Below are 57671 nucleotides of genomic sequence, written 5' to 3'. Positions count from 1 at the left end.
ATGAGTATGAGACTAGTAAAGCAAAAAACATAAAATGGCTTGTTCTCTTTTATTATTCATTAGATTGTCGGGGTAAGGATGTATTCATTTTTTGCGATGTATAAGCGCATTGGTCTAGTACCACTTATTATTATCGGTTTGATAGCGGGAGTATTGATAGGTTGGTTGGCACCAGATATCGGTATTGCCTTAGGATTATTGGGTACCTTATTTGTAGGAGCACTAAAAGCCGTTGCACCGATACTGGTATTTGTGTTGGTCATGGCGGCCATTAGCCAGCATCGCAGCGGTAATGAAGTTTACGTCAAGCCTGTGCTTATCATGTACATGTTTGGCACTTTTTTAGCCGCACTGACTGCTGTCGGTGCGAGCTTTTTATTCCCGACAGAACTGGTATTGGTCAACGCCACAATTGAGCAAGTCCCACCAGCCAACCTCAAAGAAGTACTGACCAATCTACTGCTAAATCTGGTTGCCAATCCAGTTAATGCCATCGCTGAAGCCAACTATATTGGTATTTTAGCGTGGGCAATTATCATCGGTTTCGCACTGCGCCAAGCCAGTGATACCACACGCACTGTGGTCGGTGATTTTTCTGACGCCATCTCCCAAGTGGTGAAGTGGGTCATTGCCCTAGCACCTTTTGGTATATTGGGTCTGGTCGCCAATACCGTCGCTGAGACAGGCTTTGCGGCTTTGGCAGGTTATGCGCGTATCTTGATGGTACTGGTCGGTTGTATGTTATTTATCGCTTTGATTGCCAATCCTATTATTGTACTGATCAAAACGGGCAAAAACCCTTATCCGCTAGTATTCAAGTGCTTGCGTGAGTCAGGGATTACCGCATTCTTTACGCGTAGCTCGGCTGCCAACATTCCGGTCAATATGAACCTTGCCCGCAAACTGGGTCTACACGAAGATACTTATTCGGTGACGATTCCACTGGGTGCGACCATTAATATGGCCGGCGCGGCGATTACGATTAACGTCTTAACGCTTGCAGCCGCGCATACACTCGGTATTGAAGTGACCTTTGCCTCAGCACTGCTACTCAGTTTGGTTGCAACCATTAGCGCCTGCGGTGCCTCTGGTGTCGCTGGTGGTTCATTACTCTTAATTCCATTGGCAGCAAGCTTATTTAGTATTCCAAATGATATCGCCATGCAAGTGGTTGCGATTGGCTTTATCATTGGAGTGATACAGGATTCGGCAGAAACGGCGTTGAACTCCTCAACGGATGTACTGTTTACCGCAGCAGCTGATCCAAAATATGCGCGTTAAACGCTAAATATATTATTTGCAAAAAAGGGTCTCATTTTAGAGACCCTTTTTTTGTGCTGATTTTTTATGTACTGAATAAAAGGGATATAAATTATTTTAAATGATCGATTTCAATTTCAATCACTGGTGTCTGCATGTCTAATTGGCGTTTAAATTGGCGTAATTGTTCGAGCTCATCCAATAGCTCAAGTATCAAGCCAATCGCAGGAACACTGGCTTCAAAGTCGCGGCTAAGGCGCGAGGCACGGCGCACTGTCGTCAGCTGATAACCAGTGAACTGCTCACGTTCTGGTACATCATATTCGATGATGTCCTCTTCAATCAATTCGATGACCCATTGGCGCTCTTGGCCACAGGCAGATACCAGCTCATCCAAGCTCATGATAATGTCGGTAAATTCAGGCGAGTGTTTCATAGCTATTATCCTCGTTTGCGCTTTATTTCATCGTTATCGTATGGTCTTCATCTCTATTACAGTGTTTCAATGTGAGTAATTTTTGGTGGCCATTAACGACTAATATTGATATCGGCAAAGGCTTGTTTTAGTTGCTCATAAGCTTGGGTCGCAGCCTCAGTGCTAATATCAGGGTTCACGATGTTTAAGGTTAGATACAAATCACCCGCTTGCTTAGCAGGGATACCTTTACCTTTTAGACGTAAATTGCTACCAGACTTGCTGTTCTTAGGCACAGTCACAGCAAGCGTACCAGCTGGCGTACTGACGTTGATTTTTTCACCCAACGCCGCTTCCCATGGCGCTATATTGACGGTTTGATAAACATCAGCGCCTTCGATACGGATATTGTCTGCATGACGGATTTTTACTTTTAAAAATAAATCGCCGTTTTTACCGCCACCAATACCAGCGGCACCTTGCCCTGCTAGGCGAATTTGCTTGCCATCAGTAATGCCTTTAGGGATTTTAATTTTCAGCGTTTTGTTGTCATACTCGACACTGCCATTCGGTTGACGAATAGGGACATTCAACTTAATGCTGTAGTCGTCGCCATTATAAACGGACGCCAAATCAACCGTAATCTCTGCATGTTGATCTTGACCTTTGCTATCTTGCGAGCCAAAACCACCACGCTGCGATTGTCCACCAGCTGAACCACGTGCACCACGACCAAATGCCGAAAAGATGTCATCGAAGCGGAAGCCACCATCGCCATAAGCTTCGCCTTCACCAAACTGATCTTTGATATCTTCCCAGCGATAGCCGCCTTGCCTGCCACTTGCAGATTGACCACCAAAACCACCACTTTGACCAGCAAAGGGATTGTCTAGCATGGCGTCATATTCGGCACGCTTTTCTTTATCTCTAATGGTTTCGTAAGCATTATTAATCTCAGCAATCTTATTGTCTGCATCTGGATCATCGCTCACATCAGGGTGATATTGACGCACAAGCTTACGGTATCTTTTTTTAATATCTGCAGCTGACGCGTCTTTTTTGACCCCTAAAATGTCATAGTAATTTTTCTCTGCCATGTTTTTGTCCTCAACATAAAAGCATGTTAATGATACTGGTATGCCCATTTTAAACGATATGGTACGGAAATTTATTCGACTGCGACATAACAGGTGGTAACGATAGTCTATCTAATAATGATAGTAATATAAAAATTCAATACCGTTATACAAATATTACCAGTAATAGTGCCGAACAACAGCAGTGTTTAGGTTGTTTGAAGCACTTAATACATTATGATTCGCCTTTGTCACTGCATTGGCATATTTCTCTATGATTCTGACATTACTATTCTTTGATAACCACAGACGTCATATCAATTTAACACTCGCCCTAATGAAAAAATAGAGAGTCAAGCCAAAAATACCATTAACAATGTAAATCATTATTTAAAACAATTACATACAGATCACTGGTATTCACTAGCTAGCGTGCCTAAATGAGCGTTTTGACCTTGGTAGTTCTTTTACAGAACCGTAAGAATATGACAAAGTATGTGTTGTAAAATGAATATATTATTTATACTCATAGGGAGTATGAATAACATAGGCAAGTGTATCTGTCTATTTTATAAATTGCTTAAAGGTATTAAATGTCTTATTTAATCAAGTCTTTGGTTATCACATTATCACTATTGCTGAGTACCACCGTTTTTGCTGGAAACACCAGTTATTACGGTAGTCAGTTCCACGGTAAACGCACTGCTAGTGGTAGTATCTTCAACATGAACTCTTTGACCGCTGCGCATCGCACGTTGCCGTTTGGTACGAAGGTACAAGTGACCAACAAGAAGACAAAGCAGAGTGTAATCGTAAAAATTACCGATAGAGGCCCTTTCATTCGGGGTCGTATTTTGGATTTATCGAAAGCCGCTGCTGGTCAAATAAACTGTCAGTTATGTACGACCACAATGGAAATACTGTCTTATGGTGATGGTAAATACCGTAAGGAATAACGTAATAAAAAAGGGAGAGCCAGCGCTCTCCCTTTTTTGTGACTGTCTTTATCAAGTAAAAATAGCTTAAAAAACGATCAAAACCTGCTATTTACTATAGTGAACAGCTCTCTACTCAAAACCCGCTTCCATTTCTTCTAATGTCGTCATCAAAAGCAATAGTTTTTCTTCATTGTCACTGTGCTGCTGCTGCAATGCCGTTTGCTCATTAAGTAATAACAGCAAATCAGACTTGCGACCTTCTTCGTACAAATCCGTATCAGCCAGTTTTTCTTCAAGCGTCACGAGCTGTCCATCAATTTTAGCCAATGCCTTTTCTATTTCTTCTATCTCACGGCGAATAGGCGCGGTGAGTTTGCGTTGTTCAGCCGCCAATTTGCGCTGCGCATCTTTACTAAGCGTAGGCGTCGTCGCTTTACTTTTTGATGAATTATCAGGTGCTTTATTACTCACTTGACCATTATCTGTTTCACGTGAAACGAATTTCTTACTCTCTTTTTTACTTTTCTTCTTACTGGTACTTTTATCTGATGAGTTCTCTTGCTTACGCTTTTCTGCCAGCCACTTACCGTAGTCGCAGATGTCACCATCGAACTCCTCGATTTGACCATCATGTACCAAAAACAGCTCATCACAGACGTTGGCAATCAACTCACGATCATGCGAAACCAGTACCACTGCCCCCTCAAATCCTTGCAAGGCGATGGTCAACGCTTGGCGCATTTGTAAATCTAAATGGTTGGTCGGCTCATCGAGTACCAGAACGTTCGGACGTTGCCAAACAATCAATGCCAGCGTCAAACGCGCACGCTCGCCCCCAGAGAATAGCTCACTCGGCGTATCGATACGCTCACCGCGGAAGTCAAAGCTACCTAAAAACGAGCGTAACATCGCATCAGAGGTTTTACCGGCTAGACGACGCAACATCTCTATCGGTGTTGCCTTGGCATCCAAGATATCCATTTGATGCTGGTTAAAATAGCCTAATTTTAAGGTATCCGAAACACGATACGTCCCTGTTAATACGCCAAGCTCGCCGACTAAGGCTTTAATTAAGGTCGACTTACCAGCGCCATTCATACCCAGCAAGCCAAGACGCGTATCCGGCGTTACTTGCACATTGGCATTATATAGAAGTGGCGTATCGCTATAGCCAATATCCGCTTTGGTCAGCTCAATCAGTGGTGAGCTCATATTTGCTGGCTCATAAAAGCGGAAAGAGAACGGGTTGTCCGCCATCATCGGTGACAGCTCAGCCATGCGCTCAAGCTGCTTGATACGGCTTTGTGCTTGCTTAGCCTTACTGGCTTTGGCACGGAAACGACGAATAAAGTCATCCAAATGTGCTTTAGTCGCTTCTTGTTTTTCAAACGCTTGCTGCTGCTGCGCCATACGCTCGTGACGGGTGCGAATAAACTGCTGATAATTACCGGTATAAAGGGTGATTTTTTGTTGCTCAACATGCAAGATATGACCGACGGTAGCATCCAAAAAAGCTTGGTCATGCGAGATGACGATGACCAGACCAGTATAAGCATTGATCCAAGTCTCAAGCCACAAAATCGCATCCAAATCCAAATGGTTGGTCGGCTCATCGAGTAACATTAAGTCCGCACGGCTCATCAAGGTTTTGGCGAGATTCAAACGCATGCGCCAACCACCCGAAAACCCTTCTACGGGTAATTCATGCTGGCTGGTATTAAAACCAAGACCTGCCATGATTTGTGCCGCTTTAGTCGGCGTACGATAGCCATCAATTTCATCAAACTGCTGATGCAATACCCCGATCTGCTCATCACTGACGCTACTCAAATCATTCAAAGAAGCATTAATCTCATACCACTGCTCATCACCGCTCAATACATAATCAATCGCAGACTGCGTCGTAGCGCCGACTTCCTGAGCCATGTGTGCCACATGCCAGCTATCGGGAATACTGACTTCACCTCTATCAAGCGTGACCTCGGTATCTCCTCTGCCCATTCGCGTCAACAATAAGGCAAATAAGGTAGATTTGCCGGTGCCGTTGTTGCCCGTCAAGCCAACTTTGTGGCCCGGATGTAGCTGGAAGCTTGCCCCCGCAAACAACTCACGACCATCACGGCGAACACCAACGTCTTTAAATTCGATCATATAATCTCTTCAACTCAACAGTAATATAAAATATAAGGCAATAAAAAACACACATCTGGCATGTTAACTGGCGGCTATTATTTCAAACGCTTGCCCCATAGGCAAACGATTAAATAACTATTTCAAAACTAAGTGTTTATTCGCACAAAAAGTCTTTCTCTTAGCATGAGTTTATGGGGATAATAACCGCTAGTATCAATCAGCCACCTTCAGCCAGTAGCGTCACTCTTGACAAACGAATCAATACCCCCATTATGATATACTGCGATGAGATAAGTGCCCGTTATCAACCAAATCGTTGTAATGACACAGATATCATATTTATAATGCGCCATTAGTCATACCAATAGCAGCGCCATAATAACAGCACCCAATTGAATCAAACGCCGTGCGTATCTTTATTTGCAACTATTTCATTGCAAACCCTAACTGGACGACCGCATTTGATCCTAGCAACTGAGGTAGATATGAACGAATCAGCCAACCAATTTAATCCAAGCGCCAGCCAGCCAGTAGACCCAACTGTTTTAAGCTTAACCGATAGCGCTGCACAAAAGGTGCGACGTCTACGTGAAGAAGAAGGCGACAGCGATCTGATGTTGCGTGTCTATGTGACGGGCGGCGGCTGCTCAGGTTTTTCTTACGGCTTTAACTTCGCCAATGAGCTTAATGAAGACGATGCCAATTTTGATAATGACGATGTAACCTTGGTCGTCGATTCACTAAGCTATCAGTATTTACAAGGCTCTACCGTTGACTATACTGAAGGGTTAGAGGGCGCACGCTTTATCGTCACCAATCCAAATGCCACCACCACGTGTGGCTGTGGCTCATCCTTCTCTATTTAAGTTGGCGAGACGCATGACTTTTGATCAAGATACCTTCCTCGTTAGTCAACGCTATCATAAACCGCTTAACGTCGTACTTTTGAAGCATCTATCTCGTAGGTAGATGCTTCTTGTTTTATGCGTTTTTTAGAAAACAGTAACGCGCTGTTCATAAAATTTTTTATTGAAATACCTATTAAAATCAAGATGAATGAGCGCCTGTAAAGCTTATCGTATTTGTAATTGTCCGTGGTTTTCAGGGCAGCTTTGAGCTAAACTGACGGCATTCTTAATCCAATATTTACCTTCATTATGGTCAAACGCCAGTCGTGTTTTGTGCCGCCATAATAAATAACAATAGATGACTATTATGAGTAATTTTGCGAGTAGCTTTGTGAATTTTGACATTCCTAATTGGTTTGATAGCAAGCATTTAACGGGCATGCTCCGCGGTATCGAAAAAGAAGGGCTGCGCGTAAGACCCGATGGCTACTTGGCTCAGACACCGCATCCAGCCAAACTTGGCTCAAAGCTCACCCATCCGTTTATCACAACTGATTATTCAGAAAGCCTACTTGAGCTAATTACTGACCCCAAAACCTCACCAAAAGAGACGCTAAACATGCTGCGTCAGTTGCACGTACTGGTCTATCAAGCCATGCCTGAAGGTGAACTGATGTGGCCGCTGTCTATGCCTTGTATGCTGTCATCGAATGACGAAGACATCCCACTGGCTGATTATGGCAGCTCTAATACAGGTAAGCTCAAGACGCTATACCGTAGCGGGCTTGGTATCCGCTATGGTCGCCGCATGCAAACGATTGCAGGTTTACATTATAACTTGTCTTTTGGTGACGGATTATTTGAAGTCTGGCAAGCTGAAATACCCGCTGCACAAGCGCAAACGCTGACAGAATTTAAAAACGAAAAGTACTTAGGGCTTATCCGTAACTTTAAGCGTCTAACCAGTTTGGTATTGTATTTACTGGGTGCTAGCCCTAGCGTTTGCCCTTGTTTCTTAGCTGGTCGTGAGCATGATTTAGAGCTGCTAAACGACTCAACCTACTATAAGCCTGCTGCCACCAGCCTACGTATGGGCAAGCTTGGTTATACTAATAGTGTGCAAGAACAGCTCGATATTCGTTATAACTATCTGCCAGAGTATGTCGATGGACTGCGCCGTGCGATTCAGACTCCGCACGAAAGCTTTGCCAAGCTTGGCTTAGATGATGCCGATGGCAACCCTATCCAAATCAACAATCATATTTTACAAATAGAAAACGAATACTATAGCCCTATTCGTCCCAAACAAATCGCGATGAGCGGCGAGACACCGACCGAAGCATTAGAGCGCCGCGGTATCGCTTATGTTGAGTTCCGTGCAATCGATCTAGACCCTTATAGCGATGTCGGTATTCGTCTGTCTAGCGCCTGTTTCTTAGAGGTCATGGCGCTGTACTGTCTGCTGAGCGACTCACCTGATCTATTACCTGAGGAAGAAGAGACCTTAGCCATCAATCTTGAGCGCGTGGTAAACGAAGGTCGCCGCGAAGGCTTACACATTATAAACAACGGCGAAGAGCAACTGCTTGAGAGCTGGATGCTGGTGCATTTAGAACGTATGCAGCCATTGGCAGCGCTACTTGATGCGCATTATGGCGGCAACGATTACCGTGCAGCAGTCGCGTTAATGCAAGGCAAAGCAGGGCACTCTGAATCAACCATTTCAGCACAAGTAAACTCTGATAGTCAGCGTTTAGGCAGCTTATGGCAGCTTGGCTTTACCTTGGCGCAGCAGCATCGTGAGTCTTTATTACAGCAAACGCTTAGCCCAAACACCCAAGCCAAATATGAAGTGTTGGCAGAAAAATCAATATTACAGCAAGCTGAGATTGAAAAAGCCGAAACGGAAGATTTTATGGAATTTTTACAGCAGTATCGCTAAGTTTTGATTGCTGAGCTTTGATTACTGAGTTTTGAGTACTAAATTCTGACCGCCACTTAACGTGTATAGATGACTACTTTATAAGAGTAACTGCCCGATGCTAAAGCTGACCACTTACCGCAATTTGCAAATATTTTTGGTGATAATAGCCGTAATAGGTATGAGTTTTGCGCTGTTTTTTCTACAGCGCTATATGGGATTTTCGCCTTGCCCATTGTGTATTTTTCAGCGTATTGGCCTCATAATCATGGGCAGTTTTGCTTTGATAGCGGCATTATTCAATCCTAAATCTAAGGCCGTTAGACTGGTATTGTGGCTTGGTAGCTTAGCAGGTATCGGTTGGGCGACCGCCGTGGCTGGACGACATGTTTGGCTACAGCATCTACCTGCCGATCAAGTACCTTCTTGTGGCCCAGGGCTGGATTATTGGTTAGATACGCTACCGATTTTGCAAGTATTTAAAGAAGTTTTTGCAGGTTCTGGCGAATGTGCCTCTGTTGAGTGGACATTTATGGGTCTAAGTATTCCTGAACAATCTTTGATTCTATTTATTCTGCTATTGGTGGTACACGTGTTGATATTATGGCGCATTTTACGACCTGTTGCCCCTAGCCGCCTTGCTTGATAGCGAATTAGCCCATACGTTGCTTTTTGCTATATCCTTCGTTTTTGCTAGATCCATTTTTCCAAACGAACAGGCGTGTTTATTACTAAACGTCTGTTCTTTAATGAGCCACTATTAAATATCTCCGATAATTTTGGTTCGTCATATCTATCAATGTTAAACCATTATTCTTAGCTCATGGCTAAACCTATCATAACAAAAAGGCCACAGAGATATCTTTAACCTTTGATATCTTGACACAGTTTATTTGCTTTTTGATGGGTAAAATAGCGTTTTAAATATCCATCACTGTTGACTGATTGGCGATAGGCTACCGATAGCTTCTTCTCGCCGCCTAGCCTCAGATGGCACTTGTAGTCTCGTAGTCTTCTACTCTAATTTAAACATTTATCCTTCCTATTATCTTTCCTTTTTGACAACGTATTGAGTTGTCGATAGTGTCGATAATCATTTGGAATGACTATTAAAAAACTGTTTTTTGGTGTGACCATGATATATTTTTTGCCTACTTGTTCTAACACGCTAACTATCCTCAAACGCGGTGGTCGTTGTTTGCTAGCGCTGCCCCTCTGTGTGCTGCTCATCGGCTGTGATAGTACCTCGTCTAGCGGCGATAAAGGTATGACGACTAAGGTCGCCCCTATCGATCATGTAGAAGAGAACAGCGCACAAGCTAGCGCAGAGAACTTGCCAGAGACCAATCTATTAAATGCGGGTAGTGAGCTAGATAAAGTGTCAGAAGGACAATCGCTGATCGCGGCTGCCCAATCGAGTAACGGTGCATATCCCCATCAATCGCTGACACGCTCAGAGCCGGGTAATGGCACGTTACAAGCCACGTTAATGGGCGATTATGGTGGCATGGTACCCTGTAAATCTTGTGATAGCACTGATATTACATTGAATTTGTTCGCTGATGGTTCAGTGCTAAAAACCAGTATAGATAACAATCCCGAAATGCCGAATGTACCCCTGTTTGAGCCTGGTGTTTATCGTCAAGACAATGATATGATTACGATTGTCTATGAAGACAAAAACATTGAAGCGTATCATATTCAAGACAATCATCTTGTCTTAATGGATGAACATAAAAAACCTAACAATGACTACACCCTGTCGCGTAAATAATAAAATAGCCGCATAAACATTTAGAGGCTCTAAATTTTAGGTGCTCTGAATATAGTGATGCTCAATGAGCAAAACCATCCTTTTAATAACGCCTACTTGTTGGGCGTTTTTTATTGGTCATCATGCGGTGTTTACTTTACAATAAGGACTTGTTTTCGACGCTGCTATTTGGCGAACCTATACTGTTTTTGTGACAGAATATAGGGTCGAAGCAATATAAAGTAGAGATAAGGCAAGCGGGCGTCAATAGTACGTTTGGTACATGAAGCACGGTTAACGCTGTCACCATTTATGATATTTTAATTATAGCCAAGACTGATGATCATTAGGTTGAGCGTATCCTAGAATACACCACAGTTAATATCGGTAACTTTTGGGATAATGCTCCATTTTTATTCTTTTAATTTAAGCTCGTACGGAACGTCTATGCATATTCATATTCTTGGTATTTGTGGTACTTTTATGGGCTCACTGGCATTGCTAGCGCGCGAGCTTGGGCATACGGTCACGGGCTCAGATGCCAACGTTTATCCGCCGATGTCCACCCAACTGGAAAACGCGGGCGTGACCATTGAGCAAGGCTATCTGGTAAAGCATTTACAACCAGCACCAGATTTAGTCGTCGTCGGTAATGCCATGAAGCGCGGTATGGATGTCATCGAATATATGCTGGATACAGGTCTACGCTATACCTCAGGACCACAGTTTTTATCTGAGCAGGTATTACAATCGCGTCATGTGATAGCCGTTGCCGGTACTCACGGTAAAACCACGACGACGACTATGCTCGCTTGGATATTGCACTATGCGGGTATCGACACTGGGTTTTTAATCGGCGGTGTGCCACTGGTTGATACCACTGATGAGCATTTACAGCACGTCTTCGCTCACAGCAGTTATTTGGGTGCGGACAAAATTGATAATGACGATTCGGTAAATACTGGCTATTTCGTTATCGAAGCGGATGAATACGATTCTGCATTTTTTGATAAGCGCTCAAAGTTCGTTCATTACCGTCCGCGTACGGCTATTTTAAATAACCTAGAATTTGATCATGCGGATATTTTTGCGGATCTTGAGGCTATTCAGACCCAATTCCATCATATGGTGCGCATGATTCCAAGCATGGGCAAAATCATTATGCCTACAGCGACTACCAGCTTAGAGGAGACGTTAGCGAAAGGGGTTTGGACACCCGTTTGGCGGACAGCCGTACTGGATTCAGCAGCAAACGCTACTAATGTAGAAGATGAGAATTTAGACAATAACAGCGAATGGCAGGCTGAGCTTATCGGCGAAGATGGTGGTCAATTTGCGGTTAGTTTTGCGGCTGATATTGCTGATAAAGAAGCCACGGGAGTCGTCGATTGGTCGATGAGCGGCATTCACAATGTCAATAATGCCTTGGTTGCTGTCGCAGCAGCTTATAACATCGGCGTCAGTGTAAAAACTGCGTGCGCGGCGTTATCAGCATTTGCTGGCATTAAACGTCGGATGGAGCTGCTTGGCGATGTCAATGATATCTTAGTCTTTGATGATTTTGCTCATCACCCTACAGCCATTACTACGACTTTAGATGGTGCCAAGAAGAAACTGGTAGACAGACGCATTTGGGCGATTATTGAACCCCGTAGTAACACCATGAAAATGGGCATTCATCAAGACAGCTTGGCTGAGTCTGCTGCTCTCGCCGATCATACCTTATGGTATGAGCCGACAGGACTGGAGTGGGGTTTAAAAGAAGTCATTGCAAATGCCAATAGCGCAAATCCTAACATGGGCAACCAACAGGTGCTCTCTAGTATCGATGCTATCATCGAGCATATCGACACGCATGCAAAAGCGGGTGACGCCATTGTGATTATGTCGAATGGCGGTTTTGAAGGTATTCATCAACGCTTATTAACTGTGCTACGTAATAAAGCCACTTAATAAAGCTACATAACAAATAATCTAGCTGGTTTATTTCTGGTGTTAAATAAGAGCGTTGCTTATTATAAATGAGCAACGTTTTTTTATGATCAGCTTTTTCCGATTACTTGCAATTACTGTAGAGAGGAGCAACACTAGGGAGCGTTGATATCCAAAAATGCTTTAATATATAGACGGCGTTTTCGACTTCACTACCTTTGTAACCTTTCATTTACCTATTCTACCTGCATATTAGCAAATCTACGATTTTCCTCACATAGCTCATACACTGGTAACATTTCGCGCTTACCTTTACGTCTATACAGTGCTTACAATGAGCTTATCAAAATTGATTAACTATTATAAATGATAATAAATTAGGAGAATAATATGAGCTTTATTTGGATGATTATTGTAGGTCTGGTTGCAGGTTTATTGGCACGAGCTATCAAGCCAGGTAGCGACCCGATGGGCTGGATAATGACCATTGTATTGGGTATCGTCGGTGCTTTATTAGGTGGCTTCTTAGCTAGTCTTATCGGTATCAATGCTGATGGCGGCTTTACTGGTTTGATATTCTCAGTAATCGGTGCGATCATCCTGTTATTTATCTATGAGATGATTATGAGCAAACGTGGCGCATAACTTTGCACTTTTGGTCAGATGTTTTGGTTGCCCCAAGTGACTTTAATGAATCAGAAGTGACTTGATCCACTAAACTCAATTTACTAAAAAGCAACTCTACTTATGCAAGTCAGATTACATCTAATCTAGCTTATATAAATCAAAAAGCCTTGCGAATTGCAGGGCTTTTTTATGCCTATAATAAAAGCGACCTCCTTGATTTTTTACAATGATAAAAAGCAATAATTGTGCGAAAGTATTGATAAGCATTACTTTTGTCCCCATTTATCCTATAATATCAACCCTATTTTATCCCTATCATTGAGGTGAGCGTTATGGCTTTACTCCCTATTTTAAATTACCCAGACCCGCGCCTGCGTACTATTGCTACGCCTGTTAAGGAAGTGACTGCTGAAATCAAAACCTTAATCGCTGATATGATTGAGACGATGTATGAGGCACAAGGTATCGGTTTGGCGGCAAGCCAAGTGGATCGTCATATTCAGCTCATCGTTATGGATCTGTCTGAAGATAAAAATAGCCCTAGAGTTTTTATCAATCCAAAGGTGACACCATTGGTAGAAGAGAAACAGCCCTATGAAGAAGGTTGTTTGTCCGTACCTGAAGTCTATGATAGTGTTGAGCGCCCGAACAAAGTGCGTATTGAAGCCTTAGATGAGAATGGTCAAAAAATCGATGAAGAAGTAGAAGGCTTACTCGCGGTATGTATCCAACATGAAATGGATCATTTAAATGGGGTCATATTCGTCGATTATTTATCACGTCTCAAGCAAACTCGTGCTCGCGATAAAGTGCGTAAAATCGTTAAAATACGCGAAAAACAAGGCGAACAAATGGCGGATAAACAGCCGCAGCCCAGCCATTCTTAGTCCATTCATCATCTAAGCTATTTTTACGTCATTTAATCAGCATGGACGCAAGGTTTTATCACCTGTGAGATGCGTGATGACACTAATGTGAGATGACAATGACGTGATTCGAGCATTTACTCTTTAACACCTACTGTCTTTATTAAAGGTTCCCTACCATGACCATGATCAAAATTGACCAATATTTTGACCCTGCCGGCTGGCAGAAATTCACTCAAGCTGCTGAAGGTCGCGAGACGCCATTTTTGGTCGTGGACCTTAGCCGTATCAAAACCAAATATCATGAAATGGTTGGGTTTTTTCCCCATGCTAAAATCCATTATGCAATGAAAGCCAGTCCTGCTGTTGAAGTGATTAACTTGCTTGCTGATCTTGGTTCGAACTTTGATTGTGCCTCCATCTATGAGCTTGATCGCGTATTAGACTGCGGCGTTGAGCCATCGCGTATCTCTTATGGCAATACCATTAAAAAAGCGGAGCATGTCAAATATGCCTTTGAAAAAGGTATTGACTTGTATGCGACCGACTCAGAAGCGGATCTAAAAAATATTGCCAAGCACGCCCCTGGTTCAAAAATCTTTGTGCGTATCTTAGTACAAGGCTCTGAGACCGCTGAATGGCCATTGTCTCGTAAGTTTGGTTGTCATCCCAATATGGCGATTGAGCTGTTGATTCAAGCTCGTGATTTGGGTCTAGTGCCTTATGGAATCTCATTCCACGTTGGTAGTCAGCAAAAAGACGTTGCCGCTTGGGATGATGCACTAGCCAAGGTCAAATACATGTTTGACTGGATGAAAAACGAAGAAGATATTAAGCTACAAATGATCAATTTGGGTGGCGGCTTTCCAGCCAACTATATCAGTGAAGTGAACCCTATAAAAGTCTACGCTGAAGAGATCACTCGTTATTTGACAGACGACTATAGTGAAGAAGATATGCCTGAGATTATCCTTGAGCCAGGTCGTTCATTGGTTGGTGGATCGGGCGTATTGGTCAGTGATGTGGTGCTTATCTCGCGTAAATCGCACACGGATTTAACGCGTTGGGTGTATACCGATGTGGGCTTATTCCAAGGCTTAATCGAGACCTTGGGAGAGGCCATCAAGTATCCGGTTTATACGCCTAAGATGGAAACATCAACCAGCAAAGGCACTGTGGTACTGGCAGGTCCTACTTGTGATTCGACCGATATCATGTATGAAGAAGCGGGCTATCAATTGCCAGAAGAGCTGGAGATTGGTGATAAAATCTTTTGGTTGACCACGGGTGCGTATACTAACTCGTATTCATCTATTGAGTTCAATGGTTTTCCACCGTTAGAAGTGATCTACGTTGACTAATCTGCAATAGATTATTGTCGATAAAAAGGCGCGATAATGCTCATCACAGTATCGCGCCTTTTTTATGCCAAAAATAATATGAGTGAATGCAAGACTACTGCACCATTATCCAAATTGGTGTGTTTTTAGTACTATCAATGGCACGATTGCTACCATCACTTGCGCGTTGATTTTGGCTACTTTGAGAGATTTGTCCGATAGTTACCCATTGACCACGTGGGATAATAATGGTCGTGTCTAATCGTTGACCTTGAATGGCATGATTACTATTTTTCTGAGAAGTTGAATAGGAGCGTGCGAGTTTTTCTTCAACTTGTGACAATGTTACTTCGACTTGACCAGTCGGTAATAATCTTGGCGTAACCGTGATGCCTTGCGTCGTTGGTAGCAATACCTGCTGTTGAATGACAATCTGTACTGAAGGACTTTTATAATTTGTATAACGATTTACATCGTAGGTTTGATTCAGCGCATAAAGCGTCCCTGTACTGATGCTGGCGGCACTACCTGACAAGGTTTGTACTTGGTATAAATTATTTGTTTGCTGTTGGCTATTGCTCTGATGAATAATCCCTGACCCTTGAATACCACGATTGCTAATAATGACCTGCCCTTGCTCAATATTACCTTGGACGCTGCTATTATTGCCAACACGCACAGCGACCGTCAATGCCTGTGGCTGACCGTCAATCTGAGTCAATAACTGCTGTACCGCCTGATAGTTAGCGGCTGTCGTATGCAACACTAACTTGTCTTGATAGGTAGTAACTGTACCGCCGTCACGATTATTATTCAGTTGCTGACGAACAGCAGGTAATAATGCATCACCACCATAGGTATCAATGACGTAGGTTTGAAAAGTAGCTGCTTGTGCTGAGATATTGAGCGTTGAGAACACAATAACGCTTAGTAGAACTACTTTTATTGCTTTAGTAGGAGTGACCATAATGTATTAAGTCCGAATCAAGTGACCAAATAAATACCTGCACGTGCTTATTTCTATTGGCTTTGTTTTTATCTTGAATGTCTTCGTATTCTTTAATGATAGATAAATCTGTCAGGCTCATACCTTCATTCGGTTTAGTAGCAGTTTTATTTTGGCCAGCTCTGACAATAAACTCATTAATCCAATTACGCCATTCTAACTTTAGGTCAAAATTGCTAATCTCAAATGGCGAGCTACCATCAAACGTTTTTTGCATCATATCAACGAACTGTTTAGCAATTTCTCGGCGTGTATCTCCATTGCCATTTTGGCTGATATGGTTACCGACTTCTACTGCCACTACTAAAGGAATAATAAATCGACAGTTCGATTCAGCATAGGTTTTAAACTCATCTAAAACCTCGACTCTATTCTGATTTTTATTCGGAACATTCAATATATTTAATATTATGCTGGTATCTAATATACAAATATCTGCCATCTAATCAGCCCCCTGTAGCTGATTTAGCCAATCCAATGCTTGTTTTTTACGCTGCTCTGATGTGATTGGATGTTTTACAAAGCGCTCGACAATACCTTGAGTAACTAAGTCGCCAAGCGTTCCTTGAGCGACTAAGCCAAGATAATCATCTAAGTCTCCTAACCGCATCAACTTGCTATCACCTTCTTGCGGGTCTCTATAGCAAAATACAACATCTGCGAGGGCTTCATCTGGTAGGGCATCCATTAGCGCAGGATTATGCGTCGATAGTAACAAATTAAGCTTACGTTCTTCGGCATACTGACGCAGTAAGCTTAAAATAATATGCGCTCGTGTGGGATGAATACTATTATCAATCTCTTCAATGACTACTGTTGAACCTTCTGGCACAGAAAGGAGGGCAGCTGCAATGCCCAATACTTTTAACGTACCGTCTGATAGTAAATCCATTGTACGTTCAACAGAAGTACTCCCAAAGCTTTCAACTAGAGCAAACTCAATACGACCGCGATGATCTTTGTAAAATTTAATATCCGTAATATCTTGTTCTGGTAAGCTTTTAACTAATAACAATAACTTAGATTTGTTCTTTGCTTCTTCGCAGATATTATATAAAACTCCAGCGATATTAGAGCCATCTGGTCTTAAAATGTTATCTGCAATACTATCAATACGCATGTTATTTGGTACAAAATCAAAGAAAAAAGACTGTTTTAAAAACTCTCTAATATTATCAAAATCATCCCAAGCTTTATTTTTTCCCTCTTCAAGATGGTCTAAAATAGCGGTATGTTTATCAACCATGAGAAACTCAGAGATATCGCTATCTTTATTTTTATAAATAGTAATTTGATCATTTAGATTAGAACTGAGGAAGTTATTTAATCCATTATTGCGTTTTGCAATCTCATTTACTGCGTCTACTAAATCTATAGAGTAAAACTTAGAAAACTCAGAAAAGTAAGGATATATTAGCGATTTTAGTATAAATACTTTATCTTCTCTTGAGCGTATCACCTCACTTTTGAGTTCGATACTATTTGAACTTACTTCAAAAACACCTTCATACTCAAAATCTTCTTCGAGTTGAAAAATTAATGAAAATTGATCCATTGAGTTAAAAGCCAAGTCCTTAACACTACCCCGAACGACTTTATCACTATCGTTAACCCTATTTTTGAGCGTAGATAAGCGCTCGCCACCAGCCACCCAACTTAAAAAACGAAACGCTTCAATAGCATTGCTTTTACCTGACGCATTCGCCCCTATCAGTAAAGTCAAAGATGACAGCGGTAAGGTGGCTTCTTTATAGCTCTTAAAGTTTTTAATAGTGATACTAGCGTTATCTGTCATTGCCATCTCGCTTATAAGTAGATTATCTAAATCTTGCCTTACTCATTCAAACCCAATACATCCTGCATATTATATTGCCCGACTTCTTGTTTGATAACCCAAGTCGCGGCACGCACAGCACCCGCGGCAAAAGTCATACGCGCGCGGGCACGATGGGTAATTTCAACCACCTCACCATCGGCAATAAACATCACGGTATGATCGCCAATGATTTCACCGCCGCGAATGGCATGAATACCAATAGTACCTGCTTTGCGTTCGCCCGTTTGTCCTTCGCGGCCATAAACAGCGACGTCTTTTAGATTCTGTCCACGAGCTTCTGCCACGGCTTCTGCCATCATATATGCTGTGCCTGATGGCGCATCGATTTTATGCTTATGATGGGCTTCGATGACTTCTACATCGGCATCCTCGCCAAATGCCTTCGCTGCCATGTTGAGCAATTTCAATGACAGATTAACACCTGTTGAATAGTTACCAGCATAGACAATCGCAATTTTCTCGCTGGCTTTTGCCAATACTTGCTCTTGCTGCTCATTGAACCCTGTCGTCCCAATAACCATCGCGACATTGTTTGCCGCGCAAATCTGCATATTTTGCTCAGTGGCATCAGGCAAGCTAAAGTCAATCAGTACATCGATGTCATTAATGACAACTTTTAAATCATCGACAATTTGCACTTCTAAGCGACCGATAGCGGCGACTTCGCCAGCATCTGCACCAACAAGGCTTGAACCTTGACGTTCTATCGCGGCATTTAATATCGTTTTCGAGTTGTCTTGTACCGCTTCTATTAGCATACGCCCCATACGACCACCAGCACCAATAACCCCGACTTTGATGGCTCGTTTATTTGTATTTTCTTGCGCTGTTATCTGTTGGCTCATATTTTTACCCTAAAAGCTCTATATTAATAAGAAAGGTTTTAAATGTTATGATGCTAAGTTTAGCAAATATCACCACCTGAATGGTTTTTTATAACGTCAATAAAAACCCCCAGTATTTCATGTGAAACACTGGGGGTTTTGTATCTAGTCATTTAACCAAACGGGTGAGTAAAATAACTCAGTTAATCAAATAAGTCACCAATTTTTTTAAAGAATGACTTCTTATGTGGCGACTGCTGATGCTTGCTATCACCGTCGAGCGTATCTTGGAACTGGCGCAACAGGTCTTTTTGCTCGCGAGTTAAGTTCACTGGGGTTTCGATAACCACACGGCAAATCAAATCACCTTTCATGGTGGTGCGTACTGGCGTCACGCCTTTGCCGCGCACACGTAGCAACTTACCACTTTGCGTGCCTTCTGCAACCTTGATTTTCACTTTACCATCTAGGGTTGGTATTTCGACCTCTTTACCCAGTGCTGCATCGGTGATGCTCACAGGTACATCCATATACAGATCCGCACCTTGACGGGTAAAGACATTATGCGGTTTTACGCGTACTTCAACGTATAAGTCGCCGTTTTGGACACCCGCGCCGCCCGCTTCACCTTCGCCTGCTAGACGGACGCGATCACCATCATCAACACCCGCTGGGATAGACACTTCTAGCGTACGTGATTTGTCTTTAACGCCATTACCGTGACAGTCAGAGCACGGATTTTTGATTTGTTTACCAGTGCCGCCGCAATGTGGGCAAGCCTGCTGCACGGCAAAAAATCCTTGCTGCATACGCACTTGACCTTGTCCATGACAGGTCTGACAAGTCACGATATCAGAGGCATTTTTTGCCCCTTTACCATCGCACGTGTCGCAAGGCGCAGGCGCAGTGAAACTGATTTCTTTTTTACAGCCACGTACCGCTTCTTCTAGCGTCAGCTCAATGACGTAACGCAAATCAGAACCACGGCGCGAACGTCCACCGCCACGCTGCTGACCGAAGATATCGCCGAAGTTGCCGAAGATATCACCGAAAATGTCTTGGAAGTTGCCACCACCTGCACCGCCAAAGCCACCGCCGCCCATGCCATTTTCGAAGGCTGAATGACCCATGCGATCATAAGCAGAGCGCTTCTCTTCGCTGCTTAGTACTTCGTAAGCCATCGATGCTTCTTTGAATTTATCCTCAGCATCTGGATCATCAGAGTTACGGTCAGGGTGATATTTCATAGCCAGCTTGCGGTAAGCTCGCTTAATTTCTTTGCTTTCAGCGGTCTTGCTCACACCTAATACTTCATAAAAATCGCGCTTACTCATGGGCTCTCCTATCGTCTTTACAGTCCACCGGACAGTCGATTCAGTAGTTCTAGTCAACCACCATCTTAATACGACTCACTATGGCACTCAAAGGTTTCACATGAAACATCATAAATAGTGAGAGAAAAGAGGTGATACTGCTATGAATCTTACAAGCGAATACGGCGGGATGCTGCTTAGCCAAATCAATTATTAAAAGTTTGCGCTATTTATGGAGATGCTATGGTGATTTATCAAGCGCTTAGGCAGGGAAAGTATCCACTATAGTGCGCTTGGCCATACAAAAAGGTTTTATTAAGGAATGAACAAAGGTTTTCATACCTTAAAAAGGCTCAGCCATGCTAATATTTATCGCTATATTTTTGGGTTTTTAGATTTATACTCACCAGTATTAAATCTGCCCATCATTACGTTTTTGTTTTGCGATAAGGGTTTGATTTTTATGAAGAAGCTGATTATTTTATTAATCGTCATTGCCGTCGCTGTCTATGCAGGCTCGCCCTATTACAGCGCTTATCAGCTTAAAAATGCCTACGATGCCAAAGACGGCACGACCATCGCAGCAGCGATCGACTATGAGCAGGTGCGACCTAGTATCCAAAACCAACTCACCAGTCAGTTTACGGCGACTATGGCCGATTATCCATTGGTCGCTGAGTTGGGCGGCGAGCCATTGACCCAAGCTGCCAATAGTTTTATCACGCAGGCGGTAGATGGTGCTATAACACCGCAAAACATCGAAAAAGTCATCGATACCCAAGGTCAGGCCAATACCGCAACTAAAGAGTTGGCCGCCGCATGGGCAATTGCCAGTAATCAAGTCGATCTCAAAAATTTGATTCAAAATCTTATCATCCAGCGCGGTGATGTGGATGCAGTGGTCAAAAGCCAAATGCAGCAAATCATGAAAAAACAAGCCGCTGAACTGGAGCAACAGGTAGCGCAAGGGTCGGACAGTGACAAGCCAACATTGGGCTATTGCGGTATTAATTGCTTCACTATTAGCGGTCAGGTAAAAGGTTATCCGCTCACCATCGAGATGCAGCGTAACGGTTTAATTGGTTGGAAAATCGTTGATATCGTGTTGCCACAATAGACTTGCTACCCCTAACGGTTAGAGGCAATAAAAAACCGCCACATAGATTACTTATGTGGCGGTTTTTTATTAATATTAAGGAATGTCATCTCTTAATACATTTTTTATTCATAACTTTATTAAACATCTATGTGAGCTACTGTACGCCCAAAAATTCTAAAAATTCAGGACTCTCAAAGCTCGCTTGAAACAGCACGCCATCTTCACGGTAGATAGCAGGCGTTGCCATCACCGCAAGCCCCGCTGCTTTTTCACGATTGGGCGTCACATGATCGGCTTTACAACTTGCTGGTGCAGGTGTCATCTCACCCTGCAACATTGCTTTATCAAAAGCTTTACGGCGGCTTTCCTCGTCACCTTGGCACCAAATGCCACGCATTTGCTCAGGGGACTGCTCGTATATCGGATAACCAATGGTTTTGACCGTCACACCTTTGGCATTAAGCATTGGAAGCTGTTGATGCAAGCGGCGGCAATAAGGACAGTTGACATCATTGGCCACATAAATAACCGCTCTCTCAGGGCCGGTCGCTGGATAATTAATCAGCTGGCTTTCATCTAAAGTCGCAAACACAGACTGATTTTTACGCTTTTCAAACTGCTCATCGAGTCCGATGAATTGACCATTTTCGATGACAGAAATCTCGCCATCAGTAATATATTGTGCATCATCCGATAGTAGAAAAGGCACGCCTTCTAATGTCGCACCCCAAATCACGCCTGGCACTGCAGTATAAAAGAACGGCGTCTTAGTGCTCATATTTTTCAGCGCATCCATATTCGCCAATATATCAGCTTTGACACTCGCACTGACAGGTTTGCCTGCCTGCGCACTGGTGCTACGCGCTGGTGTCTTGGTAACTACACGCTTGCTTGGATTCTTTTGTAGCTCGCCTTGAATGACATATTTGCCATCTTCAGTGATATGCAAAGGCAACTGCCCCGCCAAATTGACTTGATACATATTGGGTAAGTTGGACGGCACAATAGAGCTAATTTGTGTTTTGATCCCTGCCTGAGTAAGCAATTGGCGCAAGCGACTGTCAACAGACTTGCTAACAGTGCCAGCAGCTTTTGTATTTTGAGTACTCTGGCTAGCTTTTTGGTCAGTAGCGGCAGTATCACTAGACTGGGCACAGGCGGTGGTTGCCAATAACATGGCGCCAATTAAACTGGCGGATTTTAATAGAGATGATTTCACAGAGACAGTCCTATCTGGTTTTAACAAAAACAGCTTTTAATAACAGCGCGTTTCAGTAACAACGATTTTTAATACCCTTTAATTTTAACAACACTCATCTTAAGAATAGCTGTTTCTAATAATACTCGCTTCTAACAATATCGGTTTCTAACAATAACTACCTTTAATAAAAATAACGATATTATGTAAAAAAATAGATTAAAAAAAGATAGGCAGACTTTAGCACAAGGAATACTTTTGCAAAGGTTTAACGGCTCAATTTTGCAAAACTGCTACTGAGCTTTAAGAGATAGGCAACACAGTGTGCACGCGAGACATAACAGGGTAAAAGTGATAGATAAGAACTATAGTTAAAAACTATGGTTAAAACTACGGTCAAAAAAAGCAGCACACGTGAAGTGGCTGCTGATTGTAAAGAAGTGCTTGCGAGTTCATTTCAAGATGAAAAACTTAGAACTTAGCCACTTCTTCAGGTGTTAAAAAGCGACTGTCGCCTTTCTCTAATCCTTCCAAAGTAATATGACCGACACTAGCGCGATGCAGCTCAACCACTCTATTACCAAAGTAACCCATCATCCGTTTTACCTGATGATATTTACCTTGCTCAAGGGTCAAACGTGCATGGGTCTCGTCAATGAATTCGAGAACAGCAGGTTTTGTTTCTTCGTGGTCGCCTTCTAAAAGGATGCCTTCAGCGACTTCTTTGACGGCATTGGCTTGCGCCGCTTCATCCATCGCATCTGCTAAAGTCAGCTCATAAATTTTGGCATGTTCATGCTTAGGGCTGGTGACACGGTGCAACCATTTACCATCATCACTCATCAATAATGCGCCGGTGGTATCAACATCAAGGCGACCTGCAATGCGCAAGCTACCAAGCTCTGGCACCGCAATCAGCTCAGTGACAATTGGATGCTCTTTTACTTTCAGCGTACATTCAAAGCCTTCAGGCTTATGCAATAGAATATAACGACTGCCCGCAGCGACCGATAATGGCTCGCCTGCCCAAATCACATCGTCATTGACCACATCGACGTGGACGCCTGGGTCTTTGATGACCTGATCGTTTACCGTTACTTCACCAGCGTGCAGAATTTTTTTGGATTCTTTACGCGATAGCTCAGTGGCTTTACTCAAAAATTTATCTAGACGCATATATTGCCTACCATTCGTTTGATGATACCTACTTTACCGTAGCAGCTAACGACACCAGCACTCACACTGAGCTTGTCCGCTATCTTCATGGGTCAGAAGTGGTACTATAATAAAAAATTAAATGAACACTGCACCCAATATGGACGACAGTGAAAGTTAGACAAGTTTACCATATCCAACCTAGACCTGATGAAATATGAGCTATCAAACGCTAAAACGTGCTGTCACTGCGCGCTTAGAAATTAAAAAATCCGAGTTTATTGCTTACGCTTATCCTGTAACCTCGCGTGAGCAGGCAATGTTTCACGTGGAACAACTACGCGAGCAATATGCCGATGCGCGCCACCACTGCTGGGCGTATATCATTGGTGACCCTAATAACACTACCAGTGCTGGCTTTGATGATGATGGCGAGCCAAATGGTACGGCAGGTCGCCCGATATTAAATGTGTTGCAGCATAAAGCGATCGGTAACGTCATTATCATCGTCGTGCGTTATTTTGGCGGTATTAAACTGGGCGCAGGCGGTCTAACCCGTGCTTATGCAGGCGCAGCGCAAGCAGTCGTCGATGAGATGGATTTAAGCCCTTATGTGCCGATGGCGCAAGTGCAGATATTGGCAGAGTTTGCGACCGAAGCACAATGCCGCTATGTGGTCGACAGTTTAAACGGTAGCATTGATGATGTCGCTTATAGTAAACAAGTGACATTGACCGTGACGATTGCTGAGGCAGATATCGACCATTTAAAAGAACGTCTGGCGATGGATGGGCGCGTATTAGATGAATCGAAAAAGTGAATGAGTAACCATGCGTTCACTGAGCATTCACTAAATCTTATTGGTTTTGATAACTGGCATGGGTATGATAAGGCACTGATTGTTAAAGATGATTTTAACGCCCATTAAATAAGATACCTTTATGCCAACCTCAAATTCGCCAACTTCAAAACCGAGCCAACCCTTCTCTCCAGCGCCTTTTAAACCACCCTTTTGGCTAACCAATCCACATCTACAAAGCATCTTGCCTAAGTTTTTTGCCCCTAAAGCACCCACTTATCGCCGTGTGGTCGAAAAAGACTCATTGGATGAAAGTGATATTGCTTATGACTTTTATGATGCGCATCCTATCGCCACCGTAGAAAACGGCGGACGTCAGCAAACGCCATTAATCGTGCTATTCCACGGTATGGAAGGCAGCAGCGATAGCCATTATGCACGTGCTTTGGCGCATCAAATACATGCGCAAGGCTGGCACTTTGTGGTGGCGCACTTCCGCAGTTGTGGCGGCATTCCTGCTAATGGTCGGGTTTTTTATAATGCGGGTGATACCGATGAGGTGCATCACGCGCTGCAAAACCTAAGTCAACAGTACGCCAATATTTATGCAGTTGGGGTATCACTGGGCGGCAATGCTTTGGCGAAATACATGGGCGAATATGTTGACAAAGCAATCTGCCAAGGCGCGGCTGTGATTTCTGCGCCAGTTGATATGTCATCAGCGGCGCTTAGTATGCACAGCTTTTTGAGCCATCGAATTTACACCCCTTATTTGCTCAACCCGATTATCAAAAAAGCCTTAGCCAATGACATCAGCAAAGAAGAGATCGACTCGATCAAAGCGGTCAATCGCATCAGTGACTTTGACGATATCTTTACCGCGCCGCGTCACGGCTACCGCTCTAATAACCACTACTATCAAGCCTCATCAGCCCTGCCTTATTTAATAAAAGTAACGAAACCATTGTTACTTATTAGTGCCAAAGACGACCCCTTCCTTGGTTTTACCGCCACGCCAAACGATGTGTCTGACAGTGTCACTATCTTAGACACTGAGCATGGCGGGCATGTGGGCTTTATTCGTTATCGCTCTGATAAAGACAAATCGCCGCATCTTTATAAAAAATCAAGATTTGATATCAACTGGATACCTGAAACTGTGAGCACTTATTTTAATCATATCGGTGTAGCATCTAATAAGCCCTAAAATAAGAATACTCACTTTACCTTTTACTCTTTTGAGATTGCACTATGTATCCATTTATCCGTTATGCCAGCACCATCGCCCACGCCGCGCTACAAGTCAAAAAAGGCAATACCTTAACGTTTAAAGATACGAGTGAGATTAGCTTTCGCTGTCGCCTGACAGATATTGATAATTTCTTAGAGATGAATAATGGTCGCGTACTTACCCTTTTTGATATGGGTCGTACTGACTTCGCGGTGCGTAGCGGGCTTGGACGTCAACTGCTCAAGCAGCGTTGGGGCTTGGTCGTCGCTGGCAGTACCATCCAATATCGAAAGCGGATTCGCGCTTTTGATAAGGTCACCATGAAAACGCATATCGTCGGCTTTGATGAGCGTTGGATATATATCGAGCAGTCGATGTGGGTAAAAGGCAAACCTTGCTCCTCTGCGCTACTGCGGACGGGCGTGACTGAAAAAGGTAAGGTGATAGAAACAGCACGTGTATTAGCCTCATTGGGGCAAGCAGATTGGCAGTTGCCACCGAGTGGCTATGTGGCAGAATGGATCGTCAGTGATGCTGATCGCCCGTGGCCACCGCAAAGTTAGCATTTATTTTTTAACGTGATTCATAAGTCACAAACACCTATTCACAATCAGTTAACCTTATAACTACTATTTCCTAACAATACATTATATAAATACATATATTAAATGTTAGGATAGTAGTGAGCATCATACTCAGCTCAACTAAATACTATCTAATTAAAACAGTCTTATAAGGAGAATAATATGGCTAACACGACGGATTATGTCGGTACGTTATTTGATAATAGTGAATCAAATCCAAGCAAAATCACCTTAGCATTTACTATGGCTGGCGTGGCACTTAAAAAAGGTCATTCTGCCTCAGTGATATTGATGGTGGACGCGGTACATTTGGCACTGCCCAACGCTTTAGATAAGGTCAATATTGGCGCACCATTTGAACCTGCGGGCGAATTGCTAGAAGTCTTTATCGAAAAAGGCGGTCAAGTACTGGTCTGCGGCGCATGTATGAAGCACAACGGCGTGGAAGAATCTGCCATCGACAAACGCTTTGAAGTGATCAGTGGTGATGATGTGGTTGAGCTGTTGATGAATGCAAAAGGGTCATTGCAGTTGAATTAAGTTTTTTTCAGAGTTCTAACACTGAGTTAGTTCTCTTAGCTGTCTTTTTCACGGCTTTAGGGACTGACTCTTTTTTTTGAAAATTTAATAATATTTCATAAGATTCACTAATTCATAAGCTTCACTAATTAGGTATATACAAGTTGCCGACCTTAGCTAGAACCTATGCTTATGGATGGGTAGAAAGTAGTAAAGTGATATGAGCTATAGTATATTTAGATTCCATTTTCTTAGGTTTTGGCCATATCTATAATGAAGATTAAATCAGCTAACGTTTTCCTTAGTTTTCTTTTACCCGCTATGCTTTTAACAGGGTGTTCAGAGCTTTCTACAAATACCAATGGATATATTACTAATGAAAATAACAAGCCTTTCTATTTGGAGTTTGATAGTAGTAAAGCAGATAGCCTTAATGTAATAAAATATAGTCAACTGACTACTGATACATTCAAACTATTTTGTGGGAGTGATGCTTTTACTACTTTACCTAATTGGTCAATATATGATGGCGAGCCTATGGAGTCGATTGCAAGTATCGATATCTCACATATATATTTAACCTTCGACGATAGAGAACGCTTACAAAGGCTACTTCTTGTGGAAACTGTCGATACTAAGGACGAACAAAAACAAGTATATGATAAAGCCAAAAAATATCTCGACCAAAACTATAATCAAACTAAATCACATCCATTACGCACACTAAACATGACTACTAATGAAGTGGTTAGAAGTGATAAAGATAACTCTTATACTGGTTGGGTCAGCTACGATGTTGTTTCTTATAAGACTAAAAATGGTTATATTAGTATAAATAAAGGTTCGGTAGGAGCTGTGGTACCTCCTTCAAATATACAACCAAGTACAAATGGACTATACAAAGAATATATTAGTCTTGGAAATAAGCTACCTAAGTGGGAAAACGATGATTCAGAGCTTTTAGATGTAAAAGTTAGATATTTTTCAAATTCGTTTTCAGATATGTATGACAAAAAATGTAGTTGATTCACTTAACTACAAAGCCGTAGTCAAAACTCACCCTTCCTATTCAGCAACTAAATAAACACTATCCAACATACTCTTTGTCCTGTTCTGTTAAAGTAAGTGAGATAAAAATTCTAATAACAGACAAAGGAAGCCCGTTATGACCTTACTGAATACCCTTAATTTGACCCACGCTATCGTTCAAGCACCTATGGCAGGCGCAACCACCCCTGAGCTGGCAGCGACGGTGAGTAACTTTGGTGGACTGGGTTCATTGGGATCGGGCATGACGCCGCCAGAGGTTTTGCATAGCCATATTGACACCATTAAATCGCTCACCGATCGCCCTTTTATGATTAATTTAATGGTATTGTCTGAGCATGAGTCGAGCACCTTTGATACCGAAATCCCTGCTTGGCTAAGTCATTACTATCAAGAAAACAATATAGAGTTTGCGCTACCTGAGCGCCCAGCGCTAAGCTTCGCGGATCAGCTACAAGTGCTCTATGACAATCCTGTTCCTGTCGCTAGCTTTACCTTTGGTATTATTAGTGCCGAGCAAGTTCAACATCTGCAAGGTCTAGGCACGCGCGTCATCGGTACTGCCAATCATCCATTAGAAGCGAAAGCATGGAGCGATATTGGTGCTGATGCGGTATGTGTACAAGGGGTCGAAGCGGGTGGACATCGCGGTGGCTGGCTCGCGCAAAGTGAAAACGATCCATTGGGATTATTGACGCTAATTAGTCAAACGCGCGCGTGTACCGATATTCCGTTAATTGCAGCAGGTGGCATCATGACTGGGCAAGATATCAAAGCGGTACAAACGGCTGGCGCTGAGCTGGCGCAAATCGGAACGGCGTTTTTGACCACAGATAAATGCGGCATTAATGACATTTATAAGCAAGCGCTACTCGACGCTAGTGAAGATAAGCGCAGTACTGAGACACGCTTAACGAGACTGTTTTCAGGTAAACAAGCTCGTGGTTTATTAAATGATTATTTGCGTGATTTTGCTCGCTTTGAAAGCGCGCATGAGCTACCGCCCTATCCACAATTGAATGCGATGACCAAATTTTTGCGTGGTCATGCAACCAATAATCTTCACCCGGAGTATCAGTCTTTATGGGCAGGACAAGGCGTCGCTTTGGTCAGACAAGAGCGCACGATTGAGCTGTTAGAGCGCTTGGTCAAAACGTTATAGGCTTAAATATTTTTATCAGTCCGTGCTACTCTAATAAAAAATCCACCGCTGCCGCTGCATGAATCAAAGTGGTATCAAATACGGGAATTGGGCTGTCTGCTTGTTTAATAAGCAGTCCAATTTCTGTACAGCCTAAGATGACGCCCTCTGCGCCTTGATCTGCTAAATCTTTAATTACCTGCTGATAATACTGGCGCGAGCTGTCTTTAAATTGACCGACGCACAGCTCTTTTTTGATAATTCGATGTACCTCTGCTCGTGCATCACTCTCTGGTATCAACACTTGAAGCCCTGCATCCACCAAACGCTGCCTATAAAAATCTTCCGTCATCGTAAACTGAGTGCCCAGTAAAGCAATTTTAGACAGATTCTGTTTTTTGATGGCGGCAATAGTGGCATCAGCGATATGAATAACGGGTAAATGCGTCGCGGCTTGCACATCATCGAGTAATTTATGCATTGTATTAGAGGCAATCAAGAGCCCTTGTACGCCAGCGGCTTGCAAACGCTGAGCACTGCTGGCCATGATTACACCCAGCGCTGCCCATTCATCTTGCTCTTGGTGCTTATTAATCAACGCAAAGTCTACGCTATGTATGAATAAATCTGCTGAATGTAATCCACCCAGCTTATCCTTGACACCCTCATTTATCAGCCGATAATAGCTCTCGGTACTCTCCCAACTCATACCACCGATGATGCCCAATGTTCGCTGCTTGTGCACGGTCATTTTATTGCCTTATTTGTGAGTCGTAATCGATTTTATCGTAGCAAAATTAATCATCTTTAGTTTTTTATTTTTCAGGAATTTTTATTTTGATGCATGAGACAACAGTCATTAAAATATAACGAATGCCACCATTGATAATAACGATTTTATCCACTCAACAACATACGATATCATGGTTAGTAATGACGACACATGACGCTACGCAACATCGTTCATCGTTCATCAAACGCCACCATCACCATGTAGGACACCTCCACACTATGGCAAAATTCCCTACCATTAGAATACGCACACGGCGCAAGTACTACCGGCTTATTTTCACCTTTTTAATGGCATTGCTAATGTCCACGATTATCTCAACTGCATTGCTGCTGATCAATGTAGGATTCGTCGATGGGTTCTTTATCACGCTGTTTCACTCATGGAAATATGCCTTTATAGTCGCGTGGCCGAGCGCTTATATTTGCGCCTATCTCATCCAAGAGCATTTGCTCAGTCGTATTGAGTTTTATTGAACCAGCTAGAAGTTAAAGTATGAGAAAGCCATGAGAAAGCATTGCTGTGAGCTGATGGTAAATCATCATGCCGCTATGAATTAAGAAATCTGTGGCTGTATACACAGCCTTGCTGAAGGTATTTTATGCGAAGATAAAAGGGTGTTTTTTGATTGGGTATTAAGGATGTTGAGTCATCTTATGATAAGTGACTGGATCTGGATAAAAGGCTTTCATGACCTTCCTAATTACTCCCGTAATAAGTCAATCTCCAAGCCCACCATCGTGGTCAGCTAACAATATTACTTAATGAAATGGCTATTGATATCGGTGAAACTGATTGATTGATACTAACTGCTGACGTTTAAAACCAATGAGCAAAAACATTAGACTGTATTAAGAGCATTTGAATAAGTCCGCCTGCTTTTAATACCGTCAATATTCATAAACCAAAAACCACTTTTAAGCCACCTCGACCTTATTCTTTAAACAAGCCACTCGGTGATTTATGGTGCCTTCTAACACGGGTTTAATCTGTGCGCATTCTTCATCAGCTAGTGGACAACGGGTACGAAAAACGCAACCTGACGGCGGATTGATTGGACTGGGTAAATCACCCTCTAATAACTGAATGACCTTTTTACGTTCAGCAATAGGGTCAGGTAGCGGTACAGCAGACATCAGTGCTTTGGTATAGGGATGAGTCGGATTGCCGTATACGGCTTTGTTCAAACCCAGCTCGGCGGCGTTGCCTAAATACATGACCAAGACTCGATCAGCAATGTGCTTAATCACAGAAAGATCATGGGCAATGAAGATAAGCGCTAACCCCATCTCTTCTTGCACATCTTGCAATAAATTAATGACCTGCGCCTGAATCGAGACATCAAGGGCGGATACTGGTTCATCACAGATAATAATTTTGGGCTTTAATATCAGTGCTCGAGCAATGCCTATTCGCTGGCACTGACCACCTGAAAACTCATGCGGATATCGGTTAATTTGATTGGACAGTAACCCCACCTTTTTCATGATGGCGCGTACCTCGTTTTGCACCTCAGGCTTCTTCATTTCAGGATAATAAGTACGAAGAGGCTCGGCGATAATATCCCCTACAGTCATGCGCGGGTTAAGTGATGCCAGCGGATCTTGAAAGATCATTTGAATGTCTTTTCGCTTTAATCTCATGGTCTTTTTGGACGCACCCACCATCTCTTCATCACAAAACTTGATACTGCCAGAATCAGCTTGTATCAATCCGATGATAGTACGAGCGAGTGTTGATTTGCCGCAGCCTGATTCGCCTACCACCCCTAAAGTCTCACCAGCAAATAGCTCAAACGATACCCCATTAACTGCTTTTAGAGTGACAGGCTTCTGCCAAAAGTAAGTACCTTTTTGTTTGATATTAAAAGTGGTATGAATGTCCTTTACTTGCAATAACGGTGCTGGATTATTGCTTTTGGCGCTATCTAAATTCTGTATCATCATGAGCTAGCCCTCCATCCCTGATTGATTATTGGCATCGATATCTGCTGAGCTATCTAGTGAGTGATCAACGGGTGTTTCAGGGTGCCAGTGACAAGCGCGTTGACGCTCGTTCGGTAGAAATTCCAGCGGTGGCGGTGTATCACAGCAGATCTCCATCGCATGAGAACAACGCTCATAAAAAGGGCAGCCTGCTGGCAAATCTAATAAATTTGGTGGACTACCTGGAATGGTTTCAAGCTTGCCCATATCGTTATTTAAACGCGGAATCGCTTTTAGTAATCCAATAGTATATGGATGACTTGGGGCATAAAAAATCTCTTCAGTCTCTCCATACGCCATGGTACGCCCAGCATACATCACTAGTACTCGATCACAGATACCCGCCACAACCCCCAAATCATGGGTAATCATAATAATGGTTGTGCCAAAGTCGCGTTTTAGCTCGTTTAATAGAACCATAATCTGTGCCTGAACAGTAACGTCGAGCGCGGTGGTCGGCTCATCAGCAATCAACAGCTTAGGGCGACATAATAATGCCATCGCAATCATGACCCGCTGACGCATACCACCAGAGAACTCATGCGGATACATGCCAATACGGTTTTTGGCTTCTGGAATCTTAACCGCGTCTAGCATTCGTATGGATTCGGCCCAAGCGTCTTTTTTACTCATGCCTTTATGTAAAATCAATACTTCAGCGAGCTGGTCGCCTATCTTCATATAAGGATTTAATGAGGTCATCGGATCTTGAAAGATCATCGCGATCTGCTCGGCGCGAATTTTATTTAGTGCTTTTTGTGACAATCCTAGTAGCTCATTACTCTCAAAGCGTACCGAACCTTTGGCATAACCGTTATTTGCCAGTAGCCCCATAATAGCAAACGCTGTCTGCGACTTACCTGAACCGGACTCACCAACAATACCTAAGGTTTCGCCTTCATGTAGGTTAAAATTTAAGCCATTAACTGCCGTTACCAGACCCTCTTCGGTCGTGAACTGTACCGATAAATCTTTGACTGCTAACAAGGTGTTTTCTGCGTTAGGTGGCTTATCGAGCGCTGAACCAGTACCCATCTTAAAGGTAGTAGACTCTATTTTCTCAGGAGCACTAGGCGCGTTGGCGGCGTTATGAATCTTTTGAGTGGCTATGTTTCTATCTTCCATACTTTTACCCTCCATGCTTTTATCCTTCATGCTTTGGTTTTTCATGATGTCACCCTCTTAGCGGTCTTTAGGGTCAAACGCATCACGCAGACCGTCGCCAATAAAGTTAAAGCAAAATAAAGTAATGACCAAAAAAGCTGAAGGAATCAGAATCTGCCAAGGTGCTACCTGCATGGTTTTTGAGCCTTCTTGCAACAGCGCCCCCCAACTGGTCATCGGCTCTTGAACACCAAGTCCCAAAAAGCTTAAAAATGACTCAAACAAAATCATCGTTGGCACTAATAAAGAGGCATAAACCACCACCACCCCGAGTACATTGGGCACGATGTGGCGTAAGATAATATTAAAGCCTGATACGCCGCCTACGTGCGCAGCTTCGATAAACTCTTTACTCTTCAGGCTTAGCGTTTGCCCGCGAACGATACGCGCAACATCCAGCCACGATACCAGTCCAATCGCCACAAAGATTAAGATAAGGTTACGACCAAAGATAGTGACTAATAAAATCACAAAAAACATAAAGGGGAAGGCGCTTAAAATCTCTAATACACGCATCATCACGGTATCGACTTTGCCACCAAGATAGCCTGACGTTGCACCGTATATCGTACCGAAAATCACTGCAACCGTAGCGCCGGCGACGCCTACCATCAAGGAGATACGACCACCTACTGCGGTTCGCACTAACAAATCACGACCGAGTGAATCAGTACCGAAGTAGTGCTTATTATCGATGGCTGGCGCGGACTGCATAAAGTTCCAGTCGGTTTCGGCATAACCAAAAGGTGCTAACATCGGTACAAAGATGACGAAAGCAGCCACGAGTAGCAAGATAAAAAGACTGGCTACGGCGGCCTTGTTGCGATAAAAACGGCGCTTAGCATCTTGCAAAAGGCTGCGGCCTTTGATTTCCTGAGCCCCTATTTCTGCTAGGTCAGTTGTCTGGTCTGCGGTAAGGCTCATAGTCGTCCTTTTAATAATCTATTTAGCATAATAATAATGAATGATACCTATCAAACCGTATTGGAATGATAATGCGCTTAAATGGTCGCCTTAATACTGAATCTTTGGATCAATTACCGCGTATAAAATATCGACGATAGCATTAAAGGCAATGGTCAATACCCCGACTAAAATGGTCAAACTAAGCACTACCCCATAATCACGATTGAGTGCGCCGTTAATGAATAACTGTCCGATACCAGGTAAACCAAAGATAGTCTCAATCACAATAGAGCCTGTAATAATACCGACAAAGGCTGGGCCCAAATAAGAGATAACGGGTAGTAGTGCGGGTCTCAGCGCATGCCTCATCACTATTTGGTGCATCGGCAAACCTTTCGCCTTAGCCGTTCGGATATACTGGCTATTCATCACCTCGATCATCGAGCCGCGCATGATACGAGCAATACTCGCAACATAAGCGAGCGCTAAAGCGGCGACTGGTAATACAAGGTTTTTGAGTGCCCCGTCATTCCAGCCACCAGCTGGTAGCCATTGCAAAATAATGGCAAAAATCAGCACTAATAATGGCGCTTTAACGAAGCTTGGAATCACAACGCCTGTCATAGCAAAGGCCATCAGTACGTAGTCTATCCATGAGTTTTGCTTAAGGGCTGCGATAACACCGAAGATAAGTCCTAAGACCAATGCCAATATAAAAGCGTACAGACCCAACTCCATAGAGACAGGAAACGACTGCGACAATAGCTCGTTAACCGTATAATCTTTATACTTAAAAGACGGTCCAAAGTCGCCTACCGCTAGCTGCTTTAGATAATTAACATACTGTAGCCACATAGGATCGTTAAGATTGTATTTGGCCTCGATATTTGCCAGTACCGCAGGTGGCAAGCTACGCTCACCCGTAAACGGACTGCCTGGCGCCAAACGCATCATAAAAAAGGAGACCGTGATCAATACAAATAAGGTCGGAATGGCCTCTAAGATACGCCGAAAAATCAGTTTTAGCATAATGCCTCTTTTATAATGATGCTTATTTTTCAGCTAAATTAAAATGAGATAACTAGCACAAACCTAACGCCCAGTTATCACTCAACTAGCAATATTCAATGACTTGGTTTTAAATAAACGATCGATAATCGTCGTTTATAAATAACAAAAGTTTCATTTAACACGCCTAATAAGAGTGGCTGTGAAAAATGAAACTAATGACGCTATCAGCGTTACTTGATAAGAGCGATAAATGAAACCAGCTGCTTTTACCGCCCTCAGACATTCAATCGATAGAATTATTCAGCGATCAGTCAAACGATTAGTGCTTAGCAATTGAGAGATTTTTTACCTGCCAATTGTCTAATATATCCTTAGTTGGAAACCCAATGACATAAGGTTTTACTAGACGCGGGCTGACGTAATGATAAATGTTAAGTAAACCCATATCTTGATCGAGCTGAGCTTCAGCTTGCTTGTATAGATTGGCACGCTGCTCAGGGCTAACGCCAGCTTTCAGCGTTTGCGCCATTAAACTGTCAAAATTAGCGTTATTGTATTTACCGTAGTTGCCACTATTGTCAGATTTAGCAATATTTAAGAAAGCTGACGCTTCGTTATAATCACCACACCAGCCAGCACGCGCGATTTGATAATTACCATTACGGCGGGTATCTAAATAAGTTTTCCATTCTTTATTGGTCAAAGTCACATCGACGAAGCCGAGCGCTTGCTTCCATAATGAAGTAGCTGCGACCGCAGTCTTTTTATGATTGTCATTGGTGTTGTATAGCAGCTCAAAAGTCAGCGGATTGCTATCGCTATAGCCTGCTTCAGTGAGCAGTTTTTTGGCCTCAGTAACCCGCTTTTCTTGATCCCAAGTCGACCATTCTGGACTATTTGCAATATCGCCATTGGTGGCAGGGGGTGTCAACTGATAAGCGGCCGTCTGTCCTTGACCGATAACTTTATCCGCAATGGTGTCGCGGTCCAAAGCTAAGGCTAAAGCGCGGCGTACGTTGGGATCGTTGAACGGTGGCTTGACCGTATTAAACTCGTAATAATAAGTACAAAGATAAGGAGATACGGTTAGCTGATCGCCCACTTGCTCTTTAAGCGAAGCGAACTGCTCGGTTGGAATCTCATTGTAGGTCACATCGATTTCACCCGCCTGATAGCGTGCGACGTCAGTCGTACTAGAAGGAATCGGCAGGAAAGTGACGGTATCGATAGTCGTATTGGCATCGTCATAATAAGAAGCGTTGCGCGTTAAAACGATTTTGTCGTTAATTTGCCACTGGGTAGGCTTGTAAGGACCGTTAACCACGATGTTCTCAGGAGCTGTCCACTTATCACCAAAGGCTTCAACGGTCTTTTTATGAACGGGCTTGACTGAATTATGAATCAACATATCTGGGAAATAAGGCACGGGCTCTGATAACGTAATTTGCAAAGTTTTATCATCGATAGCCTTTACGCCAAGGGTTTCAATGCCAGCCTTACCATCAACGATTTTATCAGCGCCGACTACTTTGGCATCGACCAAATAGCTTGAATACGGCGACGCAGTATTTGGATCGACCAAGCGGCGCATACTGTAGACAAAATCCTCTGCCGTTACTGGATCATCATTTGACCATTTAGCATCGCGCAGCTTAAAGGTCCATACTTTATTGTCTTCGCTTTCCCAACTGGTTGCCATTGCTGGAATGGTCTTACCTTCGGCATCCGTATTGGTTAAACCTTCTAACATCTGGCGGCCAAGGGTAGATTCTGGTACACCCGATACTTTGTGTGGATCAAGTGATTCAGGTTCAGTACCATTATTGACGACGAGCGCTTGAGTATCAGCCAGTACATTAGGATCAACGGCAGCTGCTTGGCTGTCAGTGCCAGACTTATCGCTACTACAGCCAGTCATAGACATGGCGAGCGCAAGAGAGGTAGGCAAAAATATAGAGGACAAAAAGTGATTAGGAGTGCGCATCATATAATAGCTATCCTTGCTGGTCAGTGGCTAGGCGGATCAACTAAATAGTAGTGATTCGAGTTAATATATCCGTATATTGACTATGTTTATTAACAATATTTTAACTAACTATTGGTCATATTGTAGACAACTATTAGTAATTAAAAACGATACAAATGTCAATAAGTTTTAATTCCTCCCCGATACTAACAAGCAAAATAAGGTTGCAGTCAAAGCAGTTTCGACGACCAAAACTTAGATGTAACTACTATTAATTGAGTAACTTTTATAGCTATTTATTACCTTTCATCAGCAATATACTACCGTTCATTCGAAACCTGTCTTATTACTACTAACCTCCGTTTCTAAATCACTAATTATCACTGTCAAGTTAATGAAATCAATGCTATCAAGCAATAAAACCCTAGTAGATATGATGAATTTTATTTATAAGACTATTGTTAATAACTAATCATTTGATAGATTTTTTAAGCCGATGCTGATGAATAATAGTGTTATATTTTCGACACTCAAAATCAGATTTATTCGCTACTTAAAATCGTGCAATTTTTTGATTTTTGCAATTACTTATTTTTGTAAAAGCTGAGTAAGATCATGATAAAAATCACTAAATTTAGAATGAATACCTACCAATATCACTATTAATTCCTTTTTATAAAACTAATAACGCTGATCTCTTGATGAAATTTTGATTTTGTAGTCGCGTGGCCGAGCGCTTATATTTGCGCCTATCTCATCCAAGAGCATTTGCTCAGTCGTATTGAGTTTTATTGAGTAAAAAACTATAAACTTTAGTACACCCACCTCTCACAAAAAAGCTAAGATAAGCAACATCATCTTTTTATTTAGAGGACGCTATGAGCCAACCACGGCGTACTATCGAGCATTTACTCAAGCAAGGCATACTGCCATTGACGCATGCCAACGATGCAGCGATTCATTTGCAAGTCTATCCTAGCAAACGCTCATGGCTGGTCTTTTTTGATAAAGCCATGCTGATTATCGGGGCGATAGCGCTGGTATTATCGCTGGTGTTTTTTATTGCCTATAACTGGATAAATATGGGCAAAATGGGCAAGTTCGCTTTGGTCGAAGGGGCCTTGGTTATCACGGTTGCCCTTTACGTTGCACTGTCTTTTAGACAGAAATTTCAGCTGGTTCGGCAGTTATTATTGCTCATTGCCAGCGTGATTACGGGTAGCTTATTGGCGCTATTTGGGCAGGTTTATCAAACGGGTGCTGATACGTGGCAGCTGTTTTTTGGCTGGGCCGTATTGATTATTCCTTGGGTAATCATCGCCCGCTTCCCTGCGCTATGGTTATTATGGCTTGGGCTCGTCAATACTGGACTCATCTTATATTTCGGCGTTATGGACTTTGCCTTTGTTAGTTATTTTTATGAAGGTGTCTTACAAATAGGCGTGCTTGCCGCTGTTAATTTTGTGGCGCTAAACTTGTGGCTCGTGTTTATCGACCGTCAACCACCATCAGTCACACGCAGCCGATTTAAATCTGAGCTGGATTGGAGCGCTTATGTCGTCGGTTTACTCAACAGCTATTTTATTACCTACCTTGCCATTCTTTATGTCTTTGATGACGCCAATATTGTAATGATGCTAATCACTTTATTGCTATGGATGAGCTGGTGCGGATTTATGGTTTGGCGATTTTATTGGTATCGCATCAATCTATTAATGCTGACCTATTTATGTGGCTCTATCATTGTCGTGGTGATGTTTTGGGCGGGTAAGTTGTTTTTAGACAATTTTGATATGGGTGGTTTTCTCATCTTAGCCCTATTATTGATTGGCATGAGTTCAGCGGCGGTCGTTTGGCTGCGTCATGCGGCACGTTTAAACAGCGAAAACAATATACCCAGTGCTGTCGTCAAAGGAGGCAATTATGAGTAATGATATGAATAATCAATACTCGGACAATGTCCTTTTACAGCTGCAACAGCTTGGATTGATTGATGGAAATGTGATTGATGCCCGTACTGGTGAGACCAGCGCTAAGGCAACGATAGCGAATAATCACTCTCAAAACGATATTCCTTGGTTTATACAAATACTTTTTGGTCTTAGCGGTATTGTAGCGAGTCTGTTTCTAATCGCCTTTCTGTCTTTATTATTGTTCGGCATCGATGGCTTTGACAGCGTGATTGCCTTGTTAATTACAGGTCTAGTACTCAGCGCGGCAGGTTTTGTGCTGTTTAGAAACAAGCAAAGCCGTGATAATACCTTTATCAGTAGCCTAGCATTGGCTATTAGCTCGGCTGGGCAAGCCTACATTGCCTTTGCTTTATTTGATAATAATTTGTCACATCCTATAGATGTTTGGCTTTTTTTAATCGTGCAAGCCGTTATGACGGTCATTATGCCCAACCGTATCTATCGCCTATTGGGCAGCATAATGACGCTAGGTTTGACGGTTTATCTGCTTAACTATTATCATCTACCTGAGGTTAGCTTGGGATTATTGGCGCTGATTACGACTGGCAGCAACTTATCACGTTATTCTCTATTGCAGCGTATACCTAGTAAATGGCGCGCGGATGTTTTCGATATTATTAAAGCCATTGGTTACGCCAGCGCGCTGATGCTGTTGTGCGTTTCTGTGTACTTTATCGCCGCTGAACATAGCCATAGTCTTGCCTCTTATTATGGCGACACTTTTCGCTACAATTACTATTTCGCGCAAGTACTGCTTACACTTACCAGCCTTTATGCCGCTTATCTGATTCTAAAACGTTACGACGTTAAATTACTATCGGCAGCGGGACTCTTCATTGGTGGTGCGATTGCATTGCTTGGGATAATATCGATTTACGTCTCAGGACTGCTCGCGACCAGCCTTATCATCGTCATTGCGATCGCCAATAGCCAACGAGTGCTATTAGGTTTGGGTATCACCGCCTTGGTCAGCTATATATTTTGGTATTACTATCAGCTCGATACTTCGTTGCTAATCAAATCTCTCTCAATGCTAATCGTCGGACTGACCATGCTGATGGGGCGTTGGCTATTGATTAAACGCTATTTCGCTAACTCCCTTATCAACGATACTGATTTGACAATGAGCGCCAACGATCGTCAGGAGCGCCACTCATGAAAAATAAAATTTTGACTAAGCGCTTGATTGATGACACGTCACCATCCACGCATTGGCTAAAAAAACGAGCCGTTACGATTACGATTGCCCTACTTGGGTTAGCCTTGATATTGGTCGTAATGACGATGAATATCATCAAATACGAAACCCATCTCACCACTGGAAAAACGGTATTATTAGCACTTGCACCCGTTGATCCACGTGGTTTTATGCAAGGCGATTATATGACGTTAAGCTATGCGCTAGAGCGCGATATTTTTGATGCCATGCGACCAAAGCACCCTCATTCAACACAAGACGAATTAGGCTCAGAACTAGATGTAGAATTAGACGAGCTTGATACAGATTTTCGTATTTATGAGCCAAGCGACGGTTATGTCATTGTGAAAATCGATGATAATAATGTGGGGCATTTTGTCCGCTTAGCTGATAGTAATAGTCGTGAAGAGTTAACTAAAAGTGAGCTGCCCATTTATTACCGTATTCGTAACGGCAGTGTGCAATTGGCGACCAATGCGTTCTTCTTTCAAGAAGGTCATGCTGAGGCGTTTGAAGAGGCTGAATATGGTCTGTTTCGCGTCAATGACAAAGGCGAGCCATTACTCACGAATATGGTAGACAGTGATTTTACAGTCATCGTCGGCGACATGAGCCAAGAGGATAAAGCCTCTCAGTAGACGTTCACGCTGTGACTTATTATGCATTACTACTTATGCTTTACTATACGCGATACGTGCAACGCATAACATTCCTTAACTAAAGTAACATTGAGGGTACTGAGACAAACTTGTTACTGTTGCTCACAACCTAAAAATAAATAAAGGCAATGATTATGCGTAGCGCAACTTATAGTACCTTCGGTAAACCATCTGACGTCCTCAGTTTAGGTGACACGCCTATTCCTGAACCAAAAGCCAATGAAGTCCGAGTCAAAATGGTACTCGCCTCTATCCACAACCATGATTTATTAACCATTCGAGGTCAATATGGCTTTAAACCTGAGCTGCCAGCGGTTGGTGGTAGCGAAGCGGTCGGCATTATCGATGCCGTCGGTCAGGATGTCAAAGACTTAAAAGTGGGTCAGCGCGTGGCGGCAGCTAGCGTACAAGCGACATGGGCAGAGTATTTTGTCGCCTCAAAAGACATGGTATTCGTCATGCCTGATAGCTTAGAGGACGAAATGGCGGCGCAGCTCATTGCGATGCCACTCAGCGCGCTGATGCTGATTGAGTTTTTAGAACTAACAAGCGGTCAGTGGGTGATCCATAATGCTGCCAATGGCGCGGTAGGGAAATCGCTCGCCATGCTAGCCGCCGCGCGTGGTATTAACACCCTTAATGTCGTGAGAAGTGGCGATGCTATCAAGGAATTAGAAGCACTGGGTATCAAGCATAATATCAACACCTCAGATGACGACTGGAAAGACCAAGTAAAAGACATCCTTGGTGATGAGAAAATCAGTGCCGCGGTTGATTCTATCGGTGGTGACTCAAGTAATGATCTGCTGGCGTTACTGGGTCATGGGGGCACATTGGCATCGTTTGGCATCATGTCAGGCAAACCAATGGTACTAGATCCAACCCATATTATTTTTAAACAAGCGACGATCAAAGGCTTTTGGGGCAGCAAAATTAGTCAAGAAATGAGCGTTGAAAACAAACAGCGATTGATTGATGAGCTAATCGAACGTGCTAACGATGGCAATTTAAAACTGCCCGTTGAAGCGACGTTTGATTTGGCAGATATCGTCAAGGCCGTCGATGGCAAATTGCAGGCAAGTAAGAATGGTAAGGTGTTGTTAAAAGCATAAATTATTGCCTTACATACACCTATGTACTTGCAAATGAAGACACACACCAAACAACCTCACTAGGAATAATATGATGTCTAATAATAAAACCTTTAAAGCCTTAGTCGTCGAAGAAAATACCGACGGCACCTTTAGCAAAAGTATTCAAGAACGCAACGTCAGTGACTTGCCAGAAAATGACTTGTTGATAGAAGTGCATTATTCCTCGTTAAATTTCAAAGATGCCATGTCGGCATCAGGTAATAAAAGAATCACCAGACAATATCCGCATACCCCTGGTATTGATGCAGCAGGCGTTGTTGTCAACGACAAATCAGACACGTTTACCGCAGGGCAAGAAGTATTGGTATTTGGCTATGATCTCGGCATGGATACAGATGGCGGTCTGGGTCAGATGATCTCTATACCTGCCGATTGGGCATTGCCCTGCCCAAAAACGCTGACGTTAAAAGAAGCAATGACTTACGGTACGGGCGGCTTAACCGCAGCACTCAGTATCCAAAAACTAGAAAAAATGGGTGCAAAACCCAGTGATGGTCCAGTCGCGGTAACTGGTGCAACAGGCGGCGTCGGTACGATCAGTATCGCTATTTTGAGTCAGCTGGGTTATGAGGTGATTGCCTTCTCAGGTAAGCCAGAGCAAAGCGAGCATTTGAAAGCATTGGGCGCGAGCGAAGTGCGTCATCGCGATACCATCAATGAAATTGGTAACAAGCCTATCGGTCGTGAGCTGTGGGCAAATGCCATTGATACCATTGGCGGCGACTACTTACCCAATCTGCTAAAGCAAACTAAATCTGGTGGTGCAGTGACCAGTTGTGGTTTAGCCAGCGGCGCTGAGTTTTCGATGTCGGTGATACCTTTTATCACCCGTGCGGTGTCATTATTGGGTATCGATTCGGTGTATATTCCACTGGCAGACAAAGAAGCTATTTGGCAGCGTGTCGCCACCGATATGAAACTGCCTAATCTTGAGAGCTATGGCGAAGAGATTTCGCTAGAGCAAACGCCAGAATACTTGGATCGCTTTATGTCGAGCAAGGTGGTTGGGCGTTATGTGGTGAATGTGCGGGGTTAGTTTTTTAGCTTAGCAGTCAAATATTATAAAAAAGGCAGCATCTCTTTTGAGGTACTGCCTTTTTTAGGTTTCAAAAGATATGTTCAAACGATATAGTAATAAAGTGTATGGTATCTCAAAAGCTGTATCAAAAATAATGTAAATTTAACTTACTAAAAAGCTGGCTTAATAAACTTTCTCTACTCAGTTGAACATATTCTCACAAAAATTAGGTCTGGAGTCATGAAATGATATCAGGAAGAAAATCTATTCCTAAAGCTGTCAAAGAAGTACTTCGATCTGAAGTTGGGTTTGGTTGCCCAATAAAAGGATGTGGCAACCCTTACCTTGAATACCACCACTTTGACCCGCCAGTGAATATAAAACCTCATAATGAGCCAAAAGGTATGATAGCACTGTGCGCTCAGCATCATAAAAAAGCAGATGGTGGTGCATATACAGTTGAACAACTACATACATTGAAAACAGATAAAACCAATGCTGCATTAGTGAAAGGTAACCTAGATTGGTTACGCAAAAATTTATTAGCTGTAGTAGGAGGTAACTTCTACTATGAAACTCTTCGAATTATAACAATTGATGATATTGACTTAGTATCTTTGAAGCGTGATAAAGAAGGCTATCTTCGGTTGAACATAAATATGCTAAGTTTAGAGTCTGAAGAAAGATTAATTATTAAAGATAGTTCATGGGAGAATGTAGGTTCACCTTTAGACTTGCGCAGCCCTCCTCAAGGCAAAGAACTGGAAATTAAATATACTAACGGCGACTTTTTATACTTAAGATTTATTGAGCTTGAATCACTTGAACAAGCTAAGAAGAAATATAAAACAGATATCTTTAAAGATATACTATTTCCAATAACTGCTGTAGAAGTCGAAATGACAATCGCAGGTACAAATATAGAGCTTACATCTTCTAAATCCCAATTAGGTGGTATTCAGATGTCTGGTTCTTTAGTTTCAAACTGTGGTGGCGGTGTTGTTATCGAAAATAGTGGGATTTTATGGAAACAAAATCCTATTTGGAAGCGAAAGGGATTAGTGACAGAGACTGAAGACTCTAATGTTATAAAAGTAAATTTTAAAAGACGATAAATCTTTCTATTAAGATGGCTTTTTTGCCTTTCAGCGTCCCAATAGTAACTATACAATCATTCATCCCTAAACGTATAATTAATATAAAAAAACACCCAACCAAGTTGAGTGTTTTTTTGTTTTCAGCTAAAGACTAAGTAGAGGTTTATTCCCACTCAATCGTCGCAGGCGGCTTGCTGGACACATCATAAATCACTTCTACATTATCAACAGTTAACCACACGCCCAATCAAATTCATTATTCAGCAAATCAATTTGCCCATTACCACCACCCATATTGGCATCGCCAAGCGTTTCTTCAAACTCAATATAAAAAGGACTAAATTCTGGTATCGCTTGAATGGGATTGGCCGTACCACCAAAATGACTTTTTGCATGAAACCTATCAAGCTTTAACATCTCACCTTTTTCAGAGAACATCGGAATATAGGCATTTCCATCATCTTCATCTGGCCACTCATCAAGCATCTTGCCAACGTTAGGATCATCTATTCGGACAACGTGCTTAATAAACTGAGCAGATTCATCTTTAACAAAGCAGGTGCTACCCCATTCTTCAATCTCATAGTCTGGATATATACCATCTTCTTTATTAGGCAGCGGCGTGGACTCACCAGAAAACTCTGCTTCCGTTAGCCAAATCAATGTCCAGCCACCACCAATCATATCTTTCAGATAGATTTCTTGAGGGTGACGATGGTTAGCATAGCGACTCAGTGACGCCCAAAAATTCTCAGCGTCTGTATGATTCACCTCAGTGAGATTAGTAATCATATCTTCAACACCGTCTACCCTATCTTCAACATGATCATCCGCTTGAAAAAGCGATATTGCCACGAGATCTTTCCCTTTTACGCGATACGCTTCAGGCACTAATATCGTCCATAAGTGCGCCATCGGTAGACCGTTAATCCTGCTTCGCGGCCATTGATCCGTGGTGATGCCGACTGGGCGACCAAAAGCCCAACCTTGCCCATGATCTTTATCCGTGAGTTCCAAATCATATGCTTGTTTTAGTGGTTCCATCACTTTTGTCTCGCCTCCTTAGATTAACCTTATTTATTAGACGCACTACACCAACCAATACCACTCAGGCGCAAACAAATAGGACATACCCATAGATAGCAATACTGATAATATGCTACCCACAATGGCGCCAACCCATGACGTACCACCCTTTGCCGCTAACTCCTGTTCGACCGTCGCTGGGTCAGCTGTATTACTCATGACTTTTTTTATATTTTTGACGCTGTGACTAAAGTAAAAATAATTACCTAAAAGTCCTGTCAGTACTGCCCATGCGACAAAAAAGCTGGTTTGACCTATAGAGCTATACGCCTCCATACCGAGCAGATGCATTAAGACTAAATCAACTGCATTAATGCCAAGTACAATAAAAAAAGCGGCTAGATACATTTTACGATAGCACAACCAAGACGTTCCCAGGAGAAGTCCAGCCAAATTAAAACTGTGTATACTAGAGCCATCATTATTAACCTCTAAGCGTGGCTCGCTGTCCTTAAACCATTTATCACGATAAAAATCATCATACTTTTTACCAACGAAAGCTGCCAATAAAGTATCGGTATGTTCAGCGCTGGAAGCTGGATGGTTTTGCGGGATTTGCGCATCTTTAGAAATATTAACTGCCGTTAATGGTGGCGGTATTTGTGCTTGGACGTCAGAGAGCTGATGCCCACATTTTGAACAAAATCCCGCCTCGCTTGAATTTTCTTGATTACAGTTATTACAAAACATCTTATCCCTTAATTTTACTAAATACTGAACGATTGATAGGATTATCTCGACTTTAATAAATAATAGCCAATTAAAGTTGGCTATATTATAGATAATAAAGACAAATGTTCAATGAAAAATTAGAGGATTCTTAGTTGCCTGTTTGTTTTAACCAAAAAAAACACCCAACCAAGTTGAGTGCTTTTTTATCGCTATATTGAACTAATCTAATTATCGATTAGTCGTATATCAATTCAAAAAATTTGAGTTGAAAAGCTATTTAGATAAGTTTACGTAGTCTAAAATGGTAACAAGGCAACCGAGCGCAGATAGTACGTGTTTGTATATCTAGCTAGGTTAACACCGTTACCGTTTAGAATACTTAAACGGTTTATTCCCACTCAATCGTCGCAGGTGGCTTGCTCGACACATCATAAGTCACGCGTGAAACTTCAGCGATTTCATTCATAATGCGATTCGATACCGTCTCAATCAAATCATACGGCAGATGCGCAAAGCGCGCGGTCATAAAGTCTACGGTCTCAACCGCACGTAGCGCAATCACCCACGCATAGCGGCGACCATCACCGACCACGCCAACTGATTTGATCGGTTGGAATACCGCAAATGCTTGCGCGGTCTTCTCATACCAGCCTGAACGCTCAAGCTCTTCCATAAAGATAGCATCAGCAGCACGCAAGATATCAGCGAATTCTTTGGTCACTTCGCCCAAGATACGCACGCCCAAACCCGGTCCTGGGAACGGATGACGGTTAATCATCTTCGCTGGTAGACCAAGGGTAATACCCAATTTACGCACTTCATCTTTAAACAAATCGCGTAATGGCTCAACCAACTCAAATGCCAAATCATCTGGCAAACCGCCTACATTATGGTGACTCTTAATCACGTGGGCTTTACCTTGATGCGACTTCGCTGATTCAATCACGTCTGGATAAATCGTACCTTGCGCCAAGAATTCGATGACTTTACCATCGCTTTGCTCACTGACTTCACGAGCACTATTAGCGAATACATCGATAAAGGTTTTACCGATGATTTTACGTTTGGCTTCCGGATCAGACTCGCCAGCCAATGCCGTCAAGAATAACTCTTCAGCATCAACACGAATCACTTTTACGCCCATGTTTTCAGCGAAGATTTGCATCACTTGGTCGCCTTCGTGCAGACGCAAAAGACCAGTATCAACAAACACACAGGTTAATTGATCGCCAATGGCTTTATGCAATAATGCTGCGACGACTGAACTGTCCACACCACCTGAAAGACCAAGTAATACTTGCTTATCACCGATTTGCTTTTTCAGTTGCTCAATACGCATATCGATGATGTTATCAGGCGTCCAGCTACCCGCGCAGCCACATATTTCATGGACGAAACGTCCTAGCAGTGCAGAACCTTGCGCGGTATGTGTGACTTCAGGGTGGAACTGAAGACCGTAATAGTGACGCGAATCATCTGCCATAATCGCAATCGGGCAGCTTGGCGTACTAGCGACGATATCGAAGCCTTGTGGGGCATCGACCACTTTATCGCCATGACTCATCCACACATTTAGCTTCGCTGCTGCGTCTTCGATACCATCAGTCAGCGTTGATTTGCCATCGATATTGATGGTTGCTGCGCCAAATTCATGGATATCACTGGCATGAACTTGTCCGCCGAAGCGCTCTGCCATCGCTTGCATACCGTAGCAGATACCAAGTACAGGTACGCCTAAGTCGAATACGGCATCATTGATGCGTGGGCTGTTTTCCGCATGGACGCTCTCAGGACCACCAGATAAGATAACGCCTTTTGCACCAAAATCGGTAATGCGCTGGGTGTCGATATCATAAGGGAACATCTCACAAAACACCCCAGAATCACGGACACGGCGGGCGATAAGCTGGCTGTACTGTGAGCCAAAATCGAGAATTAAGATGCGATCTTCTTTAATAGTAGGAACGTTGGCAGCAGTTGTCATAACGTAGTGTCCATCAATAAATAAATTGGTGCGCTATTTTAACAAGTTTGAGCAGTCTATTGGTTATAAAAATACGCTAATCTACCAACTGACATATAACTATCTCATTAGACCAGTATATTCCCGTACTTTATTTCATTTTTATAATGATTTCATTTATATTCCTCCATCCATAAGAAATCATAATAAGGCGTTATAGAATAATGAGCAAAATCAAAAAGCGGTTTATTGGTCTCGTAAAGCAGCTGATATGCTTTTTTACATAGCATACTACAGAGAAGCTTACATCAGTGTCGCCTATGATTAATCTATATTATTCCGCAACACATGGACTTCATCTGAAATTTTCTCTAGCTTAGTCTCACCGCATTGGTACTTTTATATATCAGGGTTTATTGGTGTTATTTAGCATTACTTAGCGCATAGACTGATGGTTTTGGTAGAGAATAAAGAATTAGCAAGTCGGAACAGCACACCAATCGTTGTTGACTAATGTACAGAAAACAGTTACTTATTATAGTCACAGATAATCATAATAAATTGACAGGTATGTCCCTATGAGCAAAATCAAAGCCCTTATCCGAAAACGCCCTAAATCTGACCCGTCTAAAGCTATTTCAGTCAATTCTGATAACCAAAACACCAATAACACCAGTATAGACGCCGCCTCAAAGGGTCATACGGTAAATACTCCAATCGAGCAAACGCGCTGGAATGGTTGGGGCAATATCAATATTAATAAAAAAGTCTCAGCGCATGGGGCGAAACTGATCAAATCACATATTGGTAAAACCAAAAAACTATCATCAGTGAGCTTACAGCAAGTACTTAAAACCGTCCCCAAATCGCGCTTGCCTGTTGCTATGACTGAGCTTGATACTGTATCTGTCGACAACGAAGTAAGACTTAGACATGCTCGTGGGCAAAGTTTTCCAGACTGGATAGCCATGCATGGTGGCGACTTTGAAGTCTTTCCTGATGGGGTCGCTTTTCCTGAATCGACCGCTGATGTCGAAGCATTATTGAAGCTTGCAAGCGAGCATGATCTTATTGTCATTCCTTTTGGCGGTGGCACTTCAGTCGCGGGTCATATCAATCCGCAAAAGGGTTCACGCCCCATATTGACCATCGCTATGAGCAAGATGGATCAGCTGATTGACTTAGACAGTGAGAGCCAAATTGCTACCTTTGGCGCAGGTACACAAGGGCCAGCAGTCGAGGCGCAACTAGACGCACACGGCTACCGCTTGGGACATTATCCTCAGTCTTGGGAGCTATCGACACTGGGCGGCTGGATTGCAGCGCGCTCTAGTGGTCAGCAATCTTTAGGTTACGGACGCATCGAACAGATGTTTGCTGGTGGAACGCTTGTGACACCGCAAGGGGTACTCAATATAGCTGATTTCCCAGCGTCAGCGGCAGGACCTGATCTGCGTGAGATGATGATGGGCACCGAAGGCCGCGCTGGTATTTTTACGACAGTCAAAATGCGGGTACAACCACAACCCGAAGAAGAGCTATTTAAAGTTGCTTTTTTACCGAACTGGGCAGCGGGTAAAGAAGTGCTTAGACAAGCGGTTCAAAAAAATATTCAATTATCAATGCTACGCCTAAGTAATGCGGTCGAGACTGACGCGCATCTACATTTGGGTACGACGCCCAGCCAGTTTATGGCCATTAGCACTTATCTAAAAGCACGTGGACTGAGCTCAAAAAAAGTCATGCTCACTTATGGCGTCTCAGGGGATAAAGCACAGAATAAATTGGCACTGACGCAATTTAATAAGCTATTAAAACAGCACGGTAGTGTTACGGGTAAAATAACCGATATCATGGGTAGTGTCTGGGCACATGGACGCTTTAAATTCCCTTATTTGCGTGGGACGCTGTGGGAAAAAGGCATCATGGTCGATACCTTTGAGACCGCCACCAACTGGAATCATATCGACGAGCAGATGCAGCAGATGCAAGAAGCGGTGAAAAACGCTCTGGCAGACGAAGACGAAAACGTCATGGCTTTCACTCATATCTCACATGTCTATAAGCAAGGTGCTAGCCTCTATACCACTTACTTCTTTAGAGCAGCCAAAGATCACGCCAGCACGTTAAGCCGCTGGCAAAAAATCAAACATGCTGCCAGTTCAAGTCTAGCCAATGGCACAGCGACGATATCGCATCAACATGGCATCGGCCGCGATCACGCCCCCTATCTTGCTGCCGAAAAAGGCAAGCTCGGTCTACAAGTAACTAGCGATATGCTCAAAAGCTTGGACCCTGAACAGCGTATGAATCCGGGTGTTTTAATCGAAGACTAAAAGGCAGCTACAGCCCGACTAGATGGCTTAGAAACACTGAGTCACTAATTAATTTGAGTATAAATTAAGATGAATCGTTTATGAACCAAGCCAATCAACATCAGCAACGCCAGCAAGCATTAGCGCCTTTATCTCGTCGCTCGTCTCAAGTAGTACCATGGGATATACTCATCATCGGTGGCGGTATCACAGGCGCTGGGATTGCTCGCGAGGCAGCAAGGCGCGGCTTGGCGGTGTTACTCATTGAGCAAAAAGACTTTGCTTGGGGCACGTCCAGCCGCTCTAGCAAAATGGTACATGGCGGGCTGCGCTACATTGCCTCAGGTGACTATAAAACCACTTTGCTGAGCGTCCGTGAACGCGAGCGCATGCTAAGCGAAGCAAGTGGTCTTGTCAACGAGATGCATTACGTCATGCCGCATTATAAAGGTAAGTTTCCACCGCCATGGATATTCAATACCTTGCTACGTATCTACGATGGGTTGGCGGGCAAGCGCTACTCTAAATACGTTAAAAAAGACGCTTTTTTACAGCTTAATCCGCACATCAAGCAAGAAAAATTTTTGGGTGCCAGTCAATTTAGCGATGCAGTGACCGATGACTCACGCCTTGTGATGCGGGTACTTGATGAGGCGATTAATGATGGCGCGCAGGCTATTAATTACCTAAAAGCAGAATCGTTGATTACCAATGAGCAAGGCTTGGTGACGGGTGCTACTCTAAAAGATACTTCTTCTGAAGACAACGGTAAAAGTTACGACGTTTATGCCAAAGTAGTGGTCAGTGCTACGGGTGCTTGGGCGGATACCTTACGGATGCAAGCTAGCAAACAAACTGAGCAAAGCTTTCACAAGCAAATTCGCCCGTCACGTGGTAGCCATCTGGTGGTCAGCCAAGAGCGCCTACCAATCAAACAAGCCTATACTTTTTTGCACCCTATCGACAAAAGAGCCGTCTTTGTCTTTCCATGGGAAAACCGTACCGTCCTTGGTACTACCGATTTGGATCATCCGCCATTAGACGATAACGAAGTCGGTATCACTAATGAAGAGGTGGATTACCTATTGGCAGCGACCAATAATCTCTTTGATAATGTAGACATTAGCCGCAAGGATGTCATCAGCTCATGGGCAGGCGTGCGTCCACTGATTTCTGATGGCGGTGATGGTAAGCGCGTCAGCCCAAGTAAAGAGAAACGCGACCATAGCGTCTGGTTGGATAATAATTTGGTCACTGTTAGTGGCGGCAAGCTAACCACCTTTCGCCTAATCGCCCTTGATGTGCTAAAAACTTGTCAACAAGTACTGGCATTTAATGAAGCAGATAGCAAAGAGCTTGGCTCATTAAATACTGAAGTCTTTAGTAATCAACCGCCAACCAATCCTAAATTTACCACCTTACCAAAACCCCTACAACAACGCTTACAAGGATTTTATGGTCTACAGCTTGATGCCTTATTAGAGTTAGCACATGATGATGATTTGGCTTATGTGACTGACAGCAACACCATTTGGGCAGAGATTCGCTTTGCCGCCCATTATGAGCAAGTCATTCACTTGGATGATTTACTACTGCGACGTACACGCTTAGGTTTGATACTACCTGATGGTGCTATGTCGCCGCTTATCAGTAATCGGATTAAGCAAATATGTCAGCAAGAGCTCGGCTGGGATGAGCAAAAGTGGCAGAAAGAAGTTGAACGTTATCAAGATTTATGGCAACGCTACTACCATTTGCCTGCGGCTTAGCACTTTTTTATTATATTAATAGCAAATGCTACTGGTATAAGTTTTCCTTGCTTGCTGTGCCTACGCAGACAGAGGCTGCGGAAAACTTACCCCAGTAGCACACTATAATCATTGTATTTTTATTGAGCTATATATCTATTTCTACATAGTTAAGGATGACTATGACCAACAACCTTGATGCCCCTATTTATTTCTTAGCTATCGACAATGGCACCCAAAGCGTCAGAGCGCTTATCTTCGATCAATTCGGTAGCGAGATTGCCAAAGCCCGCGTCATTATCGAGCCGTATTTTTCAACGCAGCCAAATTTTGCGGAGCAGCATGCCGACTACTATTGGAAAAAATTAAGCGAAGCCTGTCAGCAATTGTGGCAAAACTGCGATATTACGCCCGAGCAAATTGCCGGCGTCAGCCTCGCCACCCAGCGCTATACCATGATATGTTTGGACAAGGATAAACAACCGTTACGCCCAGCTATCGTCTGGATGGATTTGCGTCGCGGCGAAACCAATGACATAGGCTTTCTAGGTCCACTCACCAAAGTCATCGGTATGGGCGAGCTGGTACAAGAGGCGCAGCAAAAAGCCCGCTGTAACTGGCTTGCTCATCATGAGCCTGAGATTTGGAAAAAGACTGCACACTATGTCAACCTCTCCGCATACCTCACCTACCAGCTCACCGGCGAACTCGCCGATTCGACAGGCCATTCGGTTGGCTATTTGCCTTATGATTATAAAGCGCAAACGTGGATGAAACCGAAAGATATCAAATGGCGCTTATTTAGCTGCCGACCTGAGCAAATGCCTATAATTGTTCCACCGGGACAGCCACTTGGTCATATCAGCGCTCAAGCTGCCGCCGCTACTGGTATTCTGGAAGGCACGCCGATGATCGCTGCTGCTAGTGACAAAGCCTGCGAAGCACTAGGCGCAGCGGGTCTCGCAGCAGACACCGCCTGTTTAAGTTTTGGCACTACTGCGACAATTAATAACACTTCGAGCAATTATGTCGAGATACTTAAACATATGCCCGCCTACACCGCCGCCGCGCCAAATTACTACAATCATGAGTACATGATTTATCGCGGCTTTTGGATGGTCAGTTGGTTTAAAGAGCAATTTGCCCACTATGAAGAGCAGTTAGCAAAGACCCAAGGCATCGATACCGAAAAACTCCTCGATCAAGCGGTGAAAGACATTCCAGCAGGCTGTATGGGATTAATGATGCAGCCATACTGGTCACCTGGTGTTCGTCATCCGGGACTTGAGGGCAAAGGTGCGCTTATTGGATTTGGCGACGTACACACGCGAGCGCATGTTTATCGAGCTATATTAGAAGGGCTGGCTTATGAGCTAAAGCTTGGCTTCGATACTATTGAGAAGCGTATAGGCAAACCCATCAAACACTTGCGTGTCGCTGGTGGCGGCTCTCAAAGTGACTCTGCCATGCAGCTGACGGCAGATATCTTTGGCATGCCCGCTTATCGACCGCATACTTATGAAGCCTCAGGCTTAGGCGCTGCTATCAATTGTGCAGTAGGGCTTGGCGTTTATCCTGACCATTCAACCGCAACTCAGGCGATGACCCATTTGGGCGATGAGTTCTTACCTATTGACGCCAACGTCCAGCTCTACAAACGTCTTTATAATGAGGTTTATCTCAAAATGTATGAGCGTCTAAAACCCTTATATCAAAGTATTCAGGACATTACTGGTTATCCTGCTAAATGATATTACTGTTTAACAGCATCGCTATTTAATGCAGTATGCATACGGTTTAGCCCTTCTATAAGCAGCGCTTTAGGGCACGCTATATTAAGGCGCATTTTTAGATGCCCTTTATTACCGTATTTAATCCCCGCGCTAAGCTCAACTTTGGCCTCTCTAAGCGCGTCATAGAGCATTTGATCGTCTTGCGCATATGCCGAGCAATCTAGCCAAATCAAATACGAAGCTTCTGGACGCATCACCTTAATTTTAGGTAAATGCTCTTCTAAAAAGCTAATGGTTAATTCAATATTGGCTTCAATATAGGTCAGCGCCTGCGCCAACCACTCACCACCTTGCTCATAAGCACTGCGCATCGCCATATAAGCAAATAAGTTCAGCTCATGCTCGTCACTTAAACGCTGCTGCTGGTTAATTTTACTCATTAATGCGCTGTCTTTAGCAAAGATCATAGAGCCTTTGATACCGGCAATATTAAAGGTTTTGGTCATCGAGGTTAGGCTCACCACCTTGTGCTCATAGCCTGTTGCTAGGGTTAAAAAAGGCGTAAATGTCTGCCCACTCAAGGTTAAATCTTGATGAATCTCATCACTCACAATTGCCACATCGTGCTTTTTACAAATCGAAAGCAGCGCTTCAAGTTCATCCGCTGTCCATACACGTCCGCCCGGATTATGCGGATTGCAGAATAAATATAGCTTAACTTTATGCTTGATAATTTTGGCTTCGATATCAGCTAAATCCAGATGATACTTACCTTCAACCTCTTTTAATGCAGAAGTCACAAGCTTACGATTATTGTCCAAAACCTTGCTCATAAAAGGCGTATAGATAGGATCATTGATGAGTACCGCATCCCCTGCCTCGGTAAATACTTTCATCATCAGCACCAAACTTGGCACGACACCCGGAGAAAACAGGATATCCTGCTGCTCCAGCCACAAGTCATAACGACTGCCATGCCAGTCGATAATCGCTTGATACAACGGCTCGGTCGGCACGGTGTAACCCAATATGCCATGCTGCGTTACTTGCTCAATCGCCGCTAAAATAGGCTGGGCAGTCTTAAAGTCCATATCCGCGACCCACAGCGGAATGGTGTCATCGGTATAATGCCATTTAAACGACCCCGTATCACGTCTGTCTATTATTTCATCAAAGTTGTACAGCACCAATGCTCTCCTTTACGGTAGTTTTATATTATAACTGTTCATTCGTCGGCTTAAATGACCTTTGAAAATATAATGCTATCATTATTTGAATAATGGTTAAAAATTAGTGTTACATTAATGTTGTGGACTCTACATATGATCAAGTTATTTAGGCCAGAGTATGTTCATATTGCAAGGATTGTGATCTATCAGCTTTTACCCAAACCCCCTACTAAGCCAAGATGGCTTGTCTAAAAGGACTTAGCATGATGAAAATGGATTCCCTATCAAAATTAGCACTCAAAATCAGTTCCCTTACTCTCGCCATTGCCGCAACTTCTGCATGCACTGCTATGGCAACAGGTGCTGACTCTCAAGTTTCAAATACCCAAACCACTACGAACAGTACTGCTATTACTTTAGGCAATAGTGCTATGTCTAGCGGCACTAACGACACGGTTGCTATCGGTAATATGGCCAATGCAGGTCTGAACTCAGCAACCGCTGTCGGCGGTCAAGCCAACGCTGCAGGTTTAGGCTCAACCTCTATCGGCTGGCAATCAAAAGCTACCGCTGAACGCGCGCAAGCGTTTGGTCATCTAGCCAACGCGAGTGGTGTACGCGCTACGGCTGTTGGTGAAGCCGCGATGGCTGGCGGCAGTAATGACACGGTCGCTGTCGGCAACAAAGCCAATGCGGGCATGAATTCAGCAACGGCTGTTGGCGGGGAAGCCAATGCCGCAGGTTTAGGCTCAACGTCTATCGGTTGGCAATCAAAAGCCACTGCCGAACGCGCGCAAGCCTTTGGTCATATAGCCGATGCTAGTGGTGTACGCTCTACCGCAGTTGGTGAAGCGGCAGCCGCACAAGGTGCAAACTCGGTAGCGCTAGGCAATAAATCTATGGCTGGCGGCATGAATAGCATCGCTATCGGTAACGGAGCAATGGCGGCTAAAAACAACCAAATCGTCTTAGGTAGTGCTGGACAAGTGCAGTCTAGTACTGCGTCTCAGTCAGGTACAGTTAGAATCGTCACTATCGATGACAACGGTACGCTAGGTACGATGATGGTTGATTACTATAAAAAATCAGCTAAATAATAGTAGTCAATTAGTGCCAAACTACTAACGCTGGTGCAGTTATCACCAGTTATACTCGATAAAATAATGAGACCTCGCCATGGCAGGGTTTTTGCTATTTGAGATTACGGTACTAGGTTTAGGGGTTTAGAGTGGGGCTTTAGATGGTTTGGGAATAGTTTAGAATTTGCGGATTAGAAGGTGAAACCGTTGCAGTAATAAGGGGAGCCAATCCTGCCATTCGCTATTATCTGCTTATCTAGGTGTGAGGATGGATCAAGCGAAGTACTGCTTCGCCCTGACCTGACGCAAGAGAAAATCTATGATTTTCTGTGGCTACGGTTTGGGTCATTCCTGTTTGGTCACGATACTGCCCCAAAACCTAGCCTTCGCAACACGCCTATTCCAGCAGGATAGCCTTAAGAAACTCTCATTTAAGAGAGTTTTTCTTGCAAGCATAAAATTGCGGTGCAATTTTTTACGGCTCTCATGTCAGGGCTAAAACGCGCCTTTGTAGCGAAGGTCAAATAGAAATTAGAACTTATATAACTTTCAACTAGTAGGTGGGTCTAGAAGATTAAGCTGTTCACCTTTGATACCAATGGGCATCTGTTCTTTACTGATATCGTCAGATTTAATATTAACACTCTCATTAGGTAAAGGATAAATAAATCCACGATCTCGCCATCTTGCTACAACTAAATCATCGAAAGTAACATTATCTAAAGTTAGTCCATCAGCATGATCAGTGATAATAATTTGCGGTTCTATACCTGTTAAATCTTTAGTATCTTTACAAAACTGTACCAACTGCTCGAAAATATTTTTTACAGATTTCATATCAGCATCAAGACTTTCAGGCTTACCCCTTTTTTCAACAAGATCTTGAGCATCAAACTCGTTTGAGTTGTCCTCTATATTTGTGGGAAAATATACTTGAGTAGGTTGATCAATAAATAAAATAGGAGGTATAACTGATTTATCGCCTATCTTACAAAAGTATCTATGCAATGCTAGAAATAATGAAAGATGGCTATATAGCCAATTCGCGCCACTACCCATAGAGCGTAAGTATATTTTCTTATCATCGTCTGTCTTGTAGTAAAGATCAAAGTTTGATAACGAGAACTTTAAGTTGATAGGTTTATAATCTTCTTCAAAGTCGAATTTTTCGCCTATCTTATTCATTTGCTTATTGATATACGTTTCAGCTGTTCTTATTTTACTATCTACGTTAAACTCTTCTTTTAATTGAGATTCAATGTCTTCTATATCTTTGATAATATTGTCATAATTTTTATCATTAAGATCACTCAAACTATCAAGACTTTCCAAATACTCCTCTAATCTACCTACGTATCTACTAGCTTGATTATCAAGATCTTCTTTGTTTTTCAACTTCTCTTCGATAGATCTAATTTCAGCTATTTCTTTTTTCACTTTCTTGAGCTTGCCATCAATTTCTTTAATTTCTGAGTCTAACTCAGCTTTAGTATGTCTAAATGAATCAATTTGATAATTCGTCTTTGATAATTCAGTATTAAGCCAAACTAGAGCATTATTCAATTTGTTAGCTGTTTTGTAATTGTTATTATTATCATGGCTGCAAAAGTAACATTGTGAATTAGAATAGATTGTTGAACTAAATGCGTCACTAGATTTACTTGCTGACGGTATAAATACTGTTTCTGTATAGTTAATTGTTCGTTCAACATCTAAAGCTTTGTGTAGAAGAGTTCTTTTTTTAGCTTCCAAATCAACTCTACTATCTAAAAGAGTATTGAAATCTACTAATGAGTTATCGTTAGTTCCATCAGTAACAGTATCATTATTTGTATTGAAATTTTTGTCAGCTATGAACCTTAAATAACGCTTATGATTTTGATATATATATTCAGCGGTTGCCTTCTGCTCCAGAAACAAAGGAGTGTTTGTAGTTGCAAAATAGACATCTAAAATTGATTTTATTCTAGCTATACGTATAGACTCTTCCGATTCATTTTTCGTTATCAGTCTTTCAATTGCTTTTTTTTCTCTAATTAAATTAGATATAGTCAGTTCTTTTTAAATAAGATACAATCGTTTTAAAACAAGCGAAATGGCAGAATAACAAATGACCTATTCAG

Annotated in this window: 49 protein-coding genes; 28 read left to right on the top strand and 21 right to left on the bottom strand. The window is 42.9% G+C overall.

The window, feature by feature from the left end; genetic code table 11:
• Positions 1-78 precede the first annotated feature (78 nt).
• A complete protein-coding gene (gene sstT / locus JMX95_RS06990; protein ID WP_055123716.1) occupies positions 79-1281 on the top strand; it encodes a serine/threonine transporter SstT in 1203 nt (400 codons plus the stop codon).
• A 91-nt stretch (positions 1282-1372) separates the two neighbouring features.
• On the opposite strand, the gene JMX95_RS06985 is transcribed toward sstT, so the two are convergent.
• On the bottom strand, positions 1373-1696 hold the full coding sequence (locus JMX95_RS06985) for a chaperone modulator CbpM (RefSeq protein ID WP_045442974.1): 324 nt from the start codon (positions 1694-1696) through the stop codon (positions 1373-1375).
• A 92-nt stretch (positions 1697-1788) separates the two neighbouring features.
• On the bottom strand, positions 1789-2772 hold the full coding sequence (locus JMX95_RS06980; protein ID WP_201560404.1) for a DnaJ C-terminal domain-containing protein: 984 nt from the start codon (positions 2770-2772) through the stop codon (positions 1789-1791).
• Between the two features lie 572 nt (positions 2773-3344).
• Here JMX95_RS06980 and JMX95_RS06975 point away from each other — a divergent pair.
• Positions 3345-3707, top strand: a complete 363-nt coding sequence (locus JMX95_RS06975) for a septal ring lytic transglycosylase RlpA family protein (RefSeq protein ID WP_045442968.1) — start codon at positions 3345-3347, stop codon at positions 3705-3707.
• A 111-nt stretch (positions 3708-3818) separates the two neighbouring features.
• On the opposite strand, the gene JMX95_RS06970 is transcribed toward JMX95_RS06975, so the two are convergent.
• On the bottom strand, positions 3819-5840 hold the full coding sequence (locus JMX95_RS06970) for an ABC-F family ATP-binding cassette domain-containing protein (RefSeq protein ID WP_201560403.1): 2022 nt from the start codon (positions 5838-5840) through the stop codon (positions 3819-3821).
• A gap of 467 nt (positions 5841-6307) precedes the next feature.
• On the opposite strand from JMX95_RS06970, the gene erpA reads away from it, so the two are divergent.
• The 8 genes from erpA to JMX95_RS06930 all read left to right on the top strand — a co-directional run bounded on the left by erpA (position 6308) and on the right by JMX95_RS06930 (position 15130).
• A complete protein-coding gene (gene erpA, locus JMX95_RS06965; protein ID WP_045443732.1) occupies positions 6308-6688 on the top strand; it encodes an iron-sulfur cluster insertion protein ErpA in 381 nt (126 codons plus the stop codon).
• Positions 6689-7037: 349 nt separating this feature from the next.
• The gene (gshA, locus tag JMX95_RS06960) at positions 7038-8612 is read left to right on the top strand and encodes a glutamate--cysteine ligase (RefSeq protein WP_083475614.1); all 1575 of its coding nucleotides are present in this window, start codon (positions 7038-7040) and stop codon (positions 8610-8612) included.
• Positions 8613-8709: 97 nt separating this feature from the next.
• Entirely contained in the window at positions 8710-9237 is a 528-nt protein-coding gene (locus tag JMX95_RS06955; protein ID WP_109590535.1) for a disulfide bond formation protein B, read from the top strand.
• A gap of 489 nt (positions 9238-9726) precedes the next feature.
• Positions 9727-10365: a copper resistance protein NlpE N-terminal domain-containing protein gene (locus JMX95_RS06950; protein ID WP_201560402.1), complete on the top strand. Its 639-nt coding sequence runs from the start codon at positions 9727-9729 to the stop codon at positions 10363-10365.
• A gap of 426 nt (positions 10366-10791) precedes the next feature.
• Entirely contained in the window at positions 10792-12297 is a 1506-nt protein-coding gene (mpl, locus tag JMX95_RS06945; RefSeq protein WP_201560401.1) for a UDP-N-acetylmuramate:L-alanyl-gamma-D-glutamyl-meso-diaminopimelate ligase, read from the top strand.
• Positions 12298-12666: 369 nt separating this feature from the next.
• The gene (locus tag JMX95_RS06940; protein WP_109590531.1) at positions 12667-12921 is read left to right on the top strand and encodes a GlsB/YeaQ/YmgE family stress response membrane protein; all 255 of its coding nucleotides are present in this window, start codon (positions 12667-12669) and stop codon (positions 12919-12921) included.
• Between the two features lie 314 nt (positions 12922-13235).
• Positions 13236-13790 carry a peptide deformylase gene (gene def, locus JMX95_RS06935; RefSeq protein WP_045442956.1) on the top strand — a complete coding sequence of 185 codons (555 nt, stop codon included), beginning with the start codon at positions 13236-13238 and terminating at the stop codon, positions 13788-13790.
• Between the two features lie 164 nt (positions 13791-13954).
• Complete coding sequence (locus tag JMX95_RS06930; protein WP_109590750.1) at positions 13955-15130, top strand: type III PLP-dependent enzyme; 1176 nt, start codon at positions 13955-13957, stop codon at positions 15128-15130.
• 94 nt (positions 15131-15224) lie between these two features.
• Here the strand turns inward: JMX95_RS06930 and JMX95_RS06925 are convergent, their stop codons facing one another.
• The 5 genes from JMX95_RS06925 to dnaJ all read right to left on the bottom strand — a co-directional run bounded on the left by JMX95_RS06925 (position 15225) and on the right by dnaJ (position 20110).
• Positions 15225-16076, bottom strand: a complete 852-nt coding sequence (locus JMX95_RS06925; RefSeq protein WP_201560400.1) for a hypothetical protein — start codon at positions 16074-16076, stop codon at positions 15225-15227.
• Entirely contained in the window at positions 16060-16557 is a 498-nt protein-coding gene (locus JMX95_RS06920; RefSeq protein WP_109590527.1) for a PIN domain-containing protein, read from the bottom strand. Before JMX95_RS06920 ends, JMX95_RS06925 begins: the two co-directional genes overlap by 17 nt.
• Positions 16558-17910 (bottom strand): AAA family ATPase, encoded by a 1353-nt coding sequence (locus tag JMX95_RS06915; RefSeq protein ID WP_109590748.1) that lies wholly within the window; start codon positions 17908-17910, stop codon positions 16558-16560. It abuts the gene before it with no gap.
• Positions 17911-17948: 38 nt separating this feature from the next.
• Positions 17949-18797 (bottom strand): 4-hydroxy-tetrahydrodipicolinate reductase, encoded by an 849-nt coding sequence (gene dapB, locus JMX95_RS06910; protein ID WP_109590525.1) that lies wholly within the window; start codon positions 18795-18797, stop codon positions 17949-17951.
• 182 nt (positions 18798-18979) lie between these two features.
• Positions 18980-20110, bottom strand: coding sequence for a molecular chaperone DnaJ (gene dnaJ, locus JMX95_RS06905; protein WP_201560399.1), 1131 nt, complete (start codon positions 20108-20110; stop codon positions 18980-18982).
• 442 nt (positions 20111-20552) lie between these two features.
• Between dnaJ and JMX95_RS06900 the strand changes: the two genes are divergently transcribed.
• On the top strand, positions 20553-21206 hold the full coding sequence (locus JMX95_RS06900; RefSeq protein ID WP_109590746.1) for a DUF2939 domain-containing protein: 654 nt from the start codon (positions 20553-20555) through the stop codon (positions 21204-21206).
• A 136-nt stretch (positions 21207-21342) separates the two neighbouring features.
• On the opposite strand, the gene JMX95_RS06895 is transcribed toward JMX95_RS06900, so the two are convergent.
• Together JMX95_RS06895 and JMX95_RS06890 are read right to left on the bottom strand one after the other, a co-directional pair.
• The gene (locus tag JMX95_RS06895; protein WP_109590521.1) at positions 21343-22407 is read right to left on the bottom strand and encodes a disulfide isomerase DsbC N-terminal domain-containing protein; all 1065 of its coding nucleotides are present in this window, start codon (positions 22405-22407) and stop codon (positions 21343-21345) included.
• A 450-nt stretch (positions 22408-22857) separates the two neighbouring features.
• Positions 22858-23562: a pseudouridine synthase gene (locus JMX95_RS06890; protein ID WP_045442943.1), complete on the bottom strand. Its 705-nt coding sequence runs from the start codon at positions 23560-23562 to the stop codon at positions 22858-22860.
• Between the two features lie 196 nt (positions 23563-23758).
• On the opposite strand from JMX95_RS06890, the gene JMX95_RS06885 reads away from it, so the two are divergent.
• The 6 genes from JMX95_RS06885 (at position 23759) to JMX95_RS06860 (ending at position 28883) form a co-directional block, all read left to right on the top strand.
• A complete protein-coding gene (locus JMX95_RS06885) occupies positions 23759-24361 on the top strand; it encodes a YigZ family protein (protein ID WP_109590519.1) in 603 nt (200 codons plus the stop codon).
• A 121-nt stretch (positions 24362-24482) separates the two neighbouring features.
• Positions 24483-25547 (top strand): YheT family hydrolase, encoded by a 1065-nt coding sequence (locus JMX95_RS06880; RefSeq protein ID WP_109590517.1) that lies wholly within the window; start codon positions 24483-24485, stop codon positions 25545-25547.
• A gap of 44 nt (positions 25548-25591) precedes the next feature.
• Positions 25592-26134 carry an acyl-CoA thioesterase gene (locus JMX95_RS06875; protein ID WP_060490140.1) on the top strand — a complete coding sequence of 181 codons (543 nt, stop codon included), beginning with the start codon at positions 25592-25594 and terminating at the stop codon, positions 26132-26134.
• 183 nt (positions 26135-26317) lie between these two features.
• Positions 26318-26695 carry a DsrE family protein gene (locus JMX95_RS06870; RefSeq protein WP_109590515.1) on the top strand — a complete coding sequence of 126 codons (378 nt, stop codon included), beginning with the start codon at positions 26318-26320 and terminating at the stop codon, positions 26693-26695.
• A 252-nt stretch (positions 26696-26947) separates the two neighbouring features.
• Complete coding sequence (locus tag JMX95_RS06865; protein ID WP_109590513.1) at positions 26948-27700, top strand: hypothetical protein; 753 nt, start codon at positions 26948-26950, stop codon at positions 27698-27700.
• 139 nt (positions 27701-27839) lie between these two features.
• Positions 27840-28883, top strand: a complete 1044-nt coding sequence (locus JMX95_RS06860; RefSeq protein ID WP_109590511.1) for an NAD(P)H-dependent flavin oxidoreductase — start codon at positions 27840-27842, stop codon at positions 28881-28883.
• 25 nt (positions 28884-28908) lie between these two features.
• On the opposite strand, the gene JMX95_RS06855 is transcribed toward JMX95_RS06860, so the two are convergent.
• Positions 28909-29613 carry an aspartate/glutamate racemase family protein gene (locus tag JMX95_RS06855; protein WP_109590509.1) on the bottom strand — a complete coding sequence of 235 codons (705 nt, stop codon included), beginning with the start codon at positions 29611-29613 and terminating at the stop codon, positions 28909-28911.
• 260 nt (positions 29614-29873) lie between these two features.
• Here JMX95_RS06855 and JMX95_RS06850 point away from each other — a divergent pair, with 260 nt between their 5' ends.
• Entirely contained in the window at positions 29874-30128 is a 255-nt protein-coding gene (locus tag JMX95_RS06850; RefSeq protein WP_045442930.1) for a DUF2798 domain-containing protein, read from the top strand.
• Between the two features lie 441 nt (positions 30129-30569).
• On the opposite strand, the gene oppF is transcribed toward JMX95_RS06850, so the two are convergent.
• The 5 genes from oppF to JMX95_RS06825 form a co-directional block, all read right to left on the bottom strand.
• Positions 30570-31598 carry a murein tripeptide/oligopeptide ABC transporter ATP binding protein OppF gene (gene oppF / locus JMX95_RS06845; protein ID WP_109590507.1) on the bottom strand — a complete coding sequence of 343 codons (1029 nt, stop codon included), beginning with the start codon at positions 31596-31598 and terminating at the stop codon, positions 30570-30572.
• A gap of 3 nt (positions 31599-31601) precedes the next feature.
• The gene (oppD, locus tag JMX95_RS06840; RefSeq protein ID WP_109590744.1) at positions 31602-32672 is read right to left on the bottom strand and encodes an oligopeptide ABC transporter ATP-binding protein OppD; all 1071 of its coding nucleotides are present in this window, start codon (positions 32670-32672) and stop codon (positions 31602-31604) included.
• A 147-nt stretch (positions 32673-32819) separates the two neighbouring features.
• Positions 32820-33725 carry an oligopeptide ABC transporter permease OppC gene (oppC, locus tag JMX95_RS06835; protein ID WP_060490135.1) on the bottom strand — a complete coding sequence of 302 codons (906 nt, stop codon included), beginning with the start codon at positions 33723-33725 and terminating at the stop codon, positions 32820-32822.
• 90 nt (positions 33726-33815) lie between these two features.
• On the bottom strand, positions 33816-34736 hold the full coding sequence (oppB, locus tag JMX95_RS06830; RefSeq protein WP_109590505.1) for an oligopeptide ABC transporter permease OppB: 921 nt from the start codon (positions 34734-34736) through the stop codon (positions 33816-33818).
• A 301-nt stretch (positions 34737-35037) separates the two neighbouring features.
• The gene (locus JMX95_RS06825; protein ID WP_227675998.1) at positions 35038-36705 is read right to left on the bottom strand and encodes an ABC transporter substrate-binding protein; all 1668 of its coding nucleotides are present in this window, start codon (positions 36703-36705) and stop codon (positions 35038-35040) included.
• Positions 36706-37562: 857 nt separating this feature from the next.
• Here JMX95_RS06825 and JMX95_RS06820 point away from each other — a divergent pair.
• The 6 genes from JMX95_RS06820 (at position 37563) to JMX95_RS06795 (ending at position 43801) form a co-directional block, all read left to right on the top strand.
• Entirely contained in the window at positions 37563-38615 is a 1053-nt protein-coding gene (locus JMX95_RS06820; RefSeq protein WP_201560398.1) for a DUF2157 domain-containing protein, read from the top strand.
• A complete protein-coding gene (locus JMX95_RS06815; protein ID WP_109590501.1) occupies positions 38608-39816 on the top strand; it encodes a DUF4401 domain-containing protein in 1209 nt (402 codons plus the stop codon). The genes JMX95_RS06820 and JMX95_RS06815 overlap by 8 nt, the downstream gene beginning before the upstream one ends.
• On the top strand, positions 39813-40493 hold the full coding sequence (locus tag JMX95_RS06810) for a GDYXXLXY domain-containing protein (protein WP_109590499.1): 681 nt from the start codon (positions 39813-39815) through the stop codon (positions 40491-40493). The genes JMX95_RS06815 and JMX95_RS06810 overlap by 4 nt, the downstream gene beginning before the upstream one ends.
• Before the next feature lie 155 nt (positions 40494-40648).
• Positions 40649-41626, top strand: a complete 978-nt coding sequence (locus tag JMX95_RS06805; protein WP_109590497.1) for a zinc-binding dehydrogenase — start codon at positions 40649-40651, stop codon at positions 41624-41626.
• A 73-nt stretch (positions 41627-41699) separates the two neighbouring features.
• Positions 41700-42704, top strand: a complete 1005-nt coding sequence (locus JMX95_RS06800; protein WP_109590495.1) for a YhdH/YhfP family quinone oxidoreductase — start codon at positions 41700-41702, stop codon at positions 42702-42704.
• Between the two features lie 227 nt (positions 42705-42931).
• Positions 42932-43801, top strand: a complete 870-nt coding sequence (locus JMX95_RS06795; RefSeq protein WP_201560397.1) for an HNH endonuclease — start codon at positions 42932-42934, stop codon at positions 43799-43801.
• 213 nt (positions 43802-44014) lie between these two features.
• Here JMX95_RS06795 and JMX95_RS13680 read toward each other — a convergent pair whose 3' ends face one another.
• The 3 genes from JMX95_RS13680 to guaA all read right to left on the bottom strand — a co-directional run bounded on the left by JMX95_RS13680 (position 44015) and on the right by guaA (position 47525).
• A complete protein-coding gene (locus JMX95_RS13680; protein ID WP_146192883.1) occupies positions 44015-44830 on the bottom strand; it encodes a hypothetical protein in 816 nt (271 codons plus the stop codon).
• A gap of 42 nt (positions 44831-44872) precedes the next feature.
• Entirely contained in the window at positions 44873-45559 is a 687-nt protein-coding gene (locus tag JMX95_RS06780; protein ID WP_109590489.1) for a zinc ribbon domain-containing protein, read from the bottom strand.
• 370 nt (positions 45560-45929) lie between these two features.
• On the bottom strand, positions 45930-47525 hold the full coding sequence (guaA, locus tag JMX95_RS06775; RefSeq protein ID WP_109590487.1) for a glutamine-hydrolyzing GMP synthase: 1596 nt from the start codon (positions 47523-47525) through the stop codon (positions 45930-45932).
• Positions 47526-48082: 557 nt separating this feature from the next.
• Here guaA and JMX95_RS06770 point away from each other — a divergent pair.
• From JMX95_RS06770 to JMX95_RS06760, 3 genes are all read left to right on the top strand, one after another.
• Entirely contained in the window at positions 48083-49840 is a 1758-nt protein-coding gene (locus JMX95_RS06770) for an FAD-binding oxidoreductase (RefSeq protein ID WP_201560396.1), read from the top strand.
• An 80-nt stretch (positions 49841-49920) separates the two neighbouring features.
• Complete coding sequence (locus tag JMX95_RS06765) at positions 49921-51588, top strand: glycerol-3-phosphate dehydrogenase/oxidase (RefSeq protein WP_109590483.1); 1668 nt, start codon at positions 49921-49923, stop codon at positions 51586-51588.
• Between the two features lie 161 nt (positions 51589-51749).
• Complete coding sequence (locus JMX95_RS06760) at positions 51750-53318, top strand: FGGY-family carbohydrate kinase (protein WP_109590481.1); 1569 nt, start codon at positions 51750-51752, stop codon at positions 53316-53318.
• Between the two features lie 2 nt (positions 53319-53320).
• On the opposite strand, the gene JMX95_RS06755 is transcribed toward JMX95_RS06760, so the two are convergent.
• The gene (locus tag JMX95_RS06755) at positions 53321-54487 is read right to left on the bottom strand and encodes a MalY/PatB family protein (RefSeq protein ID WP_109590478.1); all 1167 of its coding nucleotides are present in this window, start codon (positions 54485-54487) and stop codon (positions 53321-53323) included.
• Between the two features lie 245 nt (positions 54488-54732).
• Here JMX95_RS06755 and JMX95_RS06750 point away from each other — a divergent pair, with 245 nt between their 5' ends.
• Positions 54733-55566: a hypothetical protein gene (locus JMX95_RS06750; RefSeq protein WP_109590476.1), complete on the top strand. Its 834-nt coding sequence runs from the start codon at positions 54733-54735 to the stop codon at positions 55564-55566.
• A 531-nt stretch (positions 55567-56097) separates the two neighbouring features.
• On the opposite strand, the gene JMX95_RS06745 is transcribed toward JMX95_RS06750, so the two are convergent.
• Complete coding sequence (locus JMX95_RS06745) at positions 56098-57468, bottom strand: DUF3732 domain-containing protein (protein WP_201560395.1); 1371 nt, start codon at positions 57466-57468, stop codon at positions 56098-56100.
• Positions 57469-57671: the final 203 nt, after the last annotated feature.

The organism is Psychrobacter sp. NC44 (assembly GCF_904846655.1).
GTDB lineage: Bacteria > Pseudomonadota > Gammaproteobacteria > Pseudomonadales > Moraxellaceae > Psychrobacter.
This window is presented reverse-complemented; position numbering and strand designations above follow the sequence as displayed.

Excerpts from the sequence above, each read along its gene's own strand:
- JMX95_RS06805 (WP_109590497.1), top strand. The coding sequence starts at position 40,649 with ATGCGTAGCGCAACTTATAGTACCTTCGGTAAACCATCTGACGTCCTC.
- JMX95_RS06795 (WP_201560397.1), top strand. The coding sequence starts at position 42,932 with ATGATATCAGGAAGAAAATCTATTCCTAAAGCTGTCAAAGAAGTACTT.
- JMX95_RS06940 (WP_109590531.1), top strand. The coding sequence starts at position 12,667 with ATGAGCTTTATTTGGATGATTATTGTAGGTCTGGTTGCAGGTTTATTG.
- oppD (WP_109590744.1), bottom strand. The coding sequence starts at position 32,672 with ATGGGTACTGGTTCAGCGCTCGATAAGCCACCTAACGCAGAAAACACC.
- JMX95_RS06875 (WP_060490140.1), top strand. The coding sequence starts at position 25,592 with ATGTATCCATTTATCCGTTATGCCAGCACCATCGCCCACGCCGCGCTA.
- JMX95_RS06970 (WP_201560403.1), bottom strand. The coding sequence starts at position 5,840 with ATGATCGAATTTAAAGACGTTGGTGTTCGCCGTGATGGTCGTGAGTTG.
- JMX95_RS06800 (WP_109590495.1), top strand. The coding sequence starts at position 41,700 with ATGTCTAATAATAAAACCTTTAAAGCCTTAGTCGTCGAAGAAAATACC.
- mpl (WP_201560401.1), top strand. The coding sequence starts at position 10,792 with ATGCATATTCATATTCTTGGTATTTGTGGTACTTTTATGGGCTCACTG.
- JMX95_RS06750 (WP_109590476.1), top strand. The coding sequence starts at position 54,733 with ATGATGAAAATGGATTCCCTATCAAAATTAGCACTCAAAATCAGTTCC.
- JMX95_RS06850 (WP_045442930.1), top strand. The coding sequence starts at position 29,874 with ATGGCAAAATTCCCTACCATTAGAATACGCACACGGCGCAAGTACTAC.
- JMX95_RS06980 (WP_201560404.1), bottom strand. The coding sequence starts at position 2,772 with ATGGCAGAGAAAAATTACTATGACATTTTAGGGGTCAAAAAAGACGCG.
- JMX95_RS06860 (WP_109590511.1), top strand. The coding sequence starts at position 27,840 with ATGACCTTACTGAATACCCTTAATTTGACCCACGCTATCGTTCAAGCA.
- def (WP_045442956.1), top strand. The coding sequence starts at position 13,236 with ATGGCTTTACTCCCTATTTTAAATTACCCAGACCCGCGCCTGCGTACT.
- JMX95_RS06765 (WP_109590483.1), top strand. The coding sequence starts at position 49,921 with ATGAACCAAGCCAATCAACATCAGCAACGCCAGCAAGCATTAGCGCCT.
- JMX95_RS06890 (WP_045442943.1), bottom strand. The coding sequence starts at position 23,562 with ATGCGTCTAGATAAATTTTTGAGTAAAGCCACTGAGCTATCGCGTAAA.
- JMX95_RS06810 (WP_109590499.1), top strand. The coding sequence starts at position 39,813 with ATGAAAAATAAAATTTTGACTAAGCGCTTGATTGATGACACGTCACCA.
- JMX95_RS06900 (WP_109590746.1), top strand. The coding sequence starts at position 20,553 with ATGAAGAAGCTGATTATTTTATTAATCGTCATTGCCGTCGCTGTCTAT.
- oppC (WP_060490135.1), bottom strand. The coding sequence starts at position 33,725 with ATGAGCCTTACCGCAGACCAGACAACTGACCTAGCAGAAATAGGGGCT.
- sstT (WP_055123716.1), top strand. The coding sequence starts at position 79 with ATGTATTCATTTTTTGCGATGTATAAGCGCATTGGTCTAGTACCACTT.
- dnaJ (WP_201560399.1), bottom strand. The coding sequence starts at position 20,110 with ATGAGTAAGCGCGATTTTTATGAAGTATTAGGTGTGAGCAAGACCGCT.
- guaA (WP_109590487.1), bottom strand. The coding sequence starts at position 47,525 with ATGACAACTGCTGCCAACGTTCCTACTATTAAAGAAGATCGCATCTTA.
- JMX95_RS06865 (WP_109590513.1), top strand. The coding sequence starts at position 26,948 with ATGAAGATTAAATCAGCTAACGTTTTCCTTAGTTTTCTTTTACCCGCT.
- JMX95_RS06925 (WP_201560400.1), bottom strand. The coding sequence starts at position 16,076 with ATGGTCACTCCTACTAAAGCAATAAAAGTAGTTCTACTAAGCGTTATT.
- JMX95_RS06880 (WP_109590517.1), top strand. The coding sequence starts at position 24,483 with ATGCCAACCTCAAATTCGCCAACTTCAAAACCGAGCCAACCCTTCTCT.
- JMX95_RS06950 (WP_201560402.1), top strand. The coding sequence starts at position 9,727 with ATGATATATTTTTTGCCTACTTGTTCTAACACGCTAACTATCCTCAAA.
- JMX95_RS06915 (WP_109590748.1), bottom strand. The coding sequence starts at position 17,910 with ATGACAGATAACGCTAGTATCACTATTAAAAACTTTAAGAGCTATAAA.
- JMX95_RS06870 (WP_109590515.1), top strand. The coding sequence starts at position 26,318 with ATGGCTAACACGACGGATTATGTCGGTACGTTATTTGATAATAGTGAA.
- JMX95_RS06955 (WP_109590535.1), top strand. The coding sequence starts at position 8,710 with ATGCTAAAGCTGACCACTTACCGCAATTTGCAAATATTTTTGGTGATA.
- erpA (WP_045443732.1), top strand. The coding sequence starts at position 6,308 with ATGAACGAATCAGCCAACCAATTTAATCCAAGCGCCAGCCAGCCAGTA.
- JMX95_RS06920 (WP_109590527.1), bottom strand. The coding sequence starts at position 16,557 with ATGGCAGATATTTGTATATTAGATACCAGCATAATATTAAATATATTG.
- JMX95_RS06780 (WP_109590489.1), bottom strand. The coding sequence starts at position 45,559 with ATGTTTTGTAATAACTGTAATCAAGAAAATTCAAGCGAGGCGGGATTT.
- dapB (WP_109590525.1), bottom strand. The coding sequence starts at position 18,797 with ATGAGCCAACAGATAACAGCGCAAGAAAATACAAATAAACGAGCCATC.
- JMX95_RS06760 (WP_109590481.1), top strand. The coding sequence starts at position 51,750 with ATGACCAACAACCTTGATGCCCCTATTTATTTCTTAGCTATCGACAAT.
- oppB (WP_109590505.1), bottom strand. The coding sequence starts at position 34,736 with ATGCTAAAACTGATTTTTCGGCGTATCTTAGAGGCCATTCCGACCTTA.
- JMX95_RS06770 (WP_201560396.1), top strand. The coding sequence starts at position 48,083 with ATGAGCAAAATCAAAGCCCTTATCCGAAAACGCCCTAAATCTGACCCG.
- JMX95_RS06975 (WP_045442968.1), top strand. The coding sequence starts at position 3,345 with ATGTCTTATTTAATCAAGTCTTTGGTTATCACATTATCACTATTGCTG.
- oppF (WP_109590507.1), bottom strand. The coding sequence starts at position 31,598 with ATGATGATACAGAATTTAGATAGCGCCAAAAGCAATAATCCAGCACCG.
- JMX95_RS06820 (WP_201560398.1), top strand. The coding sequence starts at position 37,563 with ATGAGCCAACCACGGCGTACTATCGAGCATTTACTCAAGCAAGGCATA.
- JMX95_RS06985 (WP_045442974.1), bottom strand. The coding sequence starts at position 1,696 with ATGAAACACTCGCCTGAATTTACCGACATTATCATGAGCTTGGATGAG.
- JMX95_RS06815 (WP_109590501.1), top strand. The coding sequence starts at position 38,608 with ATGAGTAATGATATGAATAATCAATACTCGGACAATGTCCTTTTACAG.
- gshA (WP_083475614.1), top strand. The coding sequence starts at position 7,038 with ATGAGTAATTTTGCGAGTAGCTTTGTGAATTTTGACATTCCTAATTGG.
- JMX95_RS06930 (WP_109590750.1), top strand. The coding sequence starts at position 13,955 with ATGATCAAAATTGACCAATATTTTGACCCTGCCGGCTGGCAGAAATTC.
- JMX95_RS06885 (WP_109590519.1), top strand. The coding sequence starts at position 23,759 with ATGAGCTATCAAACGCTAAAACGTGCTGTCACTGCGCGCTTAGAAATT.
- JMX95_RS06825 (WP_227675998.1), bottom strand. The coding sequence starts at position 36,705 with ATGATGCGCACTCCTAATCACTTTTTGTCCTCTATATTTTTGCCTACC.
- JMX95_RS06855 (WP_109590509.1), bottom strand. The coding sequence starts at position 29,613 with ATGACCGTGCACAAGCAGCGAACATTGGGCATCATCGGTGGTATGAGT.